54 protein-coding genes and 1 tRNA gene (1 of these 55 running past the window's edge) are annotated in these 55,748 nt (G+C 69.2%); 17 read left to right on the forward strand and 38 right to left on the reverse strand.

What is annotated here, in order from left to right:
* Positions 1-251 precede the first annotated feature (251 nt).
* The 3 genes from glgB to LF262_RS08810 form a co-directional block, all read right to left on the reverse strand.
* Positions 252-4,112, reverse strand: coding sequence for a 1,4-alpha-glucan branching protein GlgB (gene glgB / locus LF262_RS08800; protein WP_235779936.1), 3,861 nt, complete (start codon positions 4,110-4,112; stop codon positions 252-254).
* The gene (gene treS, locus LF262_RS08805; protein ID WP_235779937.1) at positions 4,109-5,905 is read right to left on the reverse strand and encodes a maltose alpha-D-glucosyltransferase; all 1,797 of its coding nucleotides are present in this window, start codon (positions 5,903-5,905) and stop codon (positions 4,109-4,111) included. The genes glgB and treS overlap by 4 nt, the downstream gene beginning before the upstream one ends.
* Positions 5,906-5,982: 77 nt before the next feature.
* On the reverse strand, positions 5,983-8,196 hold the full coding sequence (locus LF262_RS08810; RefSeq protein WP_372462760.1) for an alpha-1,4-glucan--maltose-1-phosphate maltosyltransferase: 2,214 nt from the start codon (positions 8,194-8,196) through the stop codon (positions 5,983-5,985).
* Between the two features lie 31 nt (positions 8,197-8,227).
* Here LF262_RS08810 and glgP point away from each other — a divergent pair, with 31 nt between their 5' ends.
* A complete protein-coding gene (gene glgP / locus LF262_RS08815) occupies positions 8,228-10,849 on the forward strand; it encodes an alpha-glucan family phosphorylase (RefSeq protein ID WP_235779939.1) in 2,622 nt (873 codons plus the stop codon).
* A 69-nt stretch (positions 10,850-10,918) separates the two neighbouring features.
* On the opposite strand, the gene glgX is transcribed toward glgP, so the two are convergent.
* Entirely contained in the window at positions 10,919-12,988 is a 2,070-nt protein-coding gene (glgX, locus tag LF262_RS08820; RefSeq protein ID WP_235779940.1) for a glycogen debranching protein GlgX, read from the reverse strand.
* 172 nt (positions 12,989-13,160) lie between these two features.
* On the opposite strand from glgX, the gene LF262_RS08825 reads away from it, so the two are divergent.
* Positions 13,161-13,955, forward strand: a complete 795-nt coding sequence (locus LF262_RS08825) for a carbon-nitrogen hydrolase family protein (protein WP_235779941.1) — start codon at positions 13,161-13,163, stop codon at positions 13,953-13,955.
* 32 nt (positions 13,956-13,987) lie between these two features.
* Here the strand turns inward: LF262_RS08825 and rlmB are convergent, their stop codons facing one another.
* The 5 genes from rlmB to LF262_RS08850 form a co-directional block, all read right to left on the reverse strand.
* On the reverse strand, positions 13,988-14,998 hold the full coding sequence (rlmB, locus tag LF262_RS08830) for a 23S rRNA (guanosine(2251)-2'-O)-methyltransferase RlmB (RefSeq protein ID WP_235779942.1): 1,011 nt from the start codon (positions 14,996-14,998) through the stop codon (positions 13,988-13,990).
* Positions 14,999-16,516 (reverse strand): cysteine--tRNA ligase, encoded by a 1,518-nt coding sequence (cysS, locus tag LF262_RS08835; RefSeq protein ID WP_235779943.1) that lies wholly within the window; start codon positions 16,514-16,516, stop codon positions 14,999-15,001.
* An 81-nt stretch (positions 16,517-16,597) separates the two neighbouring features.
* Positions 16,598-16,930, reverse strand: coding sequence for a hypothetical protein (locus LF262_RS08840; protein WP_235779944.1), 333 nt, complete (start codon positions 16,928-16,930; stop codon positions 16,598-16,600).
* Positions 16,931-17,024: 94 nt separating this feature from the next.
* Positions 17,025-18,167 carry a hypothetical protein gene (locus LF262_RS08845; RefSeq protein WP_235779945.1) on the reverse strand — a complete coding sequence of 381 codons (1,143 nt, stop codon included), beginning with the start codon at positions 18,165-18,167 and terminating at the stop codon, positions 17,025-17,027.
* Between the two features lie 14 nt (positions 18,168-18,181).
* Positions 18,182-18,349, reverse strand: coding sequence for a hypothetical protein (locus tag LF262_RS08850; protein WP_235779946.1), 168 nt, complete (start codon positions 18,347-18,349; stop codon positions 18,182-18,184).
* 196 nt (positions 18,350-18,545) lie between these two features.
* On the opposite strand from LF262_RS08850, the gene LF262_RS08855 reads away from it, so the two are divergent.
* From LF262_RS08855 to LF262_RS08865, 3 genes are read left to right on the forward strand one after another with little or no spacing between them, the layout of a single operon-like run.
* Positions 18,546-19,178 carry a hypothetical protein gene (locus LF262_RS08855; protein WP_235779947.1) on the forward strand — a complete coding sequence of 211 codons (633 nt, stop codon included), beginning with the start codon at positions 18,546-18,548 and terminating at the stop codon, positions 19,176-19,178.
* Between the two features lie 25 nt (positions 19,179-19,203).
* The gene (locus LF262_RS08860) at positions 19,204-19,764 is read left to right on the forward strand and encodes a sensor histidine kinase (RefSeq protein WP_235780171.1); all 561 of its coding nucleotides are present in this window, start codon (positions 19,204-19,206) and stop codon (positions 19,762-19,764) included.
* Entirely contained in the window at positions 19,761-20,441 is a 681-nt protein-coding gene (locus LF262_RS08865) for a response regulator (RefSeq protein ID WP_235779948.1), read from the forward strand. The genes LF262_RS08860 and LF262_RS08865 overlap by 4 nt, the downstream gene beginning before the upstream one ends.
* Positions 20,442-20,445: 4 nt before the next feature.
* On the opposite strand, the gene ispF is transcribed toward LF262_RS08865, so the two are convergent.
* The 3 genes from ispF to LF262_RS08880 all read right to left on the reverse strand — a co-directional run bounded on the left by ispF (position 20,446) and on the right by LF262_RS08880 (position 22,306).
* Positions 20,446-20,943, reverse strand: a complete 498-nt coding sequence (ispF, locus tag LF262_RS08870) for a 2-C-methyl-D-erythritol 2,4-cyclodiphosphate synthase (RefSeq protein ID WP_235779949.1) — start codon at positions 20,941-20,943, stop codon at positions 20,446-20,448.
* A 6-nt stretch (positions 20,944-20,949) separates the two neighbouring features.
* Positions 20,950-21,717, reverse strand: a complete 768-nt coding sequence (gene ispD / locus LF262_RS08875) for a 2-C-methyl-D-erythritol 4-phosphate cytidylyltransferase (RefSeq protein ID WP_235779950.1) — start codon at positions 21,715-21,717, stop codon at positions 20,950-20,952.
* 106 nt (positions 21,718-21,823) lie between these two features.
* Positions 21,824-22,306: a CarD family transcriptional regulator gene (locus LF262_RS08880; protein ID WP_066495480.1), complete on the reverse strand. Its 483-nt coding sequence runs from the start codon at positions 22,304-22,306 to the stop codon at positions 21,824-21,826.
* 270 nt (positions 22,307-22,576) lie between these two features.
* On the opposite strand from LF262_RS08880, the gene LF262_RS08885 reads away from it, so the two are divergent.
* Positions 22,577-23,230 (forward strand): hypothetical protein, encoded by a 654-nt coding sequence (locus tag LF262_RS08885; protein WP_235779951.1) that lies wholly within the window; start codon positions 22,577-22,579, stop codon positions 23,228-23,230.
* 144 nt (positions 23,231-23,374) lie between these two features.
* Here the strand turns inward: LF262_RS08885 and LF262_RS08890 are convergent, their stop codons facing one another.
* Positions 23,375-24,055, reverse strand: coding sequence for a winged helix-turn-helix domain-containing protein (locus LF262_RS08890; protein ID WP_235779952.1), 681 nt, complete (start codon positions 24,053-24,055; stop codon positions 23,375-23,377).
* Positions 24,052-25,275, reverse strand: a complete 1,224-nt coding sequence (locus LF262_RS08895; RefSeq protein ID WP_235779953.1) for a sensor histidine kinase — start codon at positions 25,273-25,275, stop codon at positions 24,052-24,054. Before LF262_RS08895 ends, LF262_RS08890 begins: the two co-directional genes overlap by 4 nt.
* A gap of 176 nt (positions 25,276-25,451) precedes the next feature.
* On the opposite strand from LF262_RS08895, the gene phoU reads away from it, so the two are divergent.
* Positions 25,452-26,111 carry a phosphate signaling complex protein PhoU gene (gene phoU, locus LF262_RS08900; protein WP_235779954.1) on the forward strand — a complete coding sequence of 220 codons (660 nt, stop codon included), beginning with the start codon at positions 25,452-25,454 and terminating at the stop codon, positions 26,109-26,111.
* A gap of 80 nt (positions 26,112-26,191) precedes the next feature.
* On the opposite strand, the gene LF262_RS08905 is transcribed toward phoU, so the two are convergent.
* The 4 genes from LF262_RS08905 to LF262_RS08920 all read right to left on the reverse strand — a co-directional run bounded on the left by LF262_RS08905 (position 26,192) and on the right by LF262_RS08920 (position 29,437).
* Positions 26,192-26,938, reverse strand: coding sequence for a phosphoglyceromutase (locus LF262_RS08905; protein WP_235779955.1), 747 nt, complete (start codon positions 26,936-26,938; stop codon positions 26,192-26,194).
* A gap of 102 nt (positions 26,939-27,040) precedes the next feature.
* A complete protein-coding gene (locus tag LF262_RS08910; protein ID WP_372462757.1) occupies positions 27,041-27,865 on the reverse strand; it encodes an O-methyltransferase in 825 nt (274 codons plus the stop codon).
* A gap of 69 nt (positions 27,866-27,934) precedes the next feature.
* On the reverse strand, positions 27,935-28,258 hold the full coding sequence (locus tag LF262_RS08915) for a DUF2516 family protein (protein ID WP_235779956.1): 324 nt from the start codon (positions 28,256-28,258) through the stop codon (positions 27,935-27,937).
* Between the two features lie 9 nt (positions 28,259-28,267).
* Positions 28,268-29,437 (reverse strand): trans-sulfuration enzyme family protein, encoded by a 1,170-nt coding sequence (locus tag LF262_RS08920; protein WP_235779957.1) that lies wholly within the window; start codon positions 29,435-29,437, stop codon positions 28,268-28,270.
* Between the two features lie 115 nt (positions 29,438-29,552).
* Here LF262_RS08920 and tmk point away from each other — a divergent pair, with 115 nt between their 5' ends.
* Genes tmk through LF262_RS08935 form a run of 3 tightly spaced genes read left to right on the forward strand, consistent with a single transcriptional unit; the run spans position 29,553 to position 33,063 of the window.
* A complete protein-coding gene (gene tmk / locus LF262_RS08925; RefSeq protein WP_235779958.1) occupies positions 29,553-30,239 on the forward strand; it encodes a dTMP kinase in 687 nt (228 codons plus the stop codon).
* Positions 30,236-31,378, forward strand: coding sequence for a DNA polymerase III subunit delta' (locus tag LF262_RS08930; RefSeq protein WP_235779959.1), 1,143 nt, complete (start codon positions 30,236-30,238; stop codon positions 31,376-31,378). Before tmk ends, LF262_RS08930 begins: the two co-directional genes overlap by 4 nt.
* A gap of 8 nt (positions 31,379-31,386) precedes the next feature.
* Complete coding sequence (locus tag LF262_RS08935) at positions 31,387-33,063, forward strand: alpha/beta hydrolase (RefSeq protein ID WP_235779960.1); 1,677 nt, start codon at positions 31,387-31,389, stop codon at positions 33,061-33,063.
* Between the two features lie 73 nt (positions 33,064-33,136).
* Here the strand turns inward: LF262_RS08935 and LF262_RS08940 are convergent, their stop codons facing one another.
* A complete protein-coding gene (locus tag LF262_RS08940; protein WP_235779961.1) occupies positions 33,137-33,856 on the reverse strand; it encodes an HAD-IA family hydrolase in 720 nt (239 codons plus the stop codon).
* A 220-nt stretch (positions 33,857-34,076) separates the two neighbouring features.
* Between LF262_RS08940 and LF262_RS08945 the strand changes: the two genes are divergently transcribed.
* Positions 34,077-34,149 (forward strand) — tRNA-Thr (locus LF262_RS08945).
* A gap of 169 nt (positions 34,150-34,318) precedes the next feature.
* On the opposite strand, the gene LF262_RS08950 is transcribed toward LF262_RS08945, so the two are convergent.
* From LF262_RS08950 to LF262_RS08980, 7 genes are all read right to left on the reverse strand, one after another.
* Positions 34,319-34,678, reverse strand: coding sequence for an SPW repeat protein (locus tag LF262_RS08950; RefSeq protein ID WP_235779962.1), 360 nt, complete (start codon positions 34,676-34,678; stop codon positions 34,319-34,321).
* A 151-nt stretch (positions 34,679-34,829) separates the two neighbouring features.
* A complete protein-coding gene (locus tag LF262_RS08955; RefSeq protein WP_235779963.1) occupies positions 34,830-35,333 on the reverse strand; it encodes a universal stress protein in 504 nt (167 codons plus the stop codon).
* A 40-nt stretch (positions 35,334-35,373) separates the two neighbouring features.
* A complete protein-coding gene (locus LF262_RS08960; protein ID WP_235779964.1) occupies positions 35,374-36,297 on the reverse strand; it encodes an NAD-dependent epimerase/dehydratase family protein in 924 nt (307 codons plus the stop codon).
* Positions 36,298-36,404: 107 nt separating this feature from the next.
* Positions 36,405-37,007 carry a DUF6328 family protein gene (locus tag LF262_RS08965; RefSeq protein ID WP_235779965.1) on the reverse strand — a complete coding sequence of 201 codons (603 nt, stop codon included), beginning with the start codon at positions 37,005-37,007 and terminating at the stop codon, positions 36,405-36,407.
* Positions 37,008-37,101: 94 nt separating this feature from the next.
* On the reverse strand, positions 37,102-37,992 hold the full coding sequence (locus LF262_RS08970; protein ID WP_235779966.1) for a glycosyltransferase family A protein: 891 nt from the start codon (positions 37,990-37,992) through the stop codon (positions 37,102-37,104).
* Positions 37,989-39,434, reverse strand: a complete 1,446-nt coding sequence (locus LF262_RS08975; RefSeq protein WP_235779967.1) for a PfkB family carbohydrate kinase — start codon at positions 39,432-39,434, stop codon at positions 37,989-37,991. Before LF262_RS08975 ends, LF262_RS08970 begins: the two co-directional genes overlap by 4 nt.
* 1 nt (position 39,435) lies before the next feature.
* Positions 39,436-39,771: an aldehyde dehydrogenase family protein gene (locus LF262_RS08980; RefSeq protein ID WP_235779968.1), complete on the reverse strand. Its 336-nt coding sequence runs from the start codon at positions 39,769-39,771 to the stop codon at positions 39,436-39,438.
* 276 nt (positions 39,772-40,047) lie between these two features.
* Between LF262_RS08980 and LF262_RS08985 the strand changes: the two genes are divergently transcribed.
* On the forward strand, positions 40,048-41,169 hold the full coding sequence (locus tag LF262_RS08985; protein ID WP_235779969.1) for a glycosyltransferase family 9 protein: 1,122 nt from the start codon (positions 40,048-40,050) through the stop codon (positions 41,167-41,169).
* Here LF262_RS08985 and LF262_RS08990 read toward each other — a convergent pair.
* The 7 genes from LF262_RS08990 to LF262_RS09020 all read right to left on the reverse strand — a co-directional run bounded on the left by LF262_RS08990 (position 41,166) and on the right by LF262_RS09020 (position 48,112).
* A complete protein-coding gene (locus tag LF262_RS08990; protein ID WP_235779970.1) occupies positions 41,166-41,900 on the reverse strand; it encodes an SDR family oxidoreductase in 735 nt (244 codons plus the stop codon). The two genes, LF262_RS08985 and LF262_RS08990, sit on opposite strands and share 4 nt — an antisense overlap.
* 64 nt (positions 41,901-41,964) lie before the next feature.
* Positions 41,965-43,389, reverse strand: a complete 1,425-nt coding sequence (gene rfaE2 / locus LF262_RS08995) for a D-glycero-beta-D-manno-heptose 1-phosphate adenylyltransferase (protein WP_235779971.1) — start codon at positions 43,387-43,389, stop codon at positions 41,965-41,967.
* Between the two features lies 1 nt (position 43,390).
* Positions 43,391-44,128, reverse strand: coding sequence for a D-sedoheptulose-7-phosphate isomerase (locus LF262_RS09000; RefSeq protein WP_235779972.1), 738 nt, complete (start codon positions 44,126-44,128; stop codon positions 43,391-43,393).
* Positions 44,129-44,130: 2 nt separating this feature from the next.
* Entirely contained in the window at positions 44,131-45,417 is a 1,287-nt protein-coding gene (locus LF262_RS09005; RefSeq protein ID WP_235779973.1) for a glycosyltransferase, read from the reverse strand.
* 45 nt (positions 45,418-45,462) lie between these two features.
* Positions 45,463-46,491 (reverse strand): glycosyltransferase, encoded by a 1,029-nt coding sequence (locus LF262_RS09010; RefSeq protein ID WP_235779974.1) that lies wholly within the window; start codon positions 46,489-46,491, stop codon positions 45,463-45,465.
* Positions 46,491-47,516 (reverse strand): glycosyltransferase family 9 protein, encoded by a 1,026-nt coding sequence (locus LF262_RS09015; protein ID WP_235779975.1) that lies wholly within the window; start codon positions 47,514-47,516, stop codon positions 46,491-46,493. The genes LF262_RS09010 and LF262_RS09015 overlap by 1 nt, the downstream gene beginning before the upstream one ends.
* Positions 47,513-48,112 (reverse strand): D-glycero-alpha-D-manno-heptose-1,7-bisphosphate 7-phosphatase, encoded by a 600-nt coding sequence (locus LF262_RS09020; RefSeq protein WP_372462761.1) that lies wholly within the window; start codon positions 48,110-48,112, stop codon positions 47,513-47,515. The genes LF262_RS09015 and LF262_RS09020 overlap by 4 nt, the downstream gene beginning before the upstream one ends.
* Positions 48,113-48,233: 121 nt before the next feature.
* On the opposite strand from LF262_RS09020, the gene LF262_RS09025 reads away from it, so the two are divergent.
* The gene (locus LF262_RS09025) at positions 48,234-49,178 is read left to right on the forward strand and encodes a glycosyltransferase family 9 protein (protein ID WP_235779977.1); all 945 of its coding nucleotides are present in this window, start codon (positions 48,234-48,236) and stop codon (positions 49,176-49,178) included.
* A 153-nt stretch (positions 49,179-49,331) separates the two neighbouring features.
* Here LF262_RS09025 and LF262_RS09030 read toward each other — a convergent pair whose 3' ends face one another.
* Positions 49,332-50,162, reverse strand: coding sequence for a sigma-70 family RNA polymerase sigma factor (locus LF262_RS09030; RefSeq protein ID WP_235779978.1), 831 nt, complete (start codon positions 50,160-50,162; stop codon positions 49,332-49,334).
* 523 nt (positions 50,163-50,685) lie between these two features.
* Here LF262_RS09030 and LF262_RS09035 point away from each other — a divergent pair.
* The gene (locus LF262_RS09035) at positions 50,686-51,012 is read left to right on the forward strand and encodes a hypothetical protein (RefSeq protein WP_235779979.1); all 327 of its coding nucleotides are present in this window, start codon (positions 50,686-50,688) and stop codon (positions 51,010-51,012) included.
* A 138-nt stretch (positions 51,013-51,150) separates the two neighbouring features.
* Here the strand turns inward: LF262_RS09035 and LF262_RS09040 are convergent, their stop codons facing one another.
* Positions 51,151-52,131, reverse strand: a complete 981-nt coding sequence (locus LF262_RS09040; protein ID WP_235779980.1) for a DNA topoisomerase IB — start codon at positions 52,129-52,131, stop codon at positions 51,151-51,153.
* A gap of 101 nt (positions 52,132-52,232) precedes the next feature.
* Between LF262_RS09040 and LF262_RS09045 the strand changes: the two genes are divergently transcribed.
* A complete protein-coding gene (locus LF262_RS09045; protein ID WP_235780173.1) occupies positions 52,233-53,066 on the forward strand; it encodes an SDR family oxidoreductase in 834 nt (277 codons plus the stop codon).
* A gap of 99 nt (positions 53,067-53,165) precedes the next feature.
* Here LF262_RS09045 and LF262_RS09050 read toward each other — a convergent pair whose 3' ends face one another.
* The 3 genes from LF262_RS09050 to LF262_RS09060 all read right to left on the reverse strand — a co-directional run bounded on the left by LF262_RS09050 (position 53,166) and on the right by LF262_RS09060 (position 54,695).
* A complete protein-coding gene (locus LF262_RS09050; protein ID WP_308190512.1) occupies positions 53,166-53,444 on the reverse strand; it encodes a DUF2795 domain-containing protein in 279 nt (92 codons plus the stop codon).
* A gap of 11 nt (positions 53,445-53,455) precedes the next feature.
* Entirely contained in the window at positions 53,456-54,058 is a 603-nt protein-coding gene (locus LF262_RS09055; RefSeq protein WP_235779981.1) for a hypothetical protein, read from the reverse strand.
* A 79-nt stretch (positions 54,059-54,137) separates the two neighbouring features.
* On the reverse strand, positions 54,138-54,695 hold the full coding sequence (locus LF262_RS09060; RefSeq protein WP_308190513.1) for a very short patch repair endonuclease: 558 nt from the start codon (positions 54,693-54,695) through the stop codon (positions 54,138-54,140).
* A 139-nt stretch (positions 54,696-54,834) separates the two neighbouring features.
* On the opposite strand from LF262_RS09060, the gene LF262_RS09065 reads away from it, so the two are divergent.
* Both LF262_RS09065 and LF262_RS09070 read left to right on the forward strand, forming a co-directional pair.
* Positions 54,835-55,287, forward strand: coding sequence for a hypothetical protein (locus LF262_RS09065; RefSeq protein WP_235779982.1), 453 nt, complete (start codon positions 54,835-54,837; stop codon positions 55,285-55,287).
* Positions 55,284-55,748, forward strand: partial view of a gluconate 2-dehydrogenase subunit 3 family protein gene (locus LF262_RS09070; RefSeq protein WP_235779983.1) — the 5' portion only. The gene runs 186 nt beyond the window's last position; the window shows 465 of its 651 coding nt (coding positions 1-465); it begins with the start codon at positions 55,284-55,286; its stop codon lies beyond the right edge, outside the window. Before LF262_RS09065 ends, LF262_RS09070 begins: the two co-directional genes overlap by 4 nt.

The following is a 55,748-nucleotide window of genomic DNA, read 5'->3' on the forward strand; positions in this document are numbered from 1 at the left end:
CGCTCGGATTCGCGGAGTCAAACCGGCCGTTCAGTCGGCCACATCTGACCCTGGGATCTTCGAGCTCTGGCGCCATGAGGGAGTGAATCCCCGCCCTTGGCGCGGGACAAAACTATACCACCGTCGGACCGGGATCACCAACACACCCCGGTGACGGCAAGAGAGCCCCTGCCTCCGAGGGGTGCCCCCACGAGAACGGGGCGGCGACCTGGATCGCACGATCCAGATCGCCGTCCCGTCGAGCAGGCTGCCTACTCGGGCTCGTCGCCGTCGGTATCGGGGACCAGGTAGACGACGCCAAGCGGGGGCAGGGTCAGCACGGCAGAGGCCGACTTGCCGTCCCACTCCCGCGCCTCAGCCATGACCAGGCCGCCATTGGTCACACCCGAACCTCCGAACTCGCTGGCATCGGTGTTGACCAGCTCACGCCATCGTCCCGTGAGCGGCAGTCCCACCGTGTAGTCGATGTGCGGGTCACCCGCGAAGTTGGCGATGCACACGAGCGGGGTCTCGTCCTCGGACCACCGGATGAACGAGATGACGTTGCGGTCGGCGTCGTCACCCCGGATCCACTCGTAGCCGGAAGGCTCGTTGTCCTTCTCGTACAGCGCAGGCGTGGCACGGTATGCAGCATTGAGTTCGCGGATGAGGTTCTGCAGACCCTTGTGGGGCTCCAAGTCCGCCATCCACCACTCGAGTCCGTGCTCCTGGTTCCACTCCCCCTCCTGGCCGAACTCGCATCCCATGAAGATGAGCTGCTTGCCGGGGTGAGCCCACTGGAACGCGTAGAAGGCACGGAGGCTCGCCAGCTGCTTCCACCGGTCGCCGGGCATCTTGCGCAGCATGGAGCCCTTGCCATGGACTACCTCGTCATGGCTGATCGGCAGAAGGAAGTTCTCACTGAACGCGTACACGATCGAGAACGTCATCTTGTTGTGGTGCCACTTGCGATTGACCGGGTCCTCTTCCATGTACTGGAGCGAATCGTGCATCCAGCCCATGTTCCATTTGAGCCCAAATCCAAGCCCGTTGAGCGAGGTCGGCTTCGTGACGCCGGGAAATGCGGTGGACTCCTCTGCGATGGTGACTATTCCCGGATTGCGCTTGTAGGCCGTGGCGTTGGTCTCCTGAAGGAAGGAAATGGCCTCGAGGTTCTCGCGGCCCCCGTACTGGTTAGGCCTCCACTGGCCTTCCTCGCGCGAGTAGTCGAGGTAGAGCATCGACGCCACGGCATCCACACGCAACCCATCGATGTGGAACTCCTCAAGCCAGTACAGGGCGTTGGCCACGAGGAAGTTGCGCACCTCGGTGCGGCCGAAGTTGAAGATGAGCGTTCCCCAGTCGGGGTGCTCGCCTAGCTGCGGGTCCTCGTGCTCGTAAAGCGGCTGGCCGTCGAAGTTGGCGAGCGCCCACTCGTCCTTGGGGAAGTGCGCGGGCACCCAGTCGACGATCACCCCGATGCCGGCCTGATGGAGGCTGTCGACGAGGAAGCGGAAGTCGTCCGGATGGCCGAAGCGCGAGCTGGGCGCGTAGTACGAGGTGACCTGGTAGCCCCACGATCCACCGAAAGGGTGCTCGGCAACAGGCATGAACTCGACATGCGTGAAGCCCATCGACGTCACGTACTCGACAAGCTGCTCGGCGAGTTCCCGATACCCGAGCCCGAGACGCCACGAACCGAGATGCACTTCATACACGCTCATAGGGGAGCTGTGCGAATCGGCCTTGGCGCGCGCGGCCATCCAGGCGTCGTCCTTGAACGCGTATCGCGACTCAACAACCCGCGAGGCCGTGCGCGGCGGTACCTCTGTGCCGAAGGCCATCGGATCGGCGCGCTCGACCCACTGGCCGTGCCGCGTGAGGATCCCGAACTTGTAGCACATCCCTGCTACTACGCCCGGGATGAAGATCTCCCACACCCCTGAGGAGCCAAGGCTGCGCATGGCATGCTCACGCCCGTCCCAGCCGTTGAAGTCGCCCTTGACCTGCACCGCCTGGGCATTGGGTGCCCAGACCTTGAAGGACGTCCCTTCGACGTCACCGAGAACCGAATGGTGCCGCTCGACGTGTGCCCCGAGCACACGCCACAGCTCCTCGTGGCGACCCTCCCCGATGAGATGGAGATCGAGCTCCCCGATGCTGGGCATATAGCGATAGGGGTCATCGACGGTGACGAGATGTCCTTCTCCGTACTCGACCTCGAGGCGGTAATCGGGCACATGGCCGGACTCCGACTCGGGCGCCGTGCCCACCCACACTCCATGCGCCTCATGGGCCAGCGGAACACGACCGGCCGCGGTGAGTGCCGTCACACTTGTCGCGAGGTGCTTGAGGGCACGGATGGTCACCGTTCCCTCGCCGTCGAGGTGCGCGCCGAGGATGGCATGGGGCGCATGGAACGCGCCGGCTGCAATCTTCGCCAGAACGTCACGGTCTACCGGGATCGGATCCTCCTCCCCCGCACCCGGCAGGGTGTGTTCAGGGGCATCCACGGAACCCCCGGCCAGGTCCGGTGCTGGGACCGCGCCACCGTGCTCGGCGCCCCCCAGGCCTGGCACGCCTCCCTCCGTTGGGCGGCTCCCCGTTCCCGCTGCATGTTCTCCGTGTGCCACGTACGTCTCCTCTCCGGGCGGTGATCCCACCGCCCCGACCTCTACCCCGCCCGGCGCCTTCCCAAGCGCACCGGTGAAGCTCTCTCCTGATGGAACCCAAGTCGCGTCGGGGAGCCAGTCGCCGAGCGCGGTCCGCGCCGCGCGAAGGGGGATCTCGGCCCACGCGGGCCGATTCCGTTCCTCGTAGGAAACCTCGTACAGCGCCTTGTCGAGCCACAGCGCAGCGAAGAGAGCGGTCCCGAACGGGCTGTCTCCCCCTGCCACAGACGAGTAGCCGTCCCAGTAGGCCTGCCCTGCCGCCTCTGCCCAGCCGTCCGGCACACGCGCCGCCGGGTCTGTGCGACGGGCCGCACCGGCCGCATAGTCGAACGAACGCAGCATGCCCACCACGTCGCGGAGGACGACATCCGGGTGGCTCCGTTCGGCGACCGGGCGGAGCGGTTCACCCTCGAAGTCGAGGATGGCGAATGGACGCTCGCGGTGCGCGAAATGGAGAATCTGGCCGAGGTGCAGGTCGCCGTGGATCCGCTGGACCGCGAGCCCTCCCTCCCGGGGGCCGGCGAGCGAGGCCAGGAGGCGCTCGAGCGCCTCGTCGGGCACGGCAACGCTCGTGCGGACCTCACCCCATGCCTCGCGCAGTCGCTGAGAAAGCCGCTCAACGAAGGCCTCGGCCTCCGCGCCACCGAGCGTCTTCGTTCCGAGGGTCTGCGCCAGTGCCGTATGGATGCGCGCAGTGGCCGCACCGAGCCCGCGGGCCTCAGACGAGAAGTCTCGGCCCTCAACCGCCGCATCCAGCGCTACGCGCCACATGTCCGCGCCCCCGCTGAGGAATTCGTGGGCCACGGCGAGTTGACCGCTCACGCTCTCTCCCGACGGCGAGCGCCACTGGGCATCCACCCAGCCGAGCGCCGTCGGGGCGTCTCTCGTATGGGCGCGGGCCAGGGCGGCTCCGAGTTCCACCTCAGGGTTGAGGCCTTTTGCCATCTGGCGGAAGACCTTGACCATCGCGTCACCGGACGCCGAGCGGACGATGATCGAGGAGTTGGACTGCTCGCCGCGCAGCACCGATGCCGTGAGTTGGCCCGACGGAAGCGACCCCTGGCCGCTCGAGGCGCCGGTCGCCGTCGTGCTTTCGCCGTCGACCTGAGCGCGGCGTGCCATGAGGCCCAGCAGCGCGTCGGCGAAGGCGGGCTCGTGCACTGCGTCGTAAACCCAGAGGGCACGGCCGGCAATGCGGGCACGCCCCACCAAGGCTGCTTCGCCGCCCGCGAGGGGCCCATCGCGCAAGCTCAGCGGGACATTCAGCACGCTCTCGAGGCGCCCTGCCCGTACGAGCACGAACCGCACCTCGAGACGCGGGCCTCCTTCCGGGCCGGGAAGCTCGAACCGGCCCGCCGGGGCGAACTGGACCTCGCGGCCCTTGGCGGGGAACCAGCGCTGGCCCGGGAGCCAGTGTTCGAGCAGTGCCTCCAGCGAGGGGAACAGGGACGTGTCCGTCATTCGCTCAGCTCCCCCGGTAGGGGCGTTGGCACAATGACCGGCAGTGCCGTGGTCAGGGGGCTCGTCGGGACGGACGCAGCGTTGCGGATCCTCAGCCAGAAGTACCCGTGGGCGCCGAGGGTCACATGGAACCGGCCGTCCTGGCCCACCTGCGAGAAAGGCTCGCCACCGAAGACGTCGCGCAGACCGCGTCCCGCGTACTCCCCGAGGTCCAAGTCCGTCGCGACCGGATGGCCCGCCAGGTTGAAGACGCACAGGATGGCCTCGCCGCGCTGCTCCTGGGCCACGCTGTCCGGCATCTCCCGCACATAGGCGAGGACCCTCTCGCTGTCCGTCGGAACGTTCCGGTAGCCGCCGAGCCCGAACACGGGGTGGGCGCGCCGGACCCCGAGGATGTTCCTCATCCAGCGCAGCAGGCTCCCGGAATGCGCCATCTCCGCCTCGACGTTGGCCATGGCGTAGTTGTAGACGAGGGACTGGATCGTGGGCAGGTAGAGCTTGCCGGGGTCCGCGGTCGAGAAACCGGCGTTGCGGTCAGGGTTCCACTGCATCGGCGTACGGACGGCATCGCGGTCGTCCAGCCAGATGTTGTCTCCCATCCCGATCTCGTCGCCGTAGTACAGGAACGGGCTGCCCGGCAGCGAGAGGAGGAGCGCGTTGATCAGTTCGATCTCCGCCCGCGAGTTGTCCAGGAGGGACGCGAGCCTCCGGCGAATGCCGACGTTCGCGCGCATGCGCGGATCCGACGCGTACCAGCCGAGCATGGCCTCGCGTTCCTCGACCGTGACCATCTCGAGCGTGAGCTCATCATGGTTGCGCAGGAACGTACCCCACTGGGCGCCTCCAGGAATGGCCGGGGTGTCCACCATCGTGTCGATGATCGGCTGGGCCCGCTGGTCCCTCAGCGCGTAGTAGAGCCGCGGCATGATCGGAAAGTGGAAGGCCATGTGGCACTCGGGTGCCTCATCGGTGCCGAAGTACTCGACCACCTCGTGCGGCGGCTGGTTGGCCTCGGCGATGATGATGCGCCCGGGGTACTTCTGGTCCATGAACTCCCGCAGCTTGGCGAGGAATACGTGGGTCGCGGGAAGGTTCTCGCAGTTGGTGCCCTCAGCCGCGTAGAGGTACGGGACCGCGTCGGCCCGAATGCCGTCCACTCCCTGGTCAAGCCAGAACTGCACGACGGCGACGATCGCCTCCTGGACCTTCGGGTTCTCATAGTTCAGGTCGGGCTGGTGGCTGAAGAAGCGATGCCAGAAGAACTGCCGCCGAATCGGATCGAAGGTCCAGTTGGACTCCTCCGTGTCGATGAAGATGATGCGGGCGTCCTGGTACTTCTCGTCAGTGTCGCTCCACATGTAGAAGTCGCCGTACGGCCCCTCGGGATCCCGGCGAGACTCCTGGAACCAGCGGTGCTGGTCAGAGGTGTGGTTCAAGGGGAGGTCGATGATGATCCGCACGCCGCGGGCATGCGCCTCAGCCACGAGGCGCTGGAAGTCGCTGATCGAGCCGAACTCAGGCAGGACCGACTCATAGTCCGCGACATCGTAGCCGCCGTCGCGGAGCGGCGACTCGAAGAACGGCGGGAGCCACAGGCAGTCAACCCCGAGCCACTGGAGGTAGTCCAGACGGTCGATGAGCCCCTGGATGTCTCCGGACCCGTCGCCGTTCGCGTCGTTGAACGCACGCACCAGCACCTCATAGAAAACGGCCTTCTTGTACCAGGCGGTGTCGTGCCTGAGGCCGGGGGCGTTGACATTGAAATTCGGCTGTGCCTGCTGGCCGATGTTCATGGGCGAGGTAGTCTCCTTCGCGGCGGGGACACGCTGGTTCAGGTCTAGGCCACGTTAGCGCGGCGCCACGGAACCGGCTAGCGACGTACGTGGAGAACGTGTGCGGGCTCGACGTGGGCGTCGAGCCGCACGTAGTTGTGCTCGCCCCACTGCCAGGACTGGCCGGAGAGGAGGTCGTCGACGCGGAAACGGCCCTCGAGGTCGAACAGCTCGGGCTCGAGGTCGAGCGCGGCGAGATCGAGGTTGACCGTGCTCTCGCGAGCCGAATGAGGATCGACATTCACCACAACGATGATCGTGTCCTTCGTCCCGTCCGGCAGCACCTTGTGCTTGGAGTACACCACGGTGGAGTCGTCGGTGCTCGAGTGCAGCGTCAGGTTCTGCAGGTCCATGAGCGCAGGGTGGGCGCGGCGGATCTCGTTCAGCCGCGTGATGTACGGCGCCAGGGAACGCCCAGCGGCCTCCTCGCCAGCCCAGTCGCGCTGCTTGTACTCGTACTTCTCGTTGTCGATGTACTCCTCGGCCCCCGGCCTGGCCACGTGCTCGATGAGCTCGTAACCGGCGTACACGCCCCAGAGGGGGCTCGCGGTCGAGGCGAGGACGGCCCGCGCTTTGAACGCCGGCTTGCCCCCGAACTGCAGGTACTCGGTGAGGATGTCCGGCGTGTTCACGAACAGGTTGGGCCGGTAGAACGCGGCCCACTCCTTCGAGATCATGGTGAGGAACTCCTCGAGCTCCTCCCGTGTGTTCCGCCAGGTGAAGTAGCTGTAGGACTGTTGGAATCCCGCCCGGCCGAGGGCCTTCATCATCGCCGGGCGGGTGAAGGCTTCGGCGAGGAACACGACTTCCGGGTTCTTCTTGGCCACCCTGCCCAGGAGCCACTCCCAGAACCACACAGGCTTGGTGTGCGGATTGTCCACGCGGAAAATCTTCACGCCATGGTCGATCCACAGGTTCACGATCCGCAGGATCTCCCTCGACAGGCCCTCGGGATCGTTGTCGAAGTTGAGCGGATAGATGTCCTGGTATTTCTTGGGCGGGTTCTCGGCGTAGGCGATCGAGCCGTCAACGCGCTTGGTGAACCACTCGGGATGCGTCCTGACCCAGGGATGGTCCGGGGAGGCCTGCAGGGCGAGGTCGATCGCGACCTCGAGGCCGAGCTCCTCGGCGCGGGATACGAACGCGTCGAAGTCGCCGAAGGTGCCGAGGTCCGGGTGGATCGCATCGTGGCCGCCCTCAGCGGCGCCGATCGCCCACGGCGAACCCGGGTCACCCGGGCCGGCGTTGAGAGTGTTGTTCGGCCCCTTGCGGAACGCGCGGCCGATCGGGTGGATCGGAGGCAGGTAGATGACGTCGAAGCCCATTTCGGCGACCCCGGGAAGCCGCTCGGCCGCGGTCCGGAGAGTGCCGGAGGTCCACTCACCGGTCTCGACATTGCGCACTGCGCCCTCAGAGCGGGGGAAGAACTCGTACCACGCACCGCGCCCCGCGCGCTCGCGCTCCACCAGGAGCGGGAAGTGCTCGCTCTCGGTGACGAGGTCGCGGATCGGGAGGCGGTCGACGGCGGCACGCACCACCTCGCTCTCGCCTGCCGCAAAGCGCTCCTCGGCGCTGTGAGACGCGTCCGCGAGGGCATAGGAGGCCGCGCGGAAGGTGCCGCGGTCAGCGTCGGTGCGTGCGTCGTCGTCGGCCGCTTCCGCCAACAGTGCGGCGCCCTCGGCGAGCATCAGCTCGACATCAATGCCTGCGGGAATCTTGATCGCGGCGTTGTGGTGCCAGGTGCCGTAGCGGTCATGCCACGCCTCGATCGTGAACGTCCAGGCACCTTCCTTGGTGGGCGTCAGGACGCCATGCCAGCGGTCCAGGCCTGTGCCGAGCTCCGAGAGCCGGACGCGCTGCTTCTCCTTGCCCCGGGGCGAGTACAGCACGGCGCTCACCCCGAGCGCATCATGGCCCTCGCGGAACGCGGTGGCCCCGACGTCGATTCCCTCACCCACCACTGCCTTGGCGGGGAAGGCGCCGCCCTCCACCACGGGTGAGACGTCGGTGATGGGGAAGCGGCCGAATCGCAGCTTGCCGGGGATGGTCGGCTCGAGAGCGGGCACAGGTGGTCCTTTCGCAGTGCGGGGCGTGGGGCGGGTCTTCTCTCGCGAGGCCCCCTGTCCATCCGTCACGATAGCCCGGGGCGGAGCCGATTGCGAAGGAGGCGACGTCGGCGCCAACGTAGTCAGCGTGGGGATCAACCGGCGTGTTGGGTGCAGTTCACCGGCGCGTAACGCGACGCACTTCATCGGCACGCGCGGCTCGACTAGTGTGGCGCACGTGAAGGCCATCCGTAGATTCACCGTCCGCACCGTGCTCCCGGAGCCCATCGCTGCGCTCGATACGCTCGCCACGAACCTGCGCTGGTCCTGGCACCAGCCCACGCGCGAACTGTTCGAGAGCCTCGACCCTGTGCTGTGGGAGGAGAGCCGCCACGACCCGGCCGGCTTGCTCGGCCTGGTCACGCGCGAGCAGCTGCAGCGGCTTGCCCTCGACACGGACGTGGTGGAGCGGGTCCGCGCCGCGGAGGAGGACCTGCGCCGGTACCTCGAGGAGCCGCGCCGGTACCAGGAGCTCGGCGAGGACGTGCCCCAGTGCATCGCGTACTTCTCGCCCGAGTACGGCATCACGGAGGTTCTCCCCCAGTACTCCGGCGGCCTCGGCATCCTCGCGGGCGACCACCTCAAGAGTGCCTCCGACCTCGGCGTGCCGCTGATCGGCGTGGGCCTCCTGTACCAGGCCGGCTACTTCAAGCAGTCGCTCTCGCGCGACGCGTGGCAGCAGGAGACGTACCCCGTCCTGGACCCGGACGCTTTGCCCCTGACCCTCCTGAGGGAAGCGGACGGCACGGCATGCGTCGTGACGCTCCCCCTGCCCAATGGGCGCAAGCTGCACGCCAACATCTGGCGGGCCGACGTGGGACGCGTGCCGCTCCTCCTCCTGGACTCGAACATGCCGGCGAACGACGACGGCGCGCGCTCGATCACCGATCGCCTGTATGGCGGCGGCGGGGACCACCGCCTCCAGCAGGAGATCCTCCTCGGCATGGGTGGCGTGAAGGCACTGCGGATTTTCCAGAGGCTCACGGGCAGGCCGGCCCCCGAGGTGTTCCACACGAACGAGGGCCACGCAGGATTCCTCGGAATCGAGCGGATCCAGGAGCTCATGTCCGGCCCGGCGCCGCTGACGTGGGACGAGGCTCTGGTCACGGGCCGCGCCTCCACGGTCTTCACGACCCACACCCCCGTGGAAGCAGGCATCGACCGGTTCGACGCCGCGCAGATCAAGTACTTCTTCGACGCGGGGCTCGCGCCCGATGTCCCCACCGCCAAGGTGCTCGAGCTTGGCCGCGAGAGCTACGAGGGCGGCGACCCCTCGGTCTTCAACATGGCCGTCATGGGCCTCCGCCTGGCCCAGCGGGCGAACGGGGTGGCGAAGCTCCACGGGCGGGTGTCCCGGGAGATGTTCTCCGGCCTGTGGCCCGGATTCGACCACTCGGAGGTCCCGATCACGTCAGTGACGAACGGCGTGCATGTGCCCACGTGGGTGGACCCGCAGATCGAGGCCATGGCCGAGGAACTCGCTCCCGGCGGCACGGTCGGCGCCCGCTGGGACGTGGTCTTCAACGTTCCGGACGAGAAGATCTGGGAGATACGCCGCCAGCTGCGAGGACGCCTCATCGAGGATGTGCGACGCCGTGTGCGCGCCGCGTGGGGCAAGCGAGGCGCAGGGGAGGCGGAGCTCACCTGGACGGACTCGGTCCTGAACCCGGATGTGCTCACCATCGGATTCGCGCGCCGCGTGCCCACCTACAAGCGCCTCACCCTCATGCTCCGCGACCCGGCACGGCTCAAGCGCCTCCTCCTGCACCCCGAGCATCCCATCCAGATCGTGATCGCCGGCAAGTCACACCCGGCGGACGATGCCGGCAAGAAGATGATCCAGGACCTCGTGCACTTCACGGATGATCCCGAGGTGCGCCACCGCATCGCATTCCTGCCGAACTACGACATCGCCATGGCGCGCACCCTGTTCCCGGGGTGCGATGTGTGGCTCAACAACCCCTTGCGTCCGCTCGAGGCATGCGGCACGTCGGGGATGAAGGCCGCGATCAACGGCTCGCTCAACCTCTCCGTCCTCGATGGCTGGTGGGACGAGATGTACGACGGCGCGAACGGCTGGGCCATCCCGACAGCAGGCGGCAGCTCAAGCCCCCAAGAGCGGGACGCCGTTGAGGCGGCCGCCTTGTACGAGCTCCTCGAGACCCAGATCGCCCCGCGCTTCTACGGCGCCTCCGGCACAGGCGCGGGCGCGGAGTCCGCCGGAGCGGCTGGCCCGTCCATCGAGCGGCGCGGCCCCGAAGGCGTGCCGGTGCACTGGATTTCGATGATCAAGCACACGCTCTCGCACCTCGGGCCGGCCGTCTCAGCCGACAGGATGGTCCTCGACTACATCAGGGAGCTCTACACCCCGGCAGCCAAGGCAGGGCGGGCCGTGAGGGCCGAGGACTACCGGTTGGGCCGCGAACTGGCAGCCTGGACCAAGCACGTGCGCAGCAACTGGTCCCAGGTGCATGTGGAGCACATCGACTCCGGCGGCCTTTCAGAAGTACCGCAGGTCGGTGACAAGCTGGCAGTGAATGCTTATCTGAACCTCGGCGTCCTGGGCCCTGCCGACGTCCTCGTTGAGCTCGCCTACGGCAAGGTCGACGAGTCGGACCAGCTCAACGGGGTGGGCCTGGCCGAGCTCGAGCCGAGCGAAAACCTCGGCAACGGCCGCTACAAGTTCTCCGGTGCCGTGACGATCGAGCACTCGGGGGCGTTCGGGTACACCGTTCGCGTGATCCCACGGCATAAGGGGCTGGCCTCGAAGGCCGAGCTGGGGCTGGTGGTCAACGCCTGAGGCTGGCCTCGAGGATCAGGGGGTCCTGGCGAGGGGTCACCGGCGTCTCGCCAGGATGCCCCTCTTCGATCACCGGACGTTTCGGGCCCGGTAGATCGACACGGAGTAGGGCTCGGCGACCTCAGCCTCGCCGGACGCGAACACCGTTCCGATCCGATGCTCGGTCTGCGTGGCGGTGGAGTAGCGGAGCTCGAATTCCATCCCGCGTCCCTTCGCCTCGGGGAACGTCACGTCCAGCTTCTCCGGTCCGCCGTTGATGACCACGAGGCCGTCCAGATACCCCGCCTTCGAGCCGAGGAGGAACTGGAGGAGCCGCTCGCGCGGATCCTGCCAGCGGTCAGGGTCCATGGGCGTTCCGTCCGCGCCGAACCAGTGGAAGTAGTTGCTCTCCTCCCGCTCCGGGTAGCTCGTAGGCTGGCGGGCCAGGAAGTCCTTCCGGATGCGGATCAGCCATGCCGTGTGCTCGAGCATGGCCTGACGCGTGAGGTCGAGGTTCCAGTTGAGCCACGTGACCTCGTTATCCTGGCAGTAGGCGTTGTTGTTGCCCTGCTGGGAACGGCCGAACTCGTCGCCCGCGGTGATCATGGGCACGCCGAGGGAGACCATGAGGGTGGCCATGAGGTTCTTCGCCGTCTGGAGCCTCGCCGCAATGATCGAGTCGACCTCTGTCGGGCCCTCGATGCCGTGGTTGTACGAACGGTTGTGGGTCGCACCGTCCCGGTTCTGCTCGCCGTTGGCCTCATTGTGCTTGCGGTGGTAGGACGTGAGGTCCGCAAGGGTAAAGCCGTCGTGCGCCGCGAAGAAGTTCACGGATGCGAGGGCCGTGCGCCCGGACGCCGCGAACAGTCCGTGTGAGCCGGAGACCGCGTCGGCGAGGCGCGCGGTCGGGCCTCCCAGCCCTCCTGAGTCGAGCTCGGCGCGGTCGACGAGCCAGAAGTCGCGGACCGTGTCGCGGTAGTGGTCGTTCCAGTCCGCCCACCCCAAAGGGAAGCGCCCGGTCTGCCAGCCGCCGAATCCGAGGTCCCACGGCTCGGCGATGAGCTTGGTCTGCGAGATCACCGGGTCCGCCGCAGCCGCAACAAGGAACGGATGCGCGGGCGTGAAGGAATGCTGGCCGTCGCGGCACAGCGAGACGGCCAGATCGAACCGGAAGCCGTCGATCCGGTACTCCTCAGCCCACAGCCGAAGGGAGTCGAGGGCCAGCTGGACTACACGGGGGTTGGAGAAATCGATCGTGTTGCCGCAGCCGGTCGTGTCGATGTACCGGCCCTCGGGGTCGGAGCGGTAGTACTCCCGGTCCCCCAGGCCCCGGAAGCTGATCGTCGGGCCGCCCGCGCCCTCCTCCGCGGAGTGGTTGTAGACGACGTCGAGGAACACCTCGAGACCGGCCATGTGGAGGAGCTTGACCATGCCCTTGAACTCGTCCTGCACGGCCTGCGGGCCGGCCGCCCGTGCGGCCTTGGTCGCGTACGCCGGATGCGGGGCGAAGAAGGCCGCCGTGTTGTACCCCCAGTAGTTCGTCAGGCCCACGTCCTGGAGGTGGGACTCGTCGAGGTGGAAGTGCACGGGCAGGAGCTGGATGCTCGTCACGCCCAGCCGGTGGAAGTGCTCGATCATCGCGGGGTGGGCAAGTCCCGCGTAGGTACCGCGGAGCTCTGCCGGGACCTCTGGGTTGAGCATTGACTGGCCCTTGACGTGGGCCTCGTAGACGATCGTGTCCCGCATGGGGACCGCGGGGCGCCCCACCGTTCCCCAGTCGAAATCCTGGTGCACGCGAACGTTGAGCCAGCGTGTCCCCACCCGGTCCACGGCTCGGCCGTATGGATCGAGGAGGAGGCTTCCGCGGCCCGGCTCGGGGGGCACCCCATCCGCGCCGAGGCGGGCAGCGAAGGCATAGTGCGTGCCCTCCGGCATCCCCGTCACGAGGCCATGGTGGACCCCGTTCGTGTACTCGGGCAGGGGATCCTTGCGCCACGCACCCGTCTGGTCAACGAAATGGACGTCCACAGCGTCGAGCCCGGGGGCGTAAACGGCCAGGTTGACGGTGTGGCTGGCCTGCTGCTCCGCTGAACGGGCTGGCGTGAGGCCGAGCGGGAACGGCTGCGACGGCGTCACCACGAAGGCCAGGGGCATCGTCATGTTGCTCATGCTCATAGCACCATCGGCCCATTGCCCGGGCCGGAGTCCTTCCTCGTCGCGGACAGGGTCGACATCGCTGCGGCCTCCCTCGGCACGCTCATCCTAGTATCAGCCGGAAAGCCGCGCTGCTTCACACGCGCCATCTGAACGGCCCGTCGGACATACTGGTCCCATGCGGATCGCACTCGCCCAGCTGACCTCGTCCCGTTCCCTCGACGACAACCTCGGCCTCGTCCGGTCGACCCTGGCCGAAGCGGGCCGGCGGCGTGCCGACGTCGTCGTCCTCCCCGAGGCCACCATGCGGGCCTTCGGCAACTCCCTGACCGACATCGCCGAGCCCCTCGACGGTCCCTGGGCCACCGCGGTGCGCGCCGCGGCGGACGAGGCCGGCGTGGTCGTCGTGGTCGGGATGTTCACCCCGGGCGTACCGGGGACAGTGCGCAACACCCTCCTCGTCCATGGCCGGGGCGTTGAGACGCATTACGACAAGATCCATCTGTATGACGCCTTCGGCTTCCTCGAGTCGGACACCGTGACCGCAGGCAAAGAGCCCGTGACGTTCACGGTGGACGGTGTCACGTTCGGCCTCGCGACGTGCTATGACGTCCGGTTCCCGGACCTCTTCACCGCGACAGCGGAGGACGGCGCCCAGATCCAGCTCGTCTGCGCCTCCTGGGGCGCCGGGCCCGGCAAAGCCGAACAGTGGGACCTGCTCGTGCGGGCACGCGCCGTGGACTCCACGTGCTTTGTGGTGGCCGTGGGGCAGTCCGATCCCGAGGCCGCCGGAGTTGAGGCGCACCATGGAGCTCCCACCGGGATCGGCCGGTCCGCGGTGGTGAACCCGTTCGGGCACCTCGTGGAACGCCTCGGTTCAGGGCCCGACATCCTGTATGTGGACCTCGACGTCGCTGCGGTCGAGAAGGCCCGGGAGGTTCTGCCGGTCCTGGCCAACCGCGTCCGGCTCTGAGCCTGAGGCCCTGAACCGGGGCCGCCGACGAGTCAGCTGGCGCTTCCCTCGGCGGCGGCGCGTCGGGTCGAGACCTCGTACAGGGAGATCGCCACGGCCATACCGGCGTTGAGAGACTCCATATCGGAATCGATCGGGATCGAGACGATCTGGTCGCACAGCTCGCGGGTGAGCCGCGAGAGTCCCTTGCCCTCCGAGCCCACCACGAGGCACACGGGGTCCGTCGCGAGTGCGAGGCCCGGCAGCCTCACGTCGCCGCCGCCGTCGAGCCCGAGGACGAAGATCCCCAGCTCCTTCATCTGCCGCAGCACGGTGTTGAGGTTAGGGGCCTTGGCCACCGGGACGCGCACGGCGGCACCGGCGGACGTCTTCCACGCGGAGGCCGTCATGCCCACTGAACGCCTCTCCGGCACGATGACGCCGTGTCCTGAGAACGCGGACACCGAGCGGATGATCGCACCGAGGTTGCGAGGGTCGGTGATGCCGTCGAGCGCCACAAAGAGGGGCGCATTCGCAACGTGCCCCCGCCGCCATTTCTCGTAGGTATCCTCGGCGAGCTCGAACGCGTCGGGGTACTCGTAGGGAGGCACCTGGAGCGCCAGCCCCTGGTGGATCGCGTCGTCGGTCATGCGGTCCAGCTCGGGCTTCTGGGCCTCCAGCAGTGGCACACCTGCCTCGGCGGCGAGCTTCATGGCCTCGCGCACACGATCGTCCATCTCGATGCGCACCGCGACGTACAGCGCCTTGGCGGGCACCCCCGCACGCAGCGCCTCCACCACCGAGTTGCGCCCCGTGACCATCTCCTCAGCACCCCGCGCGCGCCCGGTCCCACCGCGGCCCGCGGCGAGGCGGCCTGGCTGGCCCGCACGCTTCGCGACGGAACGCTCGGCGAGCTGCTTGGCCCGGTAGGCCTTGTGGTACACGCGGTCCTCTGCCTTGGGTGTGGGTCCCTTGCCCTCGAGGGCCTGGCGGCCGTGGCCTCCGGTCCCGACGGACGGGCCCTTCTTGCCCTTCGCGGCTCCTGGGCGTCCCTTGCCGGCCATCTATGCTCCCGTTCCGTTGGTCCGTGCTGGCTGTGACGCGGCGAGGCTCCATGTGGCCCCGTCCGCTGAATCCTCAACGACGACTCCCGCACCTGCGAGCAGTTCCCGAATGGCATCCGCCGCGGCCCAGTCCTTCGAGGCCCGGGCGGCTGCGCGCGCGGTGAGCTGCGCGTCGACGAGCGCGGACAGCGCGTGGTGAGCGGCGCCGTCGGACGACGGCGCGTGGCCACCGGCGGCGTCCAGGCCCAGGACGCGCGTCATGGCCAGCACTGCGTCCACGGCTCGGCTGGCGGCCACCGGGTCGCCGGCGGCGAGGGCGGTGTTGCCTTCGCGCACGGTCTCATGCAGGACGGCGAGGCCCTGGGGGATGTTGAGGTCGTCATCCATGGCTGCCGCGAAGGCGTCCGGGACCTGAGCGTCAGGGGCAATAGCGGTCGAATCCTGCGCGCCCCGGGCGCCGGAGAACGAGCGGCCCTCGTACTTGGCGAGCGCCTTGGCAATGAACCCGTCAATGCGTTCCACCGCGGCCGCCGCCTCCTGCAGGGAGGTGGGCCTATAGTCGAGGACCGAGCGGTAGTGGGCCTGGCCCAGGTAGTACCGGACCACGCGCGGGCTCGCGAGCGCGAGCATCTCCGCTGGCGAGACGACATTGCCGATCGACTTCGACATCTTTTCGCCCTCGTAGGTCACCATCCCGTTGTGCATCCAGAAGTTCGCGAACCCGTCCCCGGCTGCGGTGGACTGGGCGAGCTCGTTCTCGTGGTGCGGGAAGCGGAGGTCAAGGCCCCCGCCATGGACGTCGAAGCGCGGGCCAAGGTACTTCGTGGCCATCGCGGAGCACTCGAGGTGCCAGCCGGGCCGGCCGCGGCCCCATGGGGACGGCCACGACGCCGTCTCGGGTTCGTCGGACTTGTGGCCCTTCCACAGGGCAAAGTCACGCGGGTCGCGCTTGCCGCGCGGATCGGAGTCCGTCGCCGCCTGCATCTCGTCGATGCTCTGATGGGTCAGAGACCCGTACTCGGGCCACGAGCGCACGTCGAAGTACACGTCTCCCGAGCCGTCCTCGGCCGGGTACGCGTGCCCGCGCTCGATGAGCCGGGCTATGAGCTCGTGCATTTCGGTGATGTGCCCGGTCGCACGGGGCTCGTAGGTGGGGCGCTGGACGCCGAGCACCTCGTAGGCGGCCTCGAACTCCTGCTCGTAGCGGTAGGCGAGCGCGAACCACTCCTCACGCGGAATATAGGTCCCCTCCGGAGTGAAGTCCGGGGCGAAGCTGGCCTCGGACTTGGCCAGGATCTTGTCGTCGATGTCGGTGACGTTGCGGACCACGGTGGTCGCGAAGCCCCTGTACTGCAGCCAGCGCGTGAGCTGGTCGAAGACGATGGCCGAGCGCACGTGCCCCACGTGCGGCGAACCCTGCACGGTGGCGCCACAGTAGTACACCGAGGCCTTGCCGGGCTCGAGCGGGACGAAGTCACGGACTTCGGCGGTGGCGGAATCGTAGAAGCGCAGGGTCACTGGATAAGGGTATACGGGTGGGCGGCTGGGACGACGAGCGCCCCGGCCGCCGCGCGGGTACGCACGACGGCGCGTGGTGGGCTAGTTTCCGCAGACCTTGCCGATGCTGTTCAGCGCGTCCGTGAACTGCTTCTGCTGCTGGGGGGTGGCCACAGCGGTTGAGGAATCGGCGACCTTCTTCTGCAGGTCCGCCATGCCCTGGATGAGTGTGCCGACGGAGGGGTCGACCTTGGTGGCCATGTCCGCGTAGTGGTCGGCAACCTGCTTGGCCTGCTGGGCCTGATTGCCCGTGGGCTTGAACTGGTCGCTGTTGAGGAGTTTGCAGCTCTCGGCAACGCTGAGCCGGCCGTCCGAACCGCATGCGGTGAGCAGCATGGTGGCCGCGAGGGCGGTGGCGAGCAGGCCTTTCTTCACGCAGAACTCCTGGGGGTCGAGAGCAGGATGGCCGGCCCCGAGCGGGGCCAGCCATCCATTCTAGTCGATTTGTTTGCGCGAGCCTGGCCGCACCTCAGCCGAGCGCACCGCCGGTGGGGGCGGGCGTCGTCGTGCGTATCCCGCTGGCGCGGCGGCCGCGCACGACGCCGGCGAGCGCACCTTGCGCGCGCAGCACACCGTACGCGAGCCACGCCACCGCGACGAGGCCCACGAGCATCTGGCCGACCGCGACGAGGCCGGTCGGATGGATCTGGCCGACGACTGCGAACGCGGCGGCGAGCACCAGCGGTGCCCACGAGACGGTGCCTGCGCGCCAGAGCGCGGCGGCGAAGGCGACCATCATGAGGTTCTCGACGAGGAACAGCGGCATAAACGCGGGGAACAAGATGGCGCCGAGCGGGCCGAACACGGCGGACCCTGCATGCGAGGCTCCGAGGGCCGCGGTGAGGAAGTCGAGCACGCCCATGGCTGCAATCGAGACGGCACCGGCGCAGCCGAGCACTGTGCCGGCGATCGCGAGCCCGCTCCCCCGCTCCCGGACGGCCCCGGCGAAGAAGGCCGCCGCGCCGCCGAACAGGACGGCGATCCCGAGCGCCATGAGGCCTTCGGTGACGAAAGGTACAGGGCTCGATCCCGCGGCGGTCATTGCGGAGTCTGGGTCATCGGCCCCGGGGAACAGGACTTCTTTCGCCACACTCAGGACCAGGAGCGCTACCGCGCACGCCGCGCCCGCCCACACGCGGTGCGCCGGCGTGGGCACCTCGGCCCAGCCCGTCGCCGCGCGGCGGCGCACGATCGCGGCACACGCATACCCCATCGCCGCCAACGCCAATCCCAGGGACACGGGGCCGGACCAGGCAGAGGGCAGCAGAGCGACGACAACCACCAGCGCGGTCGCTGCGGGGACCCACCAGTGCACCGTCCCGGAGCGCCATAGGGCGAGGCCGAAGAGGGTGATCGCGAGGCTCTGGGCCGTCATGAGCGGCAGGATGAGCCATCCGCCGAGGCTGTCGAGGGCATCCATGGTCGCGGCCGCCGGGCCGGTCTCGGTCTGGGCGAGCGCGGCGGTGATCAGCGCGTGCATGGCGATCATCGCGGTCCCGGCCGTCCCGAGGAGGCCCGTTACGACGCCCGCGGACCCCCACCCGGATCCCCGGCCGCGCGTTGCACCTGCGAGGAACAGGACGCCGCCGAGGAAGAGCCCGGCGATGAGCATCAGCAGCCACCCGATCAGGATGGTGCGTCCTGTGTCCGCTGCGGCCGCGCGGGCACTGAGCCGCTGTCGGGCCCGGAGTCGCCGAAGAGGAAGGACGTGACGAGGGTGGCGAATAGGGCCGTGAGGAGCGCTGCGGCGCCGGAATACGTGCGGAGCCGCGCCGCGCGTGATGCTGTCTTCATGATGGGTCCTTGAGATGCTGGAGGGTGGAACTGACCCCGCAACCGTAAGATTCTGCGGCCCCGCGGCGGATCCGATCGGAGGCCCGGACCGGCGGCCGCCGGAATGACATCGCGTGCCCGACACTCCTCCCGGGGGATGAGCCGGGTCCTCCCCCGGTCCATAGTGCGCATGGGAGGGCGGGCGTATGGTCGTGCCATGGATGCGGCCGCCGCTCGTGTCTCAGCCCAGCGCATGGCCATCGCGCCGCGCGTGGGCACCGCGCGGCTGCGGGCGCTGTTCACGGGGCCCCTCAGCCATTGGTGGGGCGATGCGGCCATGGCTGCGCTCGCGGTGGCCTTCGGGATCATCGAAGGGCTTGGGCATGTCACCGCGTGGACTCCCGTCCAGCGCGTGCTCATCCTTGGCGCCCTTGCGATCGGAGTGCTGGCCCGGAGCCGCTACCCCTATGCGGCGGCGGTCATCATGGGCGCTGTGTTCGGCGCCGGGCCGGCCCTCGGCTATGCGATGGACAACTCGACCGCCACCCTCGTTGGCGGACTCGCTGTCATCTGGGCCCTCGGGGCGCGTCTCCCCCTCGCGCATGCAGTGTGGGGCACGGTGATCCTGCTGGTCACCGTCTCGGTCGGCTTCGCAGACCCCGTGGGATCCTTCCTCTGGAACGCGGGCCGTCATGTTAGCCGTGCTGCTCATCTCCCGTCTGCTGGCCTCGAGGAAGCGTGCCCTGGTCGCGCTCGCCGCGACGGCGCAGGACCTCGAGGCCTCTCGCGACGCCGAGGCGCGCGCCCAGGTGGAGCTCGAGCGGACGCGGATCTCGCGGGAGCTGCATGATGTTGTCGCGCACGCCGTGAGCGTCATGGTTGTCCAGGCCGGTGCCGCACAGAGCGTCCTGGACACCGACCGGGCCCGTGCGCAGAAGGCCCTCACGGCTGTCCAGGATACGGGCCGCGAAGCACTGCTCGAGCTCCGGACCATGCTGTCCACGCTGCGCCCCGAGGACGGCGTCCCCGCCCTCGCGCCCCAGCCCGGTCTGGCGGACGTGCCCGCGCTCGTCGCGCGCGTACGCGAAGGCGGGCTCGCCGTCCGCGTCGAGACAGAGGGGCAGCCGCGCGCGCTCACGCCCGCAGCGGACCTCGCCGCCTACCGCGTGGTCCAAGAGTCCCTCACCAATGTGGTCAAGCACGCCGAGGCAACCGCAGCGCGCATCGCCTACCGTTATGGGCGCGAGAATCTGGTCATCGACATCGAGGACGACGGCGCAGCGCACCCTGCTGCCTCCCGCACGGCCGGCAGCGGGCTGGGGCTGACCGGCATGCGCGAGCGGATCGAGCTGTGCGGTGGCACCCTCGAGGCCGGTCCGATGCCGGGCCGCGGCTTCCGCGTCCGAGCCTCCCTCCCGGTGGTGATGGCAGCATGAGCGGGCACAGCGAGGGGACCACCGCCACCTCGGTCCTCGTGGTGGACGACCAGGCCCTCGTGCGGGACGGCTTCGCGATGATCCTCGATTCGCAGCCAGATCTGGCGGTGGTGGGCACGGCCGCGGACGGCGCGCAAGCGGTGAGCGAGTGCGCGCGGCTCGCACCCAACGTCGTACTCATGGACGTCCGGATGCCGGTCATGGACGGGATCGAGGCGACCCGGCGGATCTGCGCAGCGGGGTCCGCGAAGGTACTCATGCTCACCACCTTCGACCTCGACGAGTACGTCTACGATGCAATCCGCGCTGGCGCGAGCGGATTCCTCCTCAAGGACGTCCCTGCCTCCGAGCTAGGCCATGGCGTGCGCGCCGTGGCCGCGGGCGAGACGCTCCTCGCCCCGACCGTGACACGCCGGCTCATCGAGCAGTTCGTGAGGCGCCCGGCGCCGGGACGGCCAGCAGAGCGCCTCACGGGACTCACCCCGCGTGAACTCGAAGTCCTCGCCGCGGTGGGCCGAGGACTCTCCAATACCGAGGTCGCCTCGGAGCTGTTCCTCTCCGAAACCACCGTCAAGACCCATCTAGGGCGCGTTCTGGCGAAGCTGGGCCTGCGGGACCGGGTCCAGGCCGTGGTGCTCGCGTACGAATCGGGGCTCATCGAGCCCGGCTTCCACTGAAGCTTCAGGCGGTCGGATACACGAGCGCCGTCGCGATCGCCGCGATGCCCTCCGTGCGGCCGGTGAAGCCGAGGTGGTCCGTCGTGGCGGCCGTGACGCCCACAGGGGCGCCCGCCGCCTCGGACAGCACGGCCTCGGCCTCGGCTCGACGGGGACCGAACTTGGGCCGCTGGCACACAAGCTGCACGGCAATGTTGCCGATCTCGAAGCCGGCCTCCCGCACGATCCGCGCGGCCTCCGACAGGAGCGTTGTGCCGGAGGCACCTGCGTACTCGGGACGATCGGTGCCGAAATGCGTGCCGAGGTCGCCGAGGCCGGCAGCAGAGAAGAGCGCGTTGGCCGCGGCGTGGGCCACCGCGTCCGCATCGGAGTGGCCGGCGAGGCCGCGCTCGCCCTCCCACTCCAGGCCGCCAAGCCAGAGGGGACGTGGGGCATCGCCGGGGGCGAAGGCGTGGACATCCACGCCGATCCCCGTACGGGGAATGGGACCCTGAATGACCATGGTCCTTCAGCCCCCCTGCGCGGCGACAAGCGTTTCGGCGAAGTGCAGGTCCATCGGGGTCGTGACCTTGAACGACTGGAGGTCGCCCGGCACCACATAGACAGGCGTGCCGAGCGACTCGACGAGCATCGCGTCGTCGGTGATGGCTGCTGCCTGATCGGGCTCCCACCGGGAGGCAACCTCATGGGCGCGCAGAAGGGTGCCGACGTCGAATCCCTGGGGCGTCTGGACCGCGCGGAGCTGCTCGCGCACGGCGGTGCCCGTGACCACCTCGGCGGCGATCGAGGCGGCGTCGCCCTCGGTCGGGGCCGTGGACTTGATGGTGTCCACGACCGGCATGGCGGGGATGACGGCGAGTGCACCCCGGTTGAGCGCCTCCGCGACGCGATGGAAGACCTCCGGCGGCGTGAGCGGCCGCGCGGCGTCGTGCACCAGGACGTGCACGGTCCCTGGAGCGAGCGCGGCGAGCGCGGCCCGGACGGAGTCCGCCCTCGTCGCCCCGCCCTCGACGACGTCGATCTCGGGCCCGGCGTCGCCGAGCTCCTCTGCGAAGGTGTGGCAGAACTCCGTGAGCTCGGCGTCAGCCGGAGGGACAGCCACGCAGATCTGCTGCGCCACGCCCGAGCCCGCCGCGCCGCGGAGGGCGTGCAGCAGCAGAGGAGCCTCGGCGAGCGGCACCAGCGCCTTAGGGAGGCCGTGGCCGAGCCGCGTCCCGGATCCCGCTGCCACGATCACGACGGCGGTCGGGACGGCGGGAGGAGGCGCGTCAGTCATGGCCCCAGCCTAGACGACGGCGCGAAGGCCCCCTGAAACCCGCCGGCGCCCTGTGAACGCACGAAGGCCCCGGCGCTTGCCGGGGCCTTCGTCTACTTCTGCTGCCTCAGGAGGCGAGGACCTCATCTAGCACGGTCGCCGCCTGCTCCTCGTCGGTCTTCTCTGCGAGCGCGAGCTCGGAGATGAGGATCTGGCGGGCCTTGGCCAGCATGCGCTTCTCGCCGGCGGAGAGTCCACGGTCCTGATCGCGGCGCCACAGGTCGCGGACGACCTCGGCGACCTTGATGACATCGCCGGAGGCCAGTTTCTCGAGGTTCGCCTTGTAGCGGCGGGACCAGTTGGTCGGCTCCTCGGTGAACTCGGCACGGAGAACATCGAACACGTGCTCGAGGCCTTCCTTGCCCACGACGTCGCGGACCCCGACAAGGTCCACATTCTCGGCCGGTACTTCAATCGTCAGGTCACCCTGAGCCACTTTGAGCTTGAGATACATCTTCTCTTCGCCCTTGATGGTGCGCATTTTGATCTCTTCGATCTTGGCTGCACCGTGGTGGGGGTAAACAACCGTCTCGCCAACCTCAAAAACCATGTGGACATTCCCCTTTCCCGCAGACTAGTCTACCACGTCCAGCGTCTCGGCTGGCTCCCATCACCCCTCGAGAAGCCCGGAATGACGCGGAACTGCGGCCTTCCACACCGTAGGATGGGGTTGACCAGGAGCGAAAAGGATGCTTCATGTCCGCGGGCGCGCGCGCTCGGTCACACAGAATCAGGGCAAGCGCGCCGAATCTACAGAACGTCGAAGTTGGGGATACGCTAGGGGCGACCAGACATCCTCCACCCTCTTCAGGAGCCAGCTGTGCGTTTTTCTGCAACGAAGCCGGCCAAGCGCGTCGCCCTCGTCGCCGCGCTGGGCGCCGGCCTGCTGACCGCCACGGGCTGCGGCTACATCAACGCCCAGCAGACCGCCCACACGTACTCCGCGTCAGACGGCATCCGTGCGGACATCGGTTCGGTGCAGTTGCGTAACATGCTCATCGTCACGTCCGGCACCACGGGCTCCTCCAGCAGTGCGGATGCGCCCGGCCGTCTGATCGGCACCGTCTTCAACACCTCGGGCCAGGACATCACCGTCACCCTCAAGAATGACGCGAAGACCGTGCGCGTCAACGTCCCGAAGAAGGGTGAGACTGACCTCTCGAAGTCGAGCACGGACACGATCCTGCCCAAGACGGGCGCGGCACCCGGCGCCATGGCGAAGGTCACCGTGACCGCCGAGGGCACCACTCAGGACGTGCAGATCCCGGTCGTCGACGCCACGCTCCCCGAGTACCGCTCGTACGTCCCGACCCCCGCCGCCAGCTCGAGCGCCTCCGGTTCGGCGTCGGCGTCCGGTTCGGCTTCCAGTTCCGCTTCGGGCTCTGCCTCCGGGTCCGCTTCGGCGTCCGGGTCCACTTCGACGTCCGGCACCGGTTCCGCCTCCGCGTCCCCCTCTGCGACCTCGAGCCGCTAATCCTCCCCCCGCGGGACCTGCCCCGGGCGGGCCCGCACGTGATGCACGACGTCGGCCGCTCACCTGTGAGGTGAGCGGCCGACGCTGTGCTCAAGACCTCCGGTCCGGTCGCGCCTGAAGGGGCGGTCCCGGACCGGTGGAGCGTCACGGCTCGAACTTGTAGCCCAGACCGCGCACAGTGACGAGATAGCGGGGGCTTGAAGGGTCGGGCTCGATCTTGGAGCGAAGGCGCTTCACGTGCACGTCCAAAGTCTTGGTGTCCCCCACGTAGTCCGAGCCCCAGACCCGGTCAATGAGCTGCCCACGCGTGAGCACGCGGCCCGAGTTGCGCAGCAGCATCTCCAGGAGCTCGAATTCCTTCAGCGGGAGGGACACCTGCTGGCCGTCCACGCTCACCACGTGCCGCTCGACGTCCATACGGACCGGGCCGGCCTGGACGGTCGAGGAGATAAGTTCCTCGGGCTCGCCGTGGCGGCGCAGGACGGCCCGTACCCGGGCTACCAGCTCACGGGACGAATACGGCTTGGTCACGTAGTCGTCCGCACCGAGTTCGAGGCCCACAACCTTGTCGATCTCCGAGTCCTTCGCCGTGAGCATGATGACGGGCACGCTCGAGCGCGCACGCAGCTGACGGCACACCTCAGTCCCGGGGGTTCCGGGGAGCTGCAGGTCGAGCAGCACGAGGTCGGCGCCGTTGCGGTCGAATTCGACGAGCGCGTCGCTGCCGTTGTCCACGACCTCGACCTCGTAGCCCTCCTTTGCCAGGAGGAACGAGAGGGGGTCGCTGAACGACTCCTCATCCTCGACGATCAGGATCCTGCTCAAGCCATCGCTCCTTGCTCGGGCGTCCGCCCGGCCATCCGGTCATGCCGTTTCTCCCCCGCTGGGGTGTCCCCTGCAGGGCTGTTCCCTTCCGGGTCCTCTTCCATCTCGGGCAGCCTCACCGTGAAGGTGGAGCCCTTGCCCAGCTGCGACCACAGCGTCACCTCGCCGCCGTGGTTCTCCACAACATGCTTGACGATGCTCAGTCCCAGACCCGTGCCACCGGTCTGCCGCGAACGTGCCGCGTCCACGCGGTAGAACCTCTCGAACACGCGCTCCTGGTCCTCCGGCGTCATGCCCTCTCCCTGATCCGTGACGGACACGGACACCAGGCCGTCCTTGTGCCTGAGGCCGATCCCGATCTTGGTGCCCTCGGGCGAGTAGCGGATCGCGTTGTCGATCAGGTTGCGGAACGCGTTCGTGAGGAGATCCGGGTCGCCGAACACGGGGACGTCCACGCGCCCGCCCACGCGCACCTCGATCCTCTTCGCCTCGGCGGCGAGGCGGGAGCGGTCCACTGCGTCGGCCACGACCTCGTTGAGGTCCACGGCCCTGCCCCGGTGCACGACGTCGGCGCCCTGGAGGCGGGAGAGTTCGATGATGTCCTGGACGAGCGCGGCGAGGCGGCTGGCCTCCTTGCGCATCCGCGCAGCAAAGCGCCGAACGGCGTCCTCGTCGTCTGGACTGGCCTCGAGGGCCTCGGCGAGGAGGGAGATGGCGCCGACCGGCGTCTTGAGCTCATGGGAGACGTTCGCGACGAAGTCATTGCGGATGCGCTCGGTGCGGGTGATTTCCGTGCGGTCATCTGCCAGCAGGAGGATGTACTCGTCACCGAGCACGGCGGCCCGGACGTTGACGATGATGGTCCCCTGGCCGAGCGGGCCGCGTGGCAGCTCGAACTGCTTCTCGAGGATCACGCCGTTGCCGCGCACCTTGGCCGTCATCTTCAGGAGCTCGCGGTGCACCACCGTGTGCCCGCGCACCAGCCCGTAGGCGTAGGCAGCCGGGCTGGCCCGGACCACGCCATCGATCGCGTCGACCACCACGAACGCCTTGCCGAGGACCGAGAGCACGTCCGCCGCCCCGTCAGGGAACCCCGGATCGCTCGCGGGGCCCTCGAGGAGGCGGCGCTGGCGCTGGCTCGCCCGGAACGCGAGCACGCCGAACGCGCCGAAGGACAGGCCGATCAGGCCCGCCACAATGCCGACGACGAGTGGATCCACAGTAGCTAGCTTAGGCCGCGCGGACCCCGCACTCAGACGGGCGGCTGGATGCGGACCGCCGGTTCAACTAACGTTCACCTCGAGGCGGGCAACAATTCACCCGCCGCTGAGAGTGTGACGAGTCGGAGCGCCCGACTGCGCTCCTGACTCGTGAACCCCTGTGAAAGGACGCCGCCGTGCGAAAGGTATTCCAGGAGGAGCTGCAGAAGGTCCACGAGGATCTCGTCGAGATCTCGCGCCTCGTGGCCGCCGCGCTCGAGAGGGCCGTCGAGTCGCTCACGAACGCCGACGTCGAGCTGGCCCAAGAGGTCATCGCGGGCGACGCCCGCATCGACTTCCTACAGACCGCCCTCGATGAGAAGGCCATCGAAATCCTGGCGCTCCAGGGCCCCGTCGCATCGGACCTGCGCATCATCGTGGGCTCGCTCCGCATGAGCGCCTCCCTCGAGCGAATGGGCGACCTCGCCCGCCACGTGGCCCAGCTGACCCGCCTCCGCTACCCCGAGAACGCCGTCCCCGACTCGCTGACGAAGACGTTCGCCCGCATGGCCGAGCTCGACGCGACGATCATCGACGAGGTGACCGCCCTTCTCGAGGACCACGACCTGACCCGCACGAGCAAGATCCAGGCTGCCAACGCCGAGCTCGACGAGCTGCACGCGGGCATCTTCCGATCCATCGCGGACCCCCAGTGGGCTGAATCGCCGGCCGTCGCGGTCGATGCAGCGCTCCTCAGCCGCTACTTCGAGCGCTTCGCGGACCACGGCGTGTCCGTGAGCCGCAAGGTGTCCTACCTCGTCACCGGCGAGTGGGACGGGGACAACACCTCGAACTGACCCGAGCACGACGTCGGCCGCCCATCCCAGCGGCGGGGTGGGCGGCCGACGTCGTCCGTGAGGCGATCCTGCCGGAACCCCTACTTGCGTCCCTGGTTCTTGACCGCCTCGATCGAGGCCGCGGCCGCCTCGGGGTCCAGATAGGTACCGCCCGCGTTGGTGGGCTGGAAGTCCTCGTCGAGCTCGTAGACGAGCGGGATCCCGGTGGGGATGTTCAGGCCTGCGATGTCATCGTCGCTGATGCCATCGAGGTGCTTCACGAGCGCACGCAGCGAGTTGCCGTGGGCGGTGACGAGCACCGTTTTCCCAGCCGCGAGGTCTGCCTTGATGTCCGACTCCCAGTACGGCATGAGCCGCTCGAGGACGTCCTTGAGGCACTCGGTGCGCGGAATGTCGTCGCCGAGGTCTGCGTAGCGGGGGTCGCCGACCTGCGAGAACTCCGAATCGTCGGGGAGCCCGGGCGGCGGCGTGTCATAGGAGCGGCGCCAGACCATGAACTGCTCCTCGCCGAACTCCTCGCGGATCTGGGCCTTGTCCTTGCCCTGCAGCGCGCCGTAGTGACGCTCATTGAGGCGCCAGGAGCGCTTGACGTCGATCCAGCCGCGGTCCGCGACATCCAGGGCGATGTTCGCGGTGTTGATCGCGCGCTTGAGGCGGGAAGTGTAGAGGATGTCCGGCAGGAGGCCCTTGTCCGCGAGCATCTGACCGCCGCGGCGGGCCTCCTCGCGGCCCTGATCGTTCAGGTCCACGTCCACCCAGCCGGTGAACAGGTTCTTAGCGTTCCACTCGCTGTGCCCATGGCGCAGCAGGATGAGGGTGTAGGTCATGGGCCAATGCTATCGGCAGTGGCGAGACACCGGCGTTTCCGTGACGCCGCCGAGGTCGGGCACAGCGATGCCGAAATCGGGGCCTGCAAGCCCGAGGTCGGGTCAGCGGATCCCGCCCGGTGCCACGGCCTCCCAGGCAACGGTGATCTCTCCGAGCCGCCACCGGCTCGGGCCATGGAACACGGGCCAACCCTCAGCCTTGACCGCCCGGCACACGGCGAGCCAGCGCTGCCGCACCCCGAAGGGAGCGAGCGGAGCGGCGGCCAGCCATGCGGCGTCGAGCGCGGAGAGGAAGGCGTGCACGGGCTCGCCGGGGACGTTGCGGTGGATGAGCGCCTTGGGGAGACGTTCGGCAACATCAGAGGGCCGCTCGAACGAGCCGAAGCACACCGCGAGGGAGAGCGCCCGGGGGCGGGCGGCGTCGAGCGTCACCCATGCCGCACGGCGGCCGATCTCATCGCAGGTGCCCTCGACGAAGATGCCGTCGGGAGCGAGCCGTGACCGGACGAGGCCCCAGATGCCGGGAACGTCGCCCTCCTCGTACTGCCGAAGGACGTTGAACGCGCGCACAAGCACCGGCCGTCCCGCGACCGGCAGCTCGAAGCCGCCCACTCGGAAGTCCAGGCCCTCGCGCTCGAGGGGTTTGGCGGCCGCCACTCGACCCGGATCGATCTCGATTCCCGTGAGGCGCACATCGGGGCGGACGGCACGGAGACGGGTGAACAGCTCGAGGGCCGTGACAGGGGAGGCACCGTAGCCGAGGTCGACGGCGTGCGGTGCGTGCCCGTGGGCCAGGAGCCTGCGCGCCTGCGTCCCGGTGATCCAGCGGTCCACGCGGCGCATCCGGTTCGGGTTCGTGGTGCCGCGGGTGACGTTGCCGACGGCGCCGCCCCGCACCACACGCACGGGCCTCGCCTTCTGCACCACGCAAGACAGCCTAGCCTCGTGCGCGGCCTGCCTTCGCGCTCACACGACCCGACCTCAGGCGGGGAGCGATCAGCGGTGGGCCACCGCGGGGCGCACGTCGGCGAGGTAGACGCCCGCGGCAGTCACGGCCGCAATGTTGAACAGGCCGTATCCGCCGAAGCCGAAGATGAACCCGCTGCCCTGAGGCAGGAGCAGTCCGAGAAGCGTCACGAGGGCGGCCCCGCCGGTGACCCCGAGCCAGAAGCCCTTGGTGCGCTTGGAGTTCGCCTCGAACGCGGGACCTCTGCGGATCACGCAGTCCAGGAACGACCACACGGCAACGGCCGCACAGATGAACCCGGTCACGTAGAACGTGGCCAACTGGATCCAGGAGATGAGGAATTTGCCGTCCACGGGACCAGCCTACAGCCCGGCGTCGAGCGCCCGGCGCAGGTCCTCCCACAGGTCCTCGACGTTCTCGATCCCCACACTCAGGCGCACGAGCCCCTCGGGCACGGTGAGCGGCTCGGCGGCGTGCCGGCGACGGCGCTCGATCGTCGACTCGACACCGCCGAGGCTCGTGGCGGGGAGCCACAGCGCGAGGCGGCCCACGAATGCGTCGGCGGCCGCGGCGCCGTCGAGCTCCACGCTCACGATTGAGCCGAAACCCGTCAGCTGCGCGGCTGCGCGCTCGTGGCCGGGATCCGAGGGGAGCCCCGGGTACCGCACCCGTACGACGGCGGGGTGGGCATCCAACCGGCGCGCGAGCTCACCGGCTGTGGCCTGGGACCGCTCGACGCGCAGCGCAAGCGTGCGCAGGCCGCGCAGCCCGAGCCAGGCCTCGACCGGGCCGGCGATCGCGCCGTGGAGGGTGCGGTGCTGGTGCAGGCGCGAGCGCAGCTGCTCGGTCGCGGCGACGGCAACACCGAGGAGCACATCAGAGTGCCCGGCCAGGTACTTCGTCGCCGAGTGCACGACGACGTCCGCGCCCACCGCGAGCGGCTTCTGCCCCAGCGGGGTCGAGAACGTGTTGTCGACGATCACGAGCACTCCGGCGGCCTGCGCGGCGGCGACGAGCGCGGGCAGGTCGGCGACCTCCATCATCGGGTTGGTGGGGCTCTCGACCCACAGGGCGTCGGCACCGTCCAGGGCAGCGACCGTGGCCTCGGTGTCGTCGATGTCCACCTCGAGGAGCGTGAGCTCCCCGCGCTCCGCCTTCAGCTGGGCCAGGCCGAGCGTTCCAGAGTACGAGTGCCGCGGGGCCACGAGCACTCCGCCGACCGGCACCAGGCTCATGGCCGCGGCGATGGCCGCCATGCCGGAGCCGAAGAGGAGCGCGGGGAACCGTGAGCCCTCGAGCTTTCCCACCGCGTCCTCGAACGGATCCCACGTGGGGTTCGAGAACCGCGCATAGCCCCTCGAGCCTTCGCCGACCCCGCCGAGCCCCACAAAGGTGGAGGAGAGGACGATCTCGGGGTTCACCGGGGAATCCGGCCCGCGCTCTGGACGGCCGGCGGCGACGGCGAGCGTCTCGGGGGCAAGGGCGGCGAATGCCGCGTCGTCGAGGTGGGGATACGCGGGGTCAGAGGTCATGCCTTCCAATCTAGCGGTGTGGCGCTCGCCCCAAGGCCGCGGTTTGTCCACAGGGGTCCGCGCTGTCCAGCCTGCTGTGACGGAGAGTGCCAGCGCCGCCGGTACCCTTGAAGTGGTGAACTTCCCCCGTCCTGTCCCGTCCAGCCCCGGCCCGAGTTCCGCCCCGGGGCTCTTTGTCGCGTTCGAGGGCGGCGACGGCGCCGGAAAGTCCACGCAGGCCCGGCTCCTCGCCGACGCGCTGCTCGCTGACCGGCGCGAAGTGCTCCTCACCCGCGAACCGGGCGGTACCCAGATTGGCGAGAAGCTGCGCGGCCTCGTGCTCGAGCATGGCCACGGCGAGATCGATGCGCGCACCGAGGCGCTCATCTTCGCCGCCGCCCGCGCCGCCCACGTCGCGCAGGCCATCCGCCCCGCGCTCGCGCGGGGCGCCGTCGTCATCACAGACCGCTACATCGGCTCCTCGATCGTGTATCAGGGGATAGCGCGCGGGCTCGGAGCGCGGGACGTGCGCGGGCTCAACGAATGGGCCACCGAGGGGCTCTGGCCGGACCTGACCGTAGTGCTCGATGTCGACGAAGCGGAGGGACGGACCCGCCGCACCGCCGGGAACACGGCTGAGGACCGTCTGGAGTCCGAGCCCGATGCCTTCCATCGCAGCGTCCGGGAGGCGTTCCTGGACCTCGCCTCCGGACCTCCCGACCGCTACATCGTGCTCGACGCGGGCCGCCCCGCCACGGAACTCGCCGCCGAGATCGCCGAGCGCGTGCGCGCGGTGCTGCCTGCAGGCGAGGTGCCGGCATGACGGTCTGGGATGAGCTGCGAGGCCAGGCTGCGATCGTGGAACAGCTGCGGCGAGCGGCGGCCGGCGAAGGCCTGACCCATGCCTGGCTGTTCACCGGGCCGCCCGGGTCCGGCCGGTCTACCGCTGCCAAGGCGTTCGCTGCGGCATTGAACTGCGAGGTCGAGGACGTCACCGCGCGCGGCTGCGGTGTGTGCGCGGGGTGCAGGGCGGTGCTCGCCGAGTCCCACCCGGACGTCCAGTTCGTGCGCACCGAGAAGGTCACGATCACCATTGAAGAGGCACGGGAGATGGTCGCCAAGGCCGGTGACCGGCCCCAGAGCGGGCGTTACCGCATCATCGTGGTCGAGGACGCGGACCGCATGGCCGAGCGCACCACGAATGTGCTCCTGAAGGCCATCGAGGAGCCTACTCCGCGGACCGTCTGGATGCTGTGCGCCCCCTCCCCGGCGGACGTCCTCGTGACCATCCGCTCGCGCTGCCGGCCGGTCGGCCTGCGGCTTCCTCCGGTCGCGGACGTCGCGGCGCTGCTCGTGGAGCGCGACGGCGCCGACCCCCACCTCGCGCTCGAGTCGGCCCGCGCCGCGCAGAGCCACATCGGGATCGCCCGGCGCCTCGCCCACGATGAGGCGGCTCGGGCACGGCGATCTGACACGGTCCGCGCGCCCCTGTCGCTCAGGACGGTCTCGCAGGCAGTGGTGCTCGCCGAACGGCTCGTGAAGACCGCCACCGACGAGGCAAACGCTTCCAACGACGAGCGCGACGCGGCCGAGCGTGCCCGCCTCCTCGCAACCCTCGGGGTGGCCGAGGGGGACAGACTTCCGCCCTCCCTGCGGTCGCAGCTGCGCCAGCTCGAGGAGGACCAGAAGCGCCGCGCCAAGCGCTCCGTGACGGACTCGCTCGACCGCACGCTCACGGACCTCCTCTCGTTCTACCGGGACGTGCTGATGCTCCAGCTCGATGGAGGGGTCGAGCCCGTCAACACCGAACTGGCCGCCGAGGTCCGCGAGTTCGCCGCGGCATCGACCCCCGAGGCCACTCTGGCCCGGATGGATGCCATCAACACCACCCGCCAGCGCATCACCACCACGAACGTCGCCCCGCTCCTCGCGGTCGAGGCGATGGCCGTTGCCCTGATCTGAGGAGACCTGTGACGTTCCCTGCTTCCCTGCGCCCTGACGGCGGAGCCGAGGACCACTCGCCCGCCGCATCGGCGCGGAAGGCGAGCGGCGCCGTCGTGGGTCGGAGCGTGCGGGTGCGGCGGACGCAGCGGGTACGCCGGACGGTGCGAGGACGCGGAAGCTTCCGCACGCGGCTGGGCGCGGTGCTTGCCGCGGTGGCCACGGCCGTGCTGGTGCTCACGGGGTGCACGCCGTTCGGCGCACCCGGCGCGCAGCCGAGCAGCGACCCGGCGGCAACCCAGGGGGCGCCGCCCGGGCTCGAGCGCTTCTACACGCAGGACGTCGCCTGGCAGCCTTGCGAGGGTGGGAAGTTCGAGTGCGCCACGGTGTCGGTGCCGATCGACTACGCCAGCCCGTCCGGGGACACGGCCAAGCTCGCCCTCATCCGGCTCGCGGGCCGCAACGCGAAGGCCAATCTCGTGGTGAACCCCGGCGGCCCCGGCGGCTCGGGGTACGACATGGTGAAGGACTCGGCCCAGACCATGTTCTCGGCCAAACTCCTCGATGCCTACACCGTGATCGGATTCGATCCGCGCGGTGTGAAGCGCTCGGCGCCCGTGACGTGCGTGGGCGACACCGAGCGCGACGCGCTGCGGCAGGAGACCTTCGATCCGAACACCGCCGCAGGGCTGGCTGCCCAGTTCGCGGCGCAGAAGAAACTCGTCGACGCGTGTGAGGCCAATACCGGGCCCATCCTCGCCCACGCCGACACCGTCTCCGCGGCGAAAGACCTCGACATCATCCGCGCCGCGGCCGCCCACCAAGTGCACCTCGACTACCTCGGCTACTCCTACGGGACTTTCCTCGGCTCGACGTACGCCAGCCTGTTCCCGGACCGGGTAGGGCGCATGGTGCTCGACGGCGCACTCGACCCCTCTCTGGGCAACCACGAGATCACCCGCGGCCAGGCGAAGGCCTTCGAGATGGCCATCCACGCGTACGTGCGCTCATGCCTCTCCAAATCCGACTGTCCCTTGGCCGGCCCGGAGGACAATGCCGTGGCCCAGATCCGCTCGCTCGTGACCTCAACGAAGGAGCGGCCGCTGTCCACGAGCAGCGGCCGGATCCTGAACAGCACGGACTTCGTCAACGGCTTCATCCTGCCCCTGTACAACGACAGCAACTACCCCGCCCTGTCCCAGGGCCTCAAGGGTGCGCTGCGCGGCGACGGCAGCAGCATGCTCCGCCTGGCCGACATCGCCGCGGACCGAGAGCAGGACGGTACGTACAGCTCCAACAGCACGTTCGCCTTCACGGCGTACAACTGCCTCGACTACCCCACTGACGCGGACCCTGCCGCCATGCGGGCCGAGGACGCGGAGCTGCGGCGGGACTCCCCCACACTCGGCGAGTTCTTCGCGTACGGCGGGGTGAACTGCCGCGACTGGCCCTACAAGCCCGTCCGCACACCCGCGCCAGCGCACTATACGGGCCAGAGCCCCATCCTTGTAGTGGGCACTACGGGAGACCCGGCTACGCCCGTGCAGTGGGCGGGCAACCTCCGCGACCAGCTGGGCAACGCCGCGCTCCTGACATGGAAGGGCGAGGGGCACACCGCGTACGGGCGCGGATCAAAGTGCGTCGACAACGCGGTCGACTCCTACCTTGTGGACCGCAAGGCGCCTACGGATCGCGCACAGTGCTGATCCCGGGCCAGCCCGCCGCTGCCTGAACCCGACCGCTGCGGTGAGGGGCGGCGTCGTGCGTCTGGGATGAGGGTCAGCCGAAGGCGGAGCTCCGGGCCGGCCACAGGATCCCGGGAACGTCCGCAATGGAGGGCACGACGGCGCCAGCGCCGGCGGCTTCCAGCTCACCGGCGGCGTTCGCTCCCGTCAGCACCCCGATCGCCAGGCCGGCACCGGCCCGCCGGCCCGAGGCGATGTCCGCCGCGGTGTCCCCCACCACCACAACGTCCCGCACGTCCGAGATATCGAGGGCGAGGACGGCCGTGAGCACCATGTCCGGGTACGGGCGTCCTCGCCCGGCGTCCTCAGAGCAGAGGGACAGATCGGCCAGTCCCATCCAGCCCAGGGCCTCGAGGATGCTGTTCTGGGTGTGCCGGCCGAACCCCGTGGCAAAACACACCTTGACCCCGCGGTCCCGCAGGAGGTGGACCGTCTCCTCCGCCCCCGGGATGGGCTGCACGGCGCCTCCCGCAATCATCGAGTCGTAGGCTGCGGCAAAGGCGCGCCCAGCAGCCTGGGCTGCGGCGGCGTCCTCCGCGAAGACCCGCGCGAACAGCTCCGTACGGTCCAGACCCGCGCTGCGGCGCGACTGGGCGAGAGCGTCCTCGAGCCGCTGCCCCTGCACTCCTCCGGCACGGAGCGCCTGGTCGACGGCGCGCTCAGCGGCGCCGCCGTCCGTCACCGTGGTGCCGTTCATGTCCAGCACGGCCAAGCGCACGGTGCTCTCTGGTGCAGGCCGCCAATGCAGCGTCACGGATGGGACCTCTTTCCACTCGCCGGCCGGGCCTCTGCCCGGGCTCCCGGCTCTGCCCGGGCCTGCCGAGCATCCCAGACGGGCTCGTCGGGTTCCTGAACGCACCGGGTACGCCGGGTGAACACGCTCACAGCGGCAAGCGGCCGACTACGTTTTGACCGAGGATGCGGGACTCGATTAGAGTTGTTTCCCGGTGGTTCGCCTCGCGGATCGCAGGAATGCCTCCCTAGCTCAGACGGTAGAGCGTCTCACTCGTAATGAGAAGGTCAGCGGTTCGATCCCGCTGGGAGGCTCCGGTGCAGCAGCAGGCCTCGCTTCCCTTGTACCACTGGGAAGCGGGGCCTTGTTGCGTCCCCGATCCGCGACGTCCACGTGAGCGAAGAGTCGGGGGGCGGCCCGCACAAGACCCGCACAAGAAAGGGCCGCGGCCCGAAGGCCGCGGCCTGTGTGAGGATGACTCGCTCAGTGCGAGGGCATCACCCGATGGTGCCTGGCGTCGTTGGCCGGTTTGAAGGCCGCAGCTGTCACTCCAGCGGCGATGATGCCGGCGATCCACGATGTCCAGGACGCACCCGTGTGGCTGGTGTACGCGCCTATCCACGGGGACACGAACAGCAGGATGCCGAGTGCACACTGCACATATTCGAGCCACGGTGTACCGGGCAGCGACAGGTTGAGGACGCCCGAAACGATCAACAGGACCCCGAACACGAGCATGAGCGACGTCGACGACGCAGTCTGCGCCGTCCACATCGTTGCGAGCGCCGCGTAGAGGCCAGCCACGATCGCGACGTAGTCCTCCCAGCGCGTCCACTTCTTCATGGGTTGCTCTCTCCTCCCAACTCTCTACCCCCGGTCCCCCCGGGGGGATCGGTCAGTGCTAGTGTTGGTCGGTGCATGCGCGCCGGCGCCCGAAGCGCTGGCCGATTCCAGTACACCCCCGAGAGTGGATGCTGTAAAGAGCATGAACGCCCTAGTGCGCGGCCATTTTTCCAGACTCCACACGTTCCCCTGACTGCTCGTCTCCCTGCGCGTGCAGCACCATGACGGGGCATGCCGCGTGTTCGGCGCACGCGCGGCTCACAGACCCCAGCAGCATGCCCATGAATCCGCCCAGACCACGTGATCCAACGATGAGCATGGCGGCGTCTCGACTCGCCTCGACGAGTACTCGCGCGGCGCGCCCCTCCACGGTTCGTGCACTCAGGCCTTCGGGCCGCTCGTCACCGTACGCGTCGTTGAGCGCCTCCTCGAGTACGGTGGCCGCGTCCTGCTCCGGGTTCCATTCGATCCCGGAGTACTGGAGGTACCCAGCAGAGCTCGTGGGAAGATGCCACGCTGCGATGGCGGCAATCGGGCCGCCCACTGTGGGCTGGAGGCGCGCAGCCCACTTCAGGGCCTCGATCGAGAGTGGCGAACCGTCGACGCCGACGACGATCCCGTGTGGCTGACGGGCAGAATCCTGTGCTTCGCTCATAGCCCGAGGGTACGGCGGGACTCTGGGACCGCCTAGGGACTTAGGCCCGTGACCTCCACCATGCCACCGTGGCCGAGGCCGCCTCCTCGAGCGCCGTCGGCGCCAGGCCGAGCCTGTCCTGCGTGATGCTGGAGTCCATGACGAACGGCCGGGCGAACTGGTACGCCGTCTCCCCCACCTCGCGAAGCAGGGGAACGACGAGTCCACCGGCGCGGACGAGCCAGGCAGGCAGCACGCGGATCGGCGGCAGCTCCACGCCCGCGGCGTGTGCGAACGCCGCGGCCAACTCTCGCTGGCTGAGTGCAGGGAGGCTCGGAGCGTGGTGCATGCGGCCCCACTGCTTCGGATCTCGGGCCACCGCGATCATGGCCACCGCGAGGTCCTGTACGTAGGTGAAGGTATGCGGCTGGTCCGCGCTTCCGATCAGGTCGAGGGGCTTGCCTGCGAGGATCCGCGGCAGCATGCGGTCGCCGGCGTGGGAGGCGAGGACACGCGGCCCAAAGAAGTCGCTCGCGGCAACGCTCGCGCTCCGAGCGGGGTGCGCCTGGCGCTCTCGGATGAGCTGCGCCCGCACTCCGCGCTTCCCACCTACTGCGTTGCGTTCGGAGTCCTCGGCCATCGGCAGGTCCGGCCGCGGGTAGGCGTAGAGGTTCTCAACGAAGACGACGACGGCGCCCGCGGCCTCGGCGGCGTCGAGCACCGAGCGCTGGGCGCGGGGCAGTTCCCGTGCCCAGGCCGCCGCGGAGTAGGCGGTGCTCAGGGTGTAGAACACGGCGGAGGTGCCGTCGAGCTCGCGGGCGAGCAGCGCGCCGTCGTTCACGTCCACAGCCCTGAGATCGATGAGGGGATGTGCGGGACCGTTGCCCGAGCGGGTGATCACCTTTGCCCGCTCCCCCTGCTGTGCGAGCTTCTGGGCAACGGTCCAGCCGGCCACGCCGGATCCGATCACCGCGTACCGCTGCATTCGAGGCCCCTCTCCCGCCTAGTGGAACCGTGGCCGCTCCCTCGCCACCACACTAGGCCGCCGTGGTTCGGCGTACAGAACCATGAAGCGGGCTCCCCGTGGGAAGCCTATCGGCCCTGGTCACGCCGGAGGCGGACCGCCTTGCGTCCGTGCCCGGGCCGGCCCTCGCTCTCAGGTCTGACGGTCTCCGTCTCAGGGAGCTTGGTGGGTTCTGGGAAGCGGGAGATCATCGCGGGGACCGCCAGGAACGTGAGGATGCACAGTAGTCCGAGGCCTCCTCCGGCCACCCAGGACTGCCAGCGGCCGAGCACGACATCGAAGATGAGCGACGACGTGCCGACAATCAGGACCGCGGCGAGTCCGAGCGCTACCTTCGCCGCCCATGAGCCGCTCGCGACCAAACGGTCCTTCACCTGTTTGCGGAAGAGCCATCGGTGGACACTCAACGGCGTCAGCACCACGAGCAGCGCGATGGCGGCGGTCACGACCATGATGAGGTAGAGCGCGCGCGAGTAGTCGTCCAGCGCGGCGAAGCGCGATTGGAAGGGCAGTGTCAACAGGAAGCCCGCAACGAGCTGGAGCCCCGTCTGGAGGATGCGCAGCTCTTGAAGGATCTCGGCCCAGTTCCTGTCCAGCTTCTCGGCATAGGTCTCCCGGCGGTGGTAGAGGGCGGAGCGCTGAGGGGACCGTTCAGTGGCTCCGGATGCCATCGATCTGCTCGCTACTCATGGCCGTGATCCTTTCCGCGCCGCGCACCGACCAACCGGGGCCCGCGTAGACTTCTGTTTCCCCTTCAGCTGCGGTTCACACGTCGGAACGGGCTGCGCCCTCAGCGAGGACCTCTGACGCCTCGGCACTGCGGTCGGTCACGGTGGTGGGGCTCTCGAGGTGGACCGCCTGTGAGGGGATGATTCCGGCACCGCCGAATCTCTCCATGACACGCCACTGCGCAACGACATCCTCCCCCGAATGGCCAGGAGGAAGGTCGCGCCAGAAACCGAAGCCGCCGCACACCTCGAGCGCGTCCCGGCGGTACAGGACGCACCCGCCGATCCATGCCACGCGATAAGGCAGCCACTCTCCCGGCTGCAGCCTGCCCTCCTTGCTCAGGTCGGCGGCGAGATGTGCGAGGTTCGCGGCGTTGTGGAGCCGCCATCGCTCAAAGCCCGGCGTCCCTCGGTCCAGGTGTTCGGGCTGCACCGGTCCATCCCACAGCGAGAATTCCCGGACCTCGTCGGGACGCCGATCGTCCAAGTAGGAGAGGCCTTGGACCGCCATCCCCACAAACCCGCAACCGAGCGTCACGAGTGCTTGGTCCAGCGTGCGCACGGCAGAAGGAGCCAGCCACACGTCGTCGTCCAGAAAGAGGATGCGCGGCGCAGAGGAGGCTTCGAGGAGGGTCTGGCGGTGCTCCGCCAGACCCCGGGGCGGGCGGTGCTGCTGGACCCGCACAGCGCGGCCCTGGGCCTCGAGGACCCGCAGCATGGCCTCCGCGGCGGGGTGCGCCCAGTCCGGCGAGCCGTCGCTCTGGTCGCTCACGATGACGCCGAAGTCCTCCGCGTCCTGTGCCGCGAGCCCGGCGAGGGTCGCGGCGAGCTCCGCGGGCCGATGGCGCGTGGGGATGAGGACCTCGAGTGCCGGGGGCGTGGCACACGGTGCGGTGGCAGCCCACTCCTGGGGCCCTCGCCGCGTCATCGCTCGGCCCGCTCGTCGACCGGCTGGGCCAAGCCCCGCTCAACGTATCCGAGCATTTCGAGGCGGCCGCCGACGGCCTCGACCGCGCTCGCCTCGGCGAGCATCTCCGGCAGGTAGTCCCCGCCCTTCACGTAGACATCCGGCTCGAGGACCTCGATGAGCGGGACGGCAGTCTCCGAGTCGAAGATCAGGGCATGGTCCACCGAGGCCAGTGCAGCGACGACCGCTGCACGGTCATCCTCCGCCATCTCAGGGGCCACACCGTGGAGACGCCGAGCCGACTCGTCCGAATTCACGCCCACCACGAGCAGGCCTCCGAGCCGGGACGCCTCCTCGAGGAAGGCGGTGTGCCCGCGATGCAGGCCGTCGAATACCCCATTGGTGAGCACGACGGCGCGTCCCTCCGCCCGCGCCCGGCGTGCGCCTGCGCGCGCGGTGTCGAGGGCACTGACGGACCGGACCGGTCCGCCCGAGAGCGCCACAGCGAGGCGCTCGCCGCTGCACGCCGTCGTGCCGCGGGTCTCCACGACGACGTCCGCCGCGGCTTGGCCCACGTCTGCGGCGACCTCGATCGGCAGTCCTACCGCGAGGGCGTAGGCGAGCCCGGCCACGAACGTGTCGCCCGCACCGACCGCATTCTGCTCCGGTGCTGGGCGGGCACTCGTGGTGTGCGGGGAGCCCGAGCGGCCGAGGAGGATCGTTCCGTCCGTGTCAAGTGTCACGAGCGTGTGCTTGGCTCCTGTGGCGGCTTCGAGTTCGCGGGAACGGGCGGCCGCCCACTCCCGGCGATCGCCACGGGGGCTCGGCTCGCCGAGCAGCGCGGCGGCTTCCTCGGCGTTCGGGGTGGCCACGTCCGCTCCGAGGCTCGTCCAACCGGCGAAGTGCCGCGCGTCCACGACGAGGGCGCGTGCACCACGCCGCAGGGCCACCCGGTCCAGCGCGGCGAGCGCGCCGAGGCCGTAGTCGCACACCACCACCGCGTCCGCTGTGTCCAACACCGCGAGGGCCCGGTCAGCGACCTCCCTCGCCTCGTCCTCGTCAGCGGGCCTGCATGAATCGACGCGCAGGAGAAGGTGCTCCTGGGCGAGCATGCGCGCCTTGACCGACGTCGTCTTCCCGGGCCGGCGCACGAGGCCCCCCGCGCCGTCGCCCGCGCCGACCCCCGCCCCTGAGAGGCACGACGACAGCGCCTCGCCGGGCTCGTCGTCGCCCGCAACCCCGATGAGCACCACCTCGGCTCCGAGCGCCGCGAGGTTGGCAGCCGTATTCGCCGCACCGCCGGGGGCATCGACGGTCCGCTCGATGTCGAGCACTGGTACGGGGCCCTCACGGCACAGCCGGTCGGCCTCGCCCTCGCACCACCGGTCGAGGATCACGTCCCCGAGGACCAGGACCTTGGGCCGACGCGCCGCGAGGGCGGAGACGATGTGGTCTGGGTTCATCTCATACCACCGTTCTGTAATCCGTACGGGCAACGACTGGAGGTTCGAGGTGGACTACCTTGGGGCGGCTCAGCTCGTCGAGCAGCCGGGGCCCGAAGCCCACGGGGCTCCCTGCCTGCGGGAGTCCCGGCGCGTCTGTTCCCGTGGCTCCTTGTGCGAGGCCGTTGACGACCGGAAGCTCCGCCGCAGCGATCTGCGCGTGCGCGATGTCCCGTGTGAGGACGATCCCCAAGGCCCCGCACGGGTACTCGGCGGCCTCGGCAATGGCCTCGTCGAAGCTGTGGACCCGGATCACGGCGAGGACCAGCCCGCGCAGCTCAGCGGCAACCGCCTCCATTGACACTGCGGGGCCGGCCTGGGTGGCCTTGCCGGGGCCTCATCCTGTTCGTTCTCGGATCCGCGCAGTGCTCCTGCGCTCTCTGCCTTCTCCGGCAAAGTGGCGCTCATGGCATTCCTCCTGATCAGACGTGCAGACGGCTATTACCCCGAGGGCCGGCGTCCAAGCCGCCTCGCCGCGCCCCCCCACCGCTGGGGGCCGTACGTGGTGCAGGCGTTTGCCGAAGAGCACCCTCGGGTAGCGCGTGGGAGACAGGACCGCGAAGGAAGGCAGGCCATGGTAGACCGGGACGAACCGTTCAGAGACGTCGCGAGGCGCTTCGAGGACATCAGGAGGATCGCGGTACTCCGCGGAGGCGGCATCGGCGACCTGCTCTCGGCATTCCCGGCGCTCGTGGCACTTAGGGCCACGTATCCCGGCGTGCACATCACACTTCTGACGACGCCGCTCCTCGCTGGCCTGCTCGACGGCCGGCCCGGCCCCTACGACTCCGTGAGGATCGTGCCGGTCTTTCCGGAGGCACCGGCCCCCGAGCGCGTGTTCTGGCGCGACGATCAGGCAACCCTGCGCCTCGTGGACGAGCTCCAGGCCGAACGGCTGGACCTCGCGATCCAGATGCACGGCGGCGGCCGCAACTCCAATCCGTTCGTCCTCGCGCTTGGCGCCGCCCACGCGGTGGGCTGCTCCACGCCCGACGCGCCCCGTCTCGACCGCCAGCTCCCGCACGTCTACTACCAGCGTGAAGTGGAGCGCTGGCTTGAGGTCGCTGGCCTCGCCGGTGCCGCCGTGCAGGACCACGAGCCGCGGTTCCTCACAGTGGGCGAGGACCGAGATGCCGCCCAGCCGTGGCTGGACCCGGAGGCGAGAGGCCTCGTCATCGTGCATCCCGGGGCGAGCGACCCGCGCCGGCGTTGGCCCGCGGAACGGTTCGCGGAGATCGTCGCAGCCCTCGCCCAGGAGGAGTGGCAGGTGCTCCTGGTCGGTGACACCGGCGAGAAGGCGCTTGCGGAGGGGATTGCGGACGACGCCGCCAGGGCGGCTCCCAGCGCGGCGCACCGCATCGGCTCGGCAGCCGGCCGCACCGACCTGCACGGCCTGGTCGGCCTGCTCGACGCCGCACGGCTCGTGATCGCCAATGACAGCGGGCCGCGGCACCTGGCCCAAGCGCTGGGAACGCCCACGGCGTCGGTGTACTGGGGCCCCAATCTCGTCAACGCCGGGCCCCCGCAGCGGCGGCACCATCGGGTGCAGGTGTCGTGGCGGCAGCTCTGCCCGGTGTGCGGCGCGGACGGGACCGACCCCCTGGGCCGGTCCTGCCCCCACGAACAGCCTTGGGTCGCCGACGTGCCTGCCGAGGGCGTGCTCGCGGACGCCCATGACCTGCTGAACGGAGATTAGGGCCAGGAATCCTCCATGGAGCCGGCGACCAGGAGTTCGCGGACCTCGCAGCCGGGAGGCTGGGAGAGCGCGAACAGCACGGAGCGGGCCACGTCCGAGGGCCGATTGAGCGTGGTCCTGTCGTGGGGCTTGTACTCCTCGGGGCGGTCGTCGAAAAACGGTGTGTCCATGCCGCCGGGAATGAGGGTCGTGACACCCACTCGGCCCTTGAGCTCTGCGGCAAGGGCGCGGCTGAACCCGATGATGCCGAATTTCGAGGCGCAATAGGCGGTGGCGCCGGCGGCGCCACGCAGGCCGAGAGTAGAGGCTACCGTCACGACACGCCCGTGCGACCTGGTGAGGTGCGGCAGGGCAGCGCGCACGACTGCGGCGGTCCCCAGGAGGTTGACAGCGATGACGCGCTCCCATTCCTCCCCGGGTACCTCGCTGAGTTCGCCGCAACGGTCCATCCCCGCCGCGCACACCACGGCATCGAGGCCGCCGGTCTCCTCAACGGCGCGCGCTACCGCGGCTTCCGCCGCCTCGCGCTGGGAGAGGTCCACCGTCCATGCCTTCACTCCCTCCGCGGCCGGCTGCCGGTCCAGGACGAGCGGGTGAGCGCCCTCGGCAGAAGCCGCGGCGACGATGGCGGCGCCGAGCCCCGATGCGCCCCCGGTCACGAGGATGCGGGCACCCCGCAGCGGGCTCTGGGCGTCCTGGATCTGCTGGTTCTGGGTCACGGTCTGGGTCATCAGGATCCTTCCTTGGTGGTGATGTGGTCAGGTTGTTCCGGTACGGGCCGATCCGGGCCGCGTCTCAGCTGAGGCTGGCGATCGCCGTGGCGAGGCCCGTCGTCGACCGCCCCGGCTCGAGGGGAATGGTGACTACCTCGCCGCCCCAGCGGCGCAGCAGCTGGGTTTCGGGCAGCTTGCTGGCCTCGTAGTCGGCACCCTTCACCCAGATGTCCGGGCGGAGTTCGCGCAGCAGCTGCTCCGGGGTGTCTTCGGCGAAGACCTCGACCGCGTCCACGCAGCTCAGGCCGAGGAGGAGCTCCACACGGTCCTGCTGGGACATGAGGGGACGGCTCTCGCCCTTGAGGCGGCGGATCGAGTCGTCGGAGTTGACGCAGACGATGAGACAGTCGCCGAGGTCGCGCGCCGCCTCGAGGAGTCGAAGGTGCCCGGCATGGAGGAGATCGAAGCATCCTCCGGCAGCCACGACGCGGCCGCCGAGGCTTTGGACCCTCCGGGCGAGGGAGAATGCCGGCGCTTCCTCTGCCTCGGCGGAGGGCCCGGCCACGAGGCGTGCAGCGCCCTGCGACCCTGCGCCGTCGGCTGCGGCGGGCGGACGGGTCAAGCTGCCCGCGCCGAGCGAGGACACTCCGCCGCGGGCGAGGAACGATGCGGATGCCGAGACAGCCGCCTCGACAGCCGCTTCGATTCCCTTCCCGTCGGCCAGGGCCACCGCGAGCGAGGCCGCGAAGCGATCCCCGGCGCCGCAGGAATCCTCGATCCGCAGACCCGTCGAGGGCGCTGCAATGTGCGTGTCGGCATCGGGGCCGCAGACGAGCGCGCCGCGCTCGGCCAGGGTCACGATGAGCGAGTCTGCCTTCCACTGCAGCCGAAGCTTTCCGGCCGCGCTGGCCACTGCGTCGAGCCCGCTCGCTGCGCGACCCGAGAAGGCGAGCAGCTCGGGCAGGTTCGGCGTCACGGCCGCGGCATGGCTGATGGGGGGCGCACCCTGAGGATGCGGGTCCCAGACCACGGGAACGTGGCGCGCCGCGTCTTCGAGCGCTGCCCGCATCGTCGGGTCGTCTGCGAGGCGGCGCCCGTAGTCGGCCACGACGATGGCGCCGGCATCCGCGAGAGAATCGAGCATCGCATGGTCCACCAGCGGGAAGGGCCGGGGACCGCAGCCCTCATCGATGCGGGCGATCCGCTGGCCGTCCGCGGTGACCCTCATCTTCACGGGGGTCGGACCCTGGAGCTCGCCCGCGCTCAGGTGCACGCGATCCAGCAGCGCACGGAGGCGTTCCGAAGCGTGATCATCGGAAAGCGCGGTCAGGAGCTCGACCTCGTGACCGTCGTCGGCGAGCATGGTTGCCACGAGGCCCGCTCCCCCGGCGCGTTCCTGCCGGTGCGCCACGTCGATGACGGGCGCAGGCGCGTCAGGGCACAGCCGGCCTGCGTGCCCGGTCACGTCGATGTCCATGAGCGTATCGCCCACTACGGCAACTTTCACGTCAGTCCTCCCGTAGTCCCGAGGGCCTCTCGGCGCCCGAGTATTCGCCTGCTACGCAGGCGTCGAAGCATGCACAGAGTGCATGGATGGCGACGAGCTGCGATTCCTGCACGTGGCAGTTCGGCCCGTCGAGGACGAGCGCTTCGTCGACAACGACAGAGAGCGGGTTCGGCCCGGGCCCCGTGAGGGCCCATGTCAGTGCGCCGCACTCGCGGGCTGCACCAGCGGCGGCGAGCAGATTCTGGCTCTTGCCGGAGGTGGAGAGCAAGATGAGGATGTCCCCGGCCCTCGCATGGGCCCGTACCTGACGTGCGAACACCTCGTGGTAGCCGTAGTCATTTCCGATGGCGGTCATGGCGGAGCTGTCGCCGTGGAGCGCGATGGCGGAGAACGGTTGCCGCTCCCCGTCATATCGGCCCACGATCTCAGCCGTGAGGTGCTGGGCCTCCGCGGCGGACCCGCCGTTGCCCGCGGCGAGGAGCCGCGCGCCGCCCGTGAGGCGCTCGGCCAGCAGTCGCCCCCATCTGGCCAGCATCGGCGAGTGGTCCTTGAGCAGCTCGAGGACCTCCATGGACGTGCCGATGTGGGAGGCGACGTCCTGCGCCAGGGACGCCGTTCGATCGGGGCCGGTTAGGGCCAAGGGGGAACCGACGCTCACGACGCCGGGCACGGGCCTGAGGGCGGTACGCCCTCGTCCTGCTGTCTGGGCGCTGTTCACGCCGCGGTGCAGTGGACGCATCCTCAGCTCCCTTCCTCAACGCGCCGAAGCCTCCGCCTGGACCTGGCGACCTCCGGCTCGGGCTGTTCCCAGTGGTCACGCATCGCGCGGTAGATGTGCTCGGTGTCCCCGGCGATCCTGTCCCACGTGTACCGTGCCCGGGCGCGTTCCACGCCAGCCTCGCCGAACCTGGACCGGAGCTGGGGATCATCCGCGAGCGTGCAAATGGCCTCGGCGAGCGCCGCGGGATCCTTCGGCGGCACGTGGAGGCCGGTGACGCCATCGACCGTTGTCTCGGCGAGCCCGCCGACGGCGGCGACGATGGTAGGAACGCCACTGGCCATCGCCTCAAGGGGCACGATGCCGAAGGGCTCGTACCACGGGCAGCACACGGCAGCGTCCAGGCTCCGCGTGAGAGCCGGCATCTCGTCCCGCGGGACCTGCCCCGTGAAAATGACCTGACGGGAGACTCCGAGCGAGTCGGCGAGGTCGCGGAGCCTGCGCACCTCGGGGTCAGAGGCGACGTGGTCTTTCGTCAGCGACCCGCCCACCACGAGGAGTTCGATGTCAGTTCGGCCGGAGGCGGCGAGGCGGCCAAGCGCCTCGATCACGGTGTCCACTCCCTTGCGCGGCACGAGGCGTCCAATGGTCGCGATCCTGAAACGGTGTCCGCGCTCGCGGACCGGCCCGTCTGGCCTGAAGACCTGAGTATCGACACCACAGGGCGCGATGGAGATACGCTTACGGCCCACGCCCAGCGCACGCAGCTCGAAGGCTTCGTCAGGGCAGGTCGCGATGACCCGGTCCACCGAGCGAGCGACCCACGGCTCGAGGAACTCGCGCTCCGGCGGGCTCGTGTCTGCGACGCCCTGATGCCTGCGCTTGACGATTCCCAGCGCGTGGAAGGTCTCAGCCACGGCCGGCGGCTGGAAGCCCCGGTCCTGAAGCTTCGCGACCCCTTCGATGCAGGCCACGCCCGACATCCAGAAGTGCCCGTGGACAACATCGGGGACGTTCTCGGCCCAGTAGTCCGCGAGGTGGTCACCGAACTCGGGGATGAAGGGAAGGATCTTGTCCTTGACAATCTCACGGGGAGGACCGGCATCGACGTTGACGAGGCAGACTCCGTTCGAGAGCATCTGCTCCCAATGGAGCCGCGCGCTGTCACGGCGTGTGAACACGGTGACCGAGTGGCCACGTCTGACCAGCGCGGCGGAGAGTTCCGCCACGTGCACGTTCTGCCCGCCAGCATCCTCTCCGCCGATCGCGGCGAGTGGACTGGCATGCTCCGAGACCATTGAGATCTTCATGGTTGTTCTCCTTCCGGCTTGAAGGCGTCCATAGGCGCGTCCATCTCACCGGACCTCCGCACGGGCTGGGATCAATGGGCTGCCCGACGAGGCCGGCGCGGTGCGTCGCCCGAGCACCACGTCACTGAGCACCTCATCCCAGTCCTTGAGGAACCGTCCGAGTCCGTAGCGGGCCAAGGCGGCTTCACGGGCGATCAGACCTGCCTCGCGGGCCTTGTTCGGGTGCGAGAGCAGGCGCTGTGCGGCGGCGGCGAGCTCACCAGGGTCCGAGCTCACGCAACCGGCCCCGGCGGGCACCGCACGCCAGACCTCGGTGGCACCGATGGCGAGCACCGGCATGGCCAGCATCATGGCCTCTATGAGGGCGAGGCCGAGCGAGGTCCAGCGGAAGGGGTGCAGGTAGGCCCGGCGCCGGGCGAGCTCGAGGTGCAGGCGGTCTGGGGCGAGGTCTCCGGCCCAGGACAGCCGCCCCGCCGCGATTCCCGCGGCCGCTTCCAGCCCGTCACCGGCCATGCCGAAGACGTCCAGCGGTGAGACCTCGGCGAATCGCGGGAGCAGGTCGGTGCCTGCGACCCTGCCGCGCCGCACGGGCTCGTTCACCACGACGCCGAGCCGGGCGAGCTCCCCGGTGTACATCGGCCCTGGATCCTGGACTCCGTGTTCGACGACGTACACCGGGGCACGTCCGCTGTCCCACATGAGGGCGTTGAAGTGGGTCACATGCACGATCGGGATCTCCGCTTGGCCCGCCAAGGGGTGGCGGGTATCGGGAACTCCCCCTCGCGGGGTGTTGTGCTCGACGTACACCGCTGGCAGGTCGGCCCCCGGCAGCCGACCTGTCAGCGAGCGTACGAGTTCAATCTCGTCGAGCCGCTGGAGCACCACGGCGTCGATCCGGCCCGCGCTCTCGGCGAGCTGTTCCGCTGTGGCCTCCACAGCGGAGGGCCATTGCCTCCCTGCGATGCCAAGGCCTTTGGCGCTGTCCTGGGGGTCAACGGGCAGGATGTACTCGTGGCTTCCGCGGACGAATCCGTCCATCCAGCCGCCGTGCATGTGCCACGCAAGAATGCGCATTAGGCCACCGCCCCGGTCTCGGCGCCCAAGAGTTCCCGAACGGCGGTCAGAACATGTTCGGCGCGGACGTCGCTGAGGCACGGATGCCCAGGAATCGGACAGATCCGAGCGCGGGTGCCCGAGCATGCAGCGGTCTGGTCGCCGAGCACCACGACTGGTGCTCCCCTCGGCTTCCATACTCCCGGGGGCACGACGGGCGCGAAGAGGCTCACCACGGGTGTGCGCGTCGCCGCCGCCAGATGGGCCGGGCCGGTGTTTCCTGCCACGACCACGCTCGCGCCTTCCAAGAGGTCCACGAGGGCGGGCAGGCTCGTACGGCCTCCGAGGTCGATCCCCTGGGAGCCTGCCACCCGGGCGGTGAGCGCCCGCTCGTCGGGGCCGCCGGTGACGACGACCTGCATGCCGGTGGCCGCGAGCAGTTCGACTAGCGCTGCGCAATGTTCGGCGGGCCAAGCCCGGGCAGGGGCATCCGCGCCAGGGTGGACAACGACATATGCGCCGGTCGGTCGGATCCCGCTGTGGCGCTGGGGAGCGAGGGCCGGGAGCCCGTCGTCGTCCGCGGGCAGTGAGAAGCCCGCCGCGGCCGCGATGCCGAGGGCACGGTCCACCTCGTGGACAGACCACGGGAGCTGGCGGGTAGTCACGCGAACGTCGATGAGCGAGCCCGGGTAGTCCTCGGAGAGAGCGGTGATGCGAGGCACCCCGCACAGCCTCAGTTCGAGGGCCAGAGGCAGCGGTGACTGGTGGAAAGAGGTGAAGATGACTGCCTCATCAGGGGCTATGTCGGTGATGAGGCGCTCGAGCCGGCGCAGGTGGCGCGGGCTTGCCTCGGCGGCAGGGTTGCCGATCCAGGGGCAGTCCCACTCGCTGACGTGCTGCACGTGCGGCAACAACCGCGCAGCGGCCGCTCCGCGCGGACCTGTCAGCAGGAACGGCTCGGCCCGGGTCGCGATCGCCCGGACAGCCGGGCCTGCCATGACCACGTCTCCAAGGCTGTCGAGCCTGACCGCGAGGACCCGCTTCATGCGGCACTGCTCATCGCGGAAGCACCACTGTCGGGGTCCGGGGATGCGGCTGCGGAGGCCATGTCGGGTCCGAGCGCGAGGGTCAGGGCAGACCACAGGTCGCCCGCCACGGCCGGCGCGTCGAGGACTTCGCGACGCAGGGTAGTGGGGCTGGGCACCATGATGCCGCGGGCACCGGCGCGCAGTGCGGCCGTCATGTCCGCACCGATGTCCCCGATGACGACAACCTCCTTGGGGCTCACGCCGAGGTCACGGCAGGCGGCAAGCACAAGTCCCGGACGCGGCTTGCGGCAGGCACAGCCGTCGTCAGGAGCGTGCGGGCAGACCTGCCACGTGTCGAACGGGCCCAGGATCTCCTCGACACGGGCATTGACGGAGCGCATGTCATCCATGCCGATCTTGCCGAGGGCCACCGCGGACTGATTCGTGACGACACCCGTGCGCAGGCCGAGTGAACGCAGACGCTCGAGTGTCTGCTGGGCCCCGGGCATCGGGGTCACGAGCTCAGGGTCCCCGTTGTAGGGGACGTCCACGACAAGCGTGCCGTCGCGGTCAAAGAGCACCGCAGCGGGAGTCAGCTTGCGTTCATGGTCCATCATCTTCATGGAGAAGAAGTGCCCGAGCCGCAGTAGACTAAACGGATCTGACGGGAGTTCTCCTCCTTCTAGCTCAAGCCGCGGGCACAGATTGTTGCGTCGTTTGCCTCAAGGAGTTGCCGTGGACAAGCCTCATCGACCCGTTCTCCTCGTCCTCCGTGCGCTCAAGCTCGGGGATCTCCTCGTCGCGGTCCCAGCGCTCCGCGGCCTCAGGCGAGGCTTTCCCGATCACGAACTCGTGCTCGCGGTCCCGGGCTGGCTCAGCCCCGTGCTGCCACTCATCGGAGGCATCAACCGGCATCTGGCTACGCCGGGCCTCGATGATCCTCTGCCTTGGGAGGGCACGGTAGACGTGGCGGTCAACCTCCACGGCAACGGTCCCGAGAGCCGCGGGCGTCTCGAACAGCTCTCTCCGACGTATCGGATCGGACACGCGGCGCCGGGCTGGAGCGGTCCCACCTGGGATGACGATCTCCACGAGCGGGACCGCTGGGTTCGTCTGGTGAACTGGCACGGCCTCGCTGCAGAGGCGAATGACTACCGCCTGTGCCCGCCGGAGGTGTCGGCACCTCTCGAGGATGCGACCCTCCTCCACGTCGGCGCCGCACACGGGAGCCGCCAGTGGCCCGTCGAACGGTTCGCCGATGTCGCGGCGGTCCTGGCCCTGCGCGGGCACCGGGTCGTGATCACCGGCGGCCGCCAGGACCTGCTCCGGGCGACGGCCGTGGCCAAAACCGCCGGACTTCCGGAAAGCGCCTGCGTGGCCGGGCGCTGGGAGCTCGATGAGTTCGCGGCAGCCATTGCCGCAGCACGGTTGGTCATCACGGCGGACACCTCGGCCGGCCATCTGGCCACCGCCTATGGAACGCCGTCAGTGGTCCTGTTCGGCCCCGCCGCGCCAGAGCACTGGGGCCCGCCAGCCGATGGACCGCACATCGTCTTGACCGACGCCGAGGTACGGGCCGGCGAACCGTTCGCAGAAGTACCCGACCCGGCGATCCTGGCCGTCCTTCCGGGGCACGTTCTCGACGCGGTGGACAGCCTTGAGGCGCACGACGCCGCATGATCACCGCGGGGGCAGGCCGCCCCTTCTGACACATCACCTCCGCTGAGGCAGCATTCTCCGGCCCGCCGACACAAATGACGGGAGCGAGCCCTGAGGCTCGGCTCCCGTCATTCAGCGCTCGTTCTTCCAGCGCCTTGTCCTTCAGGTGTCCTGCTAGGCGGCCATGCGCCGACGCAGCCTGTCGAGCAGCCGCTTGAGGAGGCGGGAGACCTGCATTTGGCTGACACCCAGCTCCGCCGCGATCTGGTCCTGGGTCATCTCGTTCACGAAGCGAAGCTGCAGAAGGCGCCTGTCGTCCACGGACGCGTCCGAGAGGGCCGCCTCAAGGGCATCAATCTGCTCGACACGCTCGTAGCCAGGGTCCTCCCCGCCGAGGATCACCATGACCCGGCGTTCCTCAGGATCATCGGACATGTCGCCATGCTCGACCGGTTGGCCGACCATGGCCGCGTCTGCAATCTGGGCGTCCGCGACATCGCTTGCCGGCACTCCGGCCGCCGTGCTCAGCTCCGCAGTGGACGGTTCGTGGCCGAGCTCCTGTGCGAGCCCCGGCCGGAGAGCGTTGACCTTGAGCCGGAGTTCCTGAAGGGCCCGGGGCGGCCGGACCACCCATGACTGGTCGCGCAGGTAGCGCTTCAGTTCACCGTTGATGGTTGGGACCGCATAGGGCACAAATCCGTGGCCCAGGGATTCCTTGTACCGCTGGGCGGCCTTGATGAGCCCTAGTCGAGCCACCTGGCGCAGGTCATCGGCATCGTGCCCTACACACCGGAACCGTCTGGCGAGGGCATCTGCCACTCCGAGGTACTCGAGCGCCAGCTTTCCCGCTGCCCGTGCGCTGGCCGGCGTCAATGGCGAAATGGACGAGCGAACGGCGGAGGTCGGCAGCGGCCGGCTCCTGAGAGCATCCTCGGGCACACCGGCGATGACCGGATCGAATGGAACTGCCGACAGGTCGCCCTGCCGCTTCTCAACATTTTTCATTGCGAGTTTCCTCCTCGCTGGGGTCAGAAAAAACCTATGGAACGCTAGGCCGACCCTCCTCAGAATCGACGATCCGCGCCACAGAAATCACGGATCCGGAGATTAGGGCTCGAGTGGGGGGAGATTAAGGCTCGAGAGCGGACTGATGGCCAGAAATGCTTGGGCGTCAAACACCGAGGCAGGTTCCGCCAGTGATGAGGATGCGGCGGCCTTCGAGTCGCGCCGCTTCAGGGGTGGAGACGATGAACTCCAATGTCAGCGGCCAACAATTTCTACTTTCGGCTGCGAAGGTGGACGCCAACTGCTTGACTCCAACTCAACAGTAGGCACACTCGCACTCAGCCTTCAAGGGTTCGAGGAGAAGTGTCACTGGCCCTCGCTGCCCCTGAGAGGACCACTACTGGCGGCGTTTCCCAGTTTGCGCACATTTCTACTGGTGCAGATCCATCGCTGGCTAGGGCACAAATCCGCTCGAGCTGAGGGGGTTTTGAGGAGGCGGCATCGCGGGTATTAGGTACCAATGATGCAGGACAACGCGCCCCACGAGCCCGAGCAGCTAGCCACTGACGGCCGGGCTGGAAAGCCCGTCCCACGTCCCAAGGACGACGCCGTGACGTCGCCAGAGGACGTCACACCGTCGTCCCAGGGCCTCGGTGCCGTCTACGGAGATGCCAACCGCACCCCCCACCCAGGCCCCGTCAAACCACCGAGCCCCGAGGATCAGGAGCGCATGGACGCTATCGCCGAAGAGTACGTGGTCGAGACGACCGAGGACGGCGAAGCTTACCTCTTCCCTCGCGATGCCGATACTGAGTCGCCAGCAACCACGGATCAGTACCCTGACAGCTAGCCGGGCTGACCAGAGGTACCCCCTTATACCGGTGCCTGGCCGGGGGCTGGGGCTTCGGCCAGGCACCACTCTTCACCTCTCATCGCACGTCCGCCTCTCCGCTCGTGCTTCGCGGGCGAGGACACCTGCGGGTACCTCTCAGGTGCCCGGGCCCGTGCGCGGCGACGAGGCTAGGGTCTTGGCCAATTCGGCGTCCGAGACCTTGCCCGCCCGACCTGCAAGCTTGGTCCCCTCGTGATACGCCAAGAGCAGTCTGGGGTCCACGTAGGAGCCGCGGGCGACGGCCGAGGTGTTGTGCAGCCACTCAGCGGCGGCCCCGATAGCAGCGCGCCAGGCCTGGTCCGCGTCGGAACCTTTCTCCCGCTCACGGGCCAGAGTTTCGGCGGCCACCACCGTCCCTCGCCACGTGCGGAGGTCCTTCGCGCTGACCCCCATGCCGGCTCGGCCCCTCAGGTAGCCGTTGAGGGCCTCGGCGCTGATCGGCTGAACGCCGTTGCCCTCCTCGAAGCCAATGGCGCGGCTTGTGCGAGAGCCGTCGGCGCGTTCGGCGAAGTAGGCGGCCAGATCGGCATCGTGCAGATCGACAGCCCACCGCATTCCCGACTTGCCCGGGAATCGGAAGGTAACCACCGCGCCATCGACGCTCACGTGCCGGCGCTGCAATGTCGTGACCCCGAACGAGCCATTCTGCTGAACGTAGCGCCGGCTTCCCACGCGGAAACCCGCCCGGTCCACGAGACGCAGGGCGACCGCAAGTGCTTGCTCCCTTGCACCGTGCCGGCCGCGCAGATCCTCGGTGACGGCACGGCGGATCGCCGGCAGGCGCCGGGCAAGCGCAAGAGCGCGGTCGAACTTCCGCGCGTCCTGCCGGGCGCGCCAAGCATGGTGGTAGAGGTACTGCTTGCGCCCCGCGGCGTCGATTCCAGTGGCCTGGATGCGGGCCTGTTCGGACCCGGCGATCCGCACATGCCGCCAGGCCGGTGGAATGGCGAGCGCGTCGATCCGCGCCAACACCTCGGGCGCGTCGACGCGCTCGCCCTCCTCATCCCGATAGATGAACCCTTTTCCGGCGCGGCGTCGGATGAACACGCCGCGCGCCGATCGACTGCGACGCGTCATGGACGCACTACTACCCCTAGCCCGACCAGCACAATCCGAAAGGAACACCTGTGGACACATCCCAGCCGGAGGACCCCCGTCAAGCCCGCGACACCGGAAGCATGCCTGAGCAGCAGCAGGAGCCGCCGGGCACCACCGAGGCAACGGTTCCGCATCCTGACCACGGAGAGCGCACGTACAAGGGACACGGCCGCCTCGAGGGCCGCTCGGCCCTCATCACCGGAGGCGATTCGGGGATCGGCCGCGCCGTGGCCATCGCCTTCGCGCGCGAGGGTGCGGATGTAGCCCTCACGTACCTGCCGGAGGAGGCCAAGGATGCTGCCGAAGTGGCCGACCAGGTCCGAGAAGCCGGCGCCCGTGCCGAACTGCTCGAGGGCGATCTGAGGGACGAGGGCTGGACGTCCTCGCTGCCAGAGCGCGTACTCGACTCGCTCGGCAAACTTGACATCGTCGTCCTGAATGCGGCCTATCAGCAAGAGCGGGACGGGATCGACGCGGTGCCCACCGAAGAGTTCGATCGGGTGCTCCGCACGAATCTCTACAGCCAGTTCTGGATCCTGCGCTCAGCCATACCGCACCTGAAGGCGGGTGCCTCGATCATCATCACCAGCTCTATCCAGGCCGTGCAACCCTCGCCGACGCTGTTCGACTACGCGATGACCAAGGCAGCCCAGGTAGCCCTCGTGAAGGCGCTCGCACCCGTGCTCGGCGAGAAGGGCATCCGCATCAACGCGGTGGCCCCTGGGCCCGTATGGACCCCGCTGATTCCCGCGACCGGGTGGCCAGGACACGTCCCGGAGTTCGGCAAGGATTCACCGCTCGGGCGGCCCGCACAGCCGGCGGAGCTCGCGCCCGCGTATGTCCTGCTCGCCTCCGAGGAGGCAAGCTACATCTCCGGGTCCGTGTACCCGGTGACCGGCGGAAAACCGTTCTGACGCCAGTCTTCGCTTGACCATGAGAGAGCGCCGGCCCCGACGGGACCGGCGCTCCTCACGTCAGCTCAGCGGGACACCCGCCCAGCGAGCACTGAGCGCTCACCCCGCGTCAAAGCGATCTCCTCCGCGCTCAGCCTCGTCGCCCGTGTCGGAACGGTCCTCTGAGCTGCGCTCCGGATGGTTGCCGGCATCGGAAATGGCCTGGCTCACCTCGGTCGGCTTGGCGTAGGAGCCGTCCGGGATGCCGATGAGCGCCCGCAGCACGTTGCTGTCTGCGCCCTGCTGCTTCGCGGCGTCGACGAGGGTCGACTTCTCGGCAGGGTAGTCGACCCCCGCTAGGAACTTCTGGATTTGGATTGGATTCTCGGTGTTGCTCATAGGGTCCTTCCTCAGCGATGGTCTCGGTTCTGGCGAACGTCGTGCGCGCCGTCGTCGCGAGTCGCCTCTGTGGGCCGGTCTTCGCGGACAACGCGCTCGCGGTCGTCACCCTTCGTGCTAGCGTCACGGTCGTTCGGCCGGTCGCCCTCACGCGGGACGCTGCGGTCGGTGTCATGCCGGATGCCGCGATCGCGCCCGTCCGGCGCCGTGCGGTCGGCGTCGTCTGGGACGGCACGACGACCATGGGTCCCGCGCCGGTCGCTGTCGTCACCCGACCGGTCGGGGTCGATCTCGTCGGCCTTGCGGCGCTGCTCGTCGATCCGCTCGCGATCGCTTCGCGCGCTCTCATTGCGCTCATGAGCCTGCTGGCGGAGGCGGGCGGCCTCCACTTCGGCGCGCTCGGCCCGTGCCTGCGCCTCGTGGCTCTTCGCCTCCCGTTCGCGCACGTCGAGCTCACGGGCGTGGGCCTCGGCCCGAAGATCATTGGCCTTCTCGCGCTGTTGCCGGCGGTGTGCCTCAGAGCGCCGGCGCGAAACCATGACCGCGACGACGATCGCGATGATCACGATGATCGCGACGATGACGATGAGCCAGGTCAGCTGGGTGGGATCCATCGAGTACCTCCTGGGGTAGACCTCTTGCACTGTTTACCCCCCGCCGGGAGAACCAATCACTCCCCGTCGAGAGCCAGGCCTAGGGTCGATGTTCCCTCACGGCAGCTGCGATCGCTTCGGCCACCTGGCCCGGGTCCTCGTGGCTCCAGAAGCGGAGCACCTGCCAGCCGGAGGCGGCGAGCGCCGCGGTGGTCTCGATGTCCCGTTCCCGATTGCGTGCGATCTTGGGCCGCCAGTAGTCCACATTGCTCGCAGGCTCGATGTAGTGCTCTGGGCAGCCATGCCAGTAGCACCCGTCGATGAATACTGCGACGCGCGCCCGTGTGAACACGAGGTCGGCGGTGCGGCGGAGGGCTGGCTCGGGCCGGCGATCGACGCGGTACCGCAGCCCCATCGCGTGCACTGCGCGGCGCACCCTGAGCTCGGGGGCGGTATCCCGCGAGCGGTTGCCGAGCATGGTCTTGCGGACCGCAGGAGTCGTGGCCCAGGAGGGCGCCCCTGCGGTTCCCCGGCCCGTGCCGACCGTTCCCCGGCCCGTGTCAGCCATCCCATCGGGAGAGGACGACGCCGGTGACCGACCCGCGGCGGACGGCCCAACGGCGTCGTGCGTCCCTTCCGGCGCTCCAGCCTGGCTCATGCGGCCAGCGTACGCCGGCCCGGCGATCCCATTCCGCGATGGGTGAGACCGACCCGTTTCGGGGGGCCCCGCCGGGGTATGCAGGAAAAAAGAGGCAGGCCGGAAGGCCACACCCATCCGCAGTGAAAGGAAGGGCTCCATGAATGCCGTCAGTGCACATGCGCCCCGCGGAATCCAGCGGCTCGTTCGCAACGTCGAGACCGGCCGGTTCGAGCGCACACTCTCTGGGCTCACCGCGGCAGGCGCGCTCGTGACCGCAGCCGAGATCTACCTTGAGCACGACCGGGCGAGCTTCGGCAATCCTTGGATGTGGGCTCCCGTGGTTCTCGGGCCGATTGGTGCGGCCGCGGGGGTTGCCGGTGTGGTCAGCGCCCGGATGGCGCACACCGCTCTTCCGCTCGCAAGCGCGGCGATCATCGCGAACGGGCTCCAGGGCACCTACCTGCACCTGAGGGGCATCGCCCAACGTCCGGGAGGATTCAGGGAGTTCCGCTACAACGCCGAGGTGGGGCCGCCGCTTCTCGCCCCGCTGCTCGTGACCCTCGTCGGTGGGATGGGCCTCCTTGCGTCCATCCTGAGGCGGGAACCGTGAGCCTGACGCTCGGTGCGAGCGACGAGGGCGGTCGCTTTCCCGGCCAGAATTCCCTCGATCAGCGGGACCACTGGGACGAGACGACTGCAGCGCTCATCCTCGCCCGGACCGACCATCCTCCTGAGGTGTGCTTCTTCACCGCCGAAGAGGAGGGCGTCGCATCCGCCCTCCTGGACTGCCTCGTGGGTCAAGACCACGCGGACCCCGACTCCTCCGACGGGATGTCGGCTGCACCGCACGTGCCCCTCGTCAACCTCGTCGATGCGCGTCTGGCGGCCGGTGAGACGGACGGCTGGCATTATGCGAATCTCCCCGAGGATGAGGAGGTGTGGCGCCGCACCGTCCGCTACCTCGACGAGGATTCGCGCGAGCGCTACGGTGCCGGGTTCGCCGGAGTCACGCGTGAGCAGCAGGAGGCCCTCCTCGAAGCCGTGCACTCGTCCGCGGACACCTGGCATGGC

The organism is Sinomonas notoginsengisoli (assembly GCF_021554725.1).
Classification (GTDB): Bacteria; Actinomycetota; Actinomycetes; order Actinomycetales; family Micrococcaceae; genus Sinomonas; species Sinomonas notoginsengisoli.

What these genes read in the sequence shown, in the direction of transcription:
- glgB (WP_235779936.1), bottom strand. Translation starts at nt 4,112, where the DNA reads ATGACGGACACGTCCCTGTTCCCCTCGCTGGAGGCACTGCTCGAACAC.
- treS (WP_235779937.1), bottom strand. Translation starts at nt 5,905, where the DNA reads ATGAACATCGGCCAGCAGGCACAGCCGAATTTCAATGTCAACGCCCCC.
- LF262_RS08810 (WP_372462760.1), bottom strand. Translation starts at nt 8,196, where the DNA reads ATGAAGTGCGTCGCGTTACGCGCCGGTGAACTGCACCCAACACGCCGG.
- glgX (WP_235779940.1), bottom strand. Translation starts at nt 12,988, where the DNA reads ATGACGATGCCCCTGGCCTTCGTGGTGACGCCGTCGCAGCCGTTCCCG.
- LF262_RS08825 (WP_235779941.1), top strand. Translation starts at nt 13,161, where the DNA reads ATGCGGATCGCACTCGCCCAGCTGACCTCGTCCCGTTCCCTCGACGAC.
- rlmB (WP_235779942.1), bottom strand. Translation starts at nt 14,998, where the DNA reads ATGGCCGGCAAGGGACGCCCAGGAGCCGCGAAGGGCAAGAAGGGCCCG.
- LF262_RS08845 (WP_235779945.1), bottom strand. Translation starts at nt 18,167, where the DNA reads ATGCTCATCGCCGGGCTCTTCCTCGGCGGCGTCCTGTTCCTCGCAGGT.
- LF262_RS08850 (WP_235779946.1), bottom strand. Translation starts at nt 18,349, where the DNA reads ATGAAGACAGCATCACGCGCGGCGCGGCTCCGCACGTATTCCGGCGCC.
- LF262_RS08855 (WP_235779947.1), top strand. Translation starts at nt 18,546, where the DNA reads ATGGATGCGGCCGCCGCTCGTGTCTCAGCCCAGCGCATGGCCATCGCG.
- LF262_RS08860 (WP_235780171.1), top strand. Translation starts at nt 19,204, where the DNA reads ATGGTTGTCCAGGCCGGTGCCGCACAGAGCGTCCTGGACACCGACCGG.
- LF262_RS08865 (WP_235779948.1), top strand. Translation starts at nt 19,761, where the DNA reads ATGAGCGGGCACAGCGAGGGGACCACCGCCACCTCGGTCCTCGTGGTG.
- ispF (WP_235779949.1), bottom strand. Translation starts at nt 20,943, where the DNA reads ATGGTCATTCAGGGTCCCATTCCCCGTACGGGGATCGGCGTGGATGTC.
- ispD (WP_235779950.1), bottom strand. Translation starts at nt 21,717, where the DNA reads ATGACTGACGCGCCTCCTCCCGCCGTCCCGACCGCCGTCGTGATCGTG.
- LF262_RS08880 (WP_066495480.1), bottom strand. Translation starts at nt 22,306, where the DNA reads ATGGTTTTTGAGGTTGGCGAGACGGTTGTTTACCCCCACCACGGTGCA.
- LF262_RS08905 (WP_235779955.1), bottom strand. Translation starts at nt 26,938, where the DNA reads ATGACCTACACCCTCATCCTGCTGCGCCATGGGCACAGCGAGTGGAAC.
- LF262_RS08920 (WP_235779957.1), bottom strand. Translation starts at nt 29,437, where the DNA reads ATGACCTCTGACCCCGCGTATCCCCACCTCGACGACGCGGCATTCGCC.
- LF262_RS08930 (WP_235779959.1), top strand. Translation starts at nt 30,236, where the DNA reads ATGACGGTCTGGGATGAGCTGCGAGGCCAGGCTGCGATCGTGGAACAG.
- LF262_RS08950 (WP_235779962.1), bottom strand. Translation starts at nt 34,678, where the DNA reads ATGAAGAAGTGGACGCGCTGGGAGGACTACGTCGCGATCGTGGCTGGC.
- LF262_RS08955 (WP_235779963.1), bottom strand. Translation starts at nt 35,333, where the DNA reads ATGAGCGAAGCACAGGATTCTGCCCGTCAGCCACACGGGATCGTCGTC.
- LF262_RS08960 (WP_235779964.1), bottom strand. Translation starts at nt 36,297, where the DNA reads ATGCAGCGGTACGCGGTGATCGGATCCGGCGTGGCCGGCTGGACCGTT.
- LF262_RS08965 (WP_235779965.1), bottom strand. Translation starts at nt 37,007, where the DNA reads ATGGCATCCGGAGCCACTGAACGGTCCCCTCAGCGCTCCGCCCTCTAC.
- LF262_RS08970 (WP_235779966.1), bottom strand. Translation starts at nt 37,992, where the DNA reads ATGACGCGGCGAGGGCCCCAGGAGTGGGCTGCCACCGCACCGTGTGCC.
- LF262_RS08975 (WP_235779967.1), bottom strand. Translation starts at nt 39,434, where the DNA reads ATGAACCCAGACCACATCGTCTCCGCCCTCGCGGCGCGTCGGCCCAAG.
- LF262_RS08980 (WP_235779968.1), bottom strand. Translation starts at nt 39,771, where the DNA reads ATGGAGGCGGTTGCCGCTGAGCTGCGCGGGCTGGTCCTCGCCGTGATC.
- LF262_RS08985 (WP_235779969.1), top strand. Translation starts at nt 40,048, where the DNA reads ATGGTAGACCGGGACGAACCGTTCAGAGACGTCGCGAGGCGCTTCGAG.
- LF262_RS08990 (WP_235779970.1), bottom strand. Translation starts at nt 41,900, where the DNA reads ATGACCCAGACCGTGACCCAGAACCAGCAGATCCAGGACGCCCAGAGC.
- LF262_RS09000 (WP_235779972.1), bottom strand. Translation starts at nt 44,128, where the DNA reads ATGCGTCCACTGCACCGCGGCGTGAACAGCGCCCAGACAGCAGGACGA.
- LF262_RS09005 (WP_235779973.1), bottom strand. Translation starts at nt 45,417, where the DNA reads ATGAAGATCTCAATGGTCTCGGAGCATGCCAGTCCACTCGCCGCGATC.
- LF262_RS09010 (WP_235779974.1), bottom strand. Translation starts at nt 46,491, where the DNA reads ATGCGCATTCTTGCGTGGCACATGCACGGCGGCTGGATGGACGGATTC.
- LF262_RS09015 (WP_235779975.1), bottom strand. Translation starts at nt 47,516, where the DNA reads ATGAAGCGGGTCCTCGCGGTCAGGCTCGACAGCCTTGGAGACGTGGTC.
- LF262_RS09020 (WP_372462761.1), bottom strand. Translation starts at nt 48,112, where the DNA reads ATGGACCATGAACGCAAGCTGACTCCCGCTGCGGTGCTCTTTGACCGC.
- LF262_RS09030 (WP_235779978.1), bottom strand. Translation starts at nt 50,162, where the DNA reads ATGAAAAATGTTGAGAAGCGGCAGGGCGACCTGTCGGCAGTTCCATTC.
- LF262_RS09035 (WP_235779979.1), top strand. Translation starts at nt 50,686, where the DNA reads ATGCAGGACAACGCGCCCCACGAGCCCGAGCAGCTAGCCACTGACGGC.
- LF262_RS09040 (WP_235779980.1), bottom strand. Translation starts at nt 52,131, where the DNA reads ATGACGCGTCGCAGTCGATCGGCGCGCGGCGTGTTCATCCGACGCCGC.
- LF262_RS09045 (WP_235780173.1), top strand. Translation starts at nt 52,233, where the DNA reads ATGCCTGAGCAGCAGCAGGAGCCGCCGGGCACCACCGAGGCAACGGTT.
- LF262_RS09050 (WP_308190512.1), bottom strand. Translation starts at nt 53,444, where the DNA reads ATGAGCAACACCGAGAATCCAATCCAAATCCAGAAGTTCCTAGCGGGG.
- LF262_RS09055 (WP_235779981.1), bottom strand. Translation starts at nt 54,058, where the DNA reads ATGGATCCCACCCAGCTGACCTGGCTCATCGTCATCGTCGCGATCATC.
- LF262_RS09060 (WP_308190513.1), bottom strand. Translation starts at nt 54,695, where the DNA reads ATGAGCCAGGCTGGAGCGCCGGAAGGGACGCACGACGCCGTTGGGCCG.
- LF262_RS09065 (WP_235779982.1), top strand. Translation starts at nt 54,835, where the DNA reads ATGAATGCCGTCAGTGCACATGCGCCCCGCGGAATCCAGCGGCTCGTT.